This is a genomic window from Alcaligenes sp. Lyrl_28 (assembly GCF_051948705.1).
In the GTDB taxonomy this organism is placed as follows: domain Bacteria; phylum Pseudomonadota; class Gammaproteobacteria; order Burkholderiales; family Burkholderiaceae_B; genus Alcaligenes; species Alcaligenes ammonioxydans.
The window spans coordinates 1-56,672 of record NZ_JAYJLG010000008.1; the positions used below are offsets into that span (position 1 = coordinate 1).

General features: G+C 57.7%; 54 protein-coding genes and 1 other RNA gene (1 of these 55 running past the window's edge). 25 read left to right on the top strand and 30 right to left on the bottom strand.

Annotation, left to right across the window (positions count from 1 at the left end):
• The first annotated feature begins 1,144 nt into the window (after positions 1-1,144).
• The 4 genes from VF694_RS15495 (at position 1,145) to VF694_RS15510 (ending at position 4,642) form a co-directional block, all read left to right on the top strand.
• Entirely contained in the window at positions 1,145-2,110 is a 966-nt protein-coding gene (locus VF694_RS15495) for a sulfurtransferase (RefSeq protein WP_003805566.1), read from the top strand.
• A gap of 17 nt (positions 2,111-2,127) precedes the next feature.
• Positions 2,128-3,234 carry a YeeE/YedE family protein gene (locus tag VF694_RS15500; RefSeq protein WP_003805567.1) on the top strand — a complete coding sequence of 369 codons (1,107 nt, stop codon included), beginning with the start codon at positions 2,128-2,130 and terminating at the stop codon, positions 3,232-3,234.
• 11 nt (positions 3,235-3,245) lie between these two features.
• The gene (locus VF694_RS15505) at positions 3,246-3,410 is read left to right on the top strand and encodes a hypothetical protein (RefSeq protein WP_162829370.1); all 165 of its coding nucleotides are present in this window, start codon (positions 3,246-3,248) and stop codon (positions 3,408-3,410) included.
• A 251-nt stretch (positions 3,411-3,661) separates the two neighbouring features.
• Positions 3,662-4,642 (top strand): hypothetical protein, encoded by a 981-nt coding sequence (locus tag VF694_RS15510; protein WP_003805569.1) that lies wholly within the window; start codon positions 3,662-3,664, stop codon positions 4,640-4,642.
• Here the strand turns inward: VF694_RS15510 and msrA are convergent.
• Positions 4,639-5,169 carry a peptide-methionine (S)-S-oxide reductase MsrA gene (gene msrA, locus VF694_RS15515; RefSeq protein WP_003805572.1) on the bottom strand — a complete coding sequence of 177 codons (531 nt, stop codon included), beginning with the start codon at positions 5,167-5,169 and terminating at the stop codon, positions 4,639-4,641. The two genes, VF694_RS15510 and msrA, sit on opposite strands and share 4 nt — an antisense overlap.
• The gene (locus VF694_RS15520) at positions 5,166-5,534 is read right to left on the bottom strand and encodes a c-type cytochrome (protein WP_230406194.1); all 369 of its coding nucleotides are present in this window, start codon (positions 5,532-5,534) and stop codon (positions 5,166-5,168) included. Before VF694_RS15520 ends, msrA begins: the two co-directional genes overlap by 4 nt.
• Before the next feature lie 84 nt (positions 5,535-5,618).
• Between VF694_RS15520 and lgt the strand changes: the two genes are divergently transcribed.
• On the top strand, positions 5,619-6,407 hold the full coding sequence (lgt, locus tag VF694_RS15525) for a prolipoprotein diacylglyceryl transferase (RefSeq protein WP_039944118.1): 789 nt from the start codon (positions 5,619-5,621) through the stop codon (positions 6,405-6,407).
• A 67-nt stretch (positions 6,408-6,474) separates the two neighbouring features.
• Here lgt and ssrS read toward each other — a convergent pair.
• The 3 genes from ssrS to VF694_RS15540 form a co-directional block, all read right to left on the bottom strand.
• A non-coding RNA gene (gene ssrS, locus VF694_RS15530) (6S RNA) lies at positions 6,475-6,658 on the bottom strand.
• Between the two features lie 53 nt (positions 6,659-6,711).
• Entirely contained in the window at positions 6,712-7,023 is a 312-nt protein-coding gene (locus tag VF694_RS15535) for a cell division protein ZapA (protein WP_059318320.1), read from the bottom strand.
• Between the two features lie 3 nt (positions 7,024-7,026).
• Positions 7,027-7,431, bottom strand: a complete 405-nt coding sequence (locus tag VF694_RS15540) for a hypothetical protein (protein WP_003805579.1) — start codon at positions 7,429-7,431, stop codon at positions 7,027-7,029.
• Between the two features lie 342 nt (positions 7,432-7,773).
• Between VF694_RS15540 and VF694_RS15545 the strand changes: the two genes are divergently transcribed.
• Both VF694_RS15545 and VF694_RS15550 read left to right on the top strand, forming a co-directional pair.
• Positions 7,774-8,232 carry a tripartite tricarboxylate transporter TctB family protein gene (locus VF694_RS15545; RefSeq protein ID WP_003805581.1) on the top strand — a complete coding sequence of 153 codons (459 nt, stop codon included), beginning with the start codon at positions 7,774-7,776 and terminating at the stop codon, positions 8,230-8,232.
• Positions 8,233-8,248: 16 nt separating this feature from the next.
• Complete coding sequence (locus VF694_RS15550; RefSeq protein ID WP_003805582.1) at positions 8,249-9,754, top strand: tripartite tricarboxylate transporter permease; 1,506 nt, start codon at positions 8,249-8,251, stop codon at positions 9,752-9,754.
• A gap of 553 nt (positions 9,755-10,307) precedes the next feature.
• On the opposite strand, the gene VF694_RS15555 is transcribed toward VF694_RS15550, so the two are convergent.
• The 3 genes from VF694_RS15555 to VF694_RS15565 form a co-directional block, all read right to left on the bottom strand.
• Entirely contained in the window at positions 10,308-11,993 is a 1,686-nt protein-coding gene (locus VF694_RS15555) for an ABC transporter permease (RefSeq protein WP_039944120.1), read from the bottom strand.
• Positions 11,994-12,005: 12 nt separating this feature from the next.
• Positions 12,006-13,091, bottom strand: coding sequence for an ABC transporter ATP-binding protein (locus tag VF694_RS15560; RefSeq protein ID WP_440164866.1), 1,086 nt, complete (start codon positions 13,089-13,091; stop codon positions 12,006-12,008).
• Between the two features lie 86 nt (positions 13,092-13,177).
• Positions 13,178-14,215, bottom strand: coding sequence for an ABC transporter substrate-binding protein (locus VF694_RS15565; protein ID WP_003805586.1), 1,038 nt, complete (start codon positions 14,213-14,215; stop codon positions 13,178-13,180).
• 200 nt (positions 14,216-14,415) lie between these two features.
• Between VF694_RS15565 and VF694_RS15570 the strand changes: the two genes are divergently transcribed.
• Positions 14,416-15,363: an NAD(P)-dependent oxidoreductase gene (locus VF694_RS15570; RefSeq protein ID WP_415301884.1), complete on the top strand. Its 948-nt coding sequence runs from the start codon at positions 14,416-14,418 to the stop codon at positions 15,361-15,363.
• Between the two features lie 18 nt (positions 15,364-15,381).
• Here VF694_RS15570 and VF694_RS15575 read toward each other — a convergent pair whose 3' ends face one another.
• Genes VF694_RS15575 through VF694_RS15585 form a run of 3 tightly spaced genes read right to left on the bottom strand, consistent with a single transcriptional unit; the run spans position 15,382 to position 18,138 of the window.
• A complete protein-coding gene (locus VF694_RS15575) occupies positions 15,382-16,908 on the bottom strand; it encodes a sensor histidine kinase (RefSeq protein ID WP_059318318.1) in 1,527 nt (508 codons plus the stop codon).
• Positions 16,905-17,591, bottom strand: a complete 687-nt coding sequence (locus VF694_RS15580) for a response regulator (RefSeq protein WP_003805589.1) — start codon at positions 17,589-17,591, stop codon at positions 16,905-16,907. Before VF694_RS15580 ends, VF694_RS15575 begins: the two co-directional genes overlap by 4 nt.
• Positions 17,572-18,138, bottom strand: a complete 567-nt coding sequence (locus VF694_RS15585; RefSeq protein WP_003805590.1) for an RNA pyrophosphohydrolase — start codon at positions 18,136-18,138, stop codon at positions 17,572-17,574. Before VF694_RS15585 ends, VF694_RS15580 begins: the two co-directional genes overlap by 20 nt.
• 64 nt (positions 18,139-18,202) lie before the next feature.
• Between VF694_RS15585 and VF694_RS15590 the strand changes: the two genes are divergently transcribed.
• From VF694_RS15590 to VF694_RS15630, 9 genes are all read left to right on the top strand, one after another.
• Positions 18,203-19,939 carry a proline--tRNA ligase gene (locus VF694_RS15590; protein ID WP_059318317.1) on the top strand — a complete coding sequence of 579 codons (1,737 nt, stop codon included), beginning with the start codon at positions 18,203-18,205 and terminating at the stop codon, positions 19,937-19,939.
• A gap of 65 nt (positions 19,940-20,004) precedes the next feature.
• Positions 20,005-20,430: a tol-pal system-associated acyl-CoA thioesterase gene (ybgC, locus tag VF694_RS15595; protein WP_003805592.1), complete on the top strand. Its 426-nt coding sequence runs from the start codon at positions 20,005-20,007 to the stop codon at positions 20,428-20,430.
• A 2-nt stretch (positions 20,431-20,432) separates the two neighbouring features.
• Entirely contained in the window at positions 20,433-21,107 is a 675-nt protein-coding gene (gene tolQ / locus VF694_RS15600; protein ID WP_440164869.1) for a protein TolQ, read from the top strand.
• Complete coding sequence (tolR, locus tag VF694_RS15605; protein ID WP_003805597.1) at positions 21,107-21,553, top strand: protein TolR; 447 nt, start codon at positions 21,107-21,109, stop codon at positions 21,551-21,553. Before tolQ ends, tolR begins: the two co-directional genes overlap by 1 nt.
• 50 nt (positions 21,554-21,603) lie before the next feature.
• Positions 21,604-22,728, top strand: coding sequence for a cell envelope integrity protein TolA (gene tolA, locus VF694_RS15610; protein ID WP_059318316.1), 1,125 nt, complete (start codon positions 21,604-21,606; stop codon positions 22,726-22,728).
• 15 nt (positions 22,729-22,743) lie between these two features.
• Positions 22,744-24,054, top strand: a complete 1,311-nt coding sequence (gene tolB / locus VF694_RS15615) for a Tol-Pal system beta propeller repeat protein TolB (RefSeq protein WP_003802282.1) — start codon at positions 22,744-22,746, stop codon at positions 24,052-24,054.
• A 34-nt stretch (positions 24,055-24,088) separates the two neighbouring features.
• Positions 24,089-24,592, top strand: coding sequence for a peptidoglycan-associated lipoprotein Pal (gene pal, locus VF694_RS15620; protein ID WP_003802285.1), 504 nt, complete (start codon positions 24,089-24,091; stop codon positions 24,590-24,592).
• Between the two features lie 216 nt (positions 24,593-24,808).
• On the top strand, positions 24,809-25,498 hold the full coding sequence (gene ybgF, locus VF694_RS15625; RefSeq protein ID WP_003802286.1) for a tol-pal system protein YbgF: 690 nt from the start codon (positions 24,809-24,811) through the stop codon (positions 25,496-25,498).
• A gap of 89 nt (positions 25,499-25,587) precedes the next feature.
• The gene (locus tag VF694_RS15630; protein ID WP_131070841.1) at positions 25,588-26,394 is read left to right on the top strand and encodes an alpha/beta fold hydrolase; all 807 of its coding nucleotides are present in this window, start codon (positions 25,588-25,590) and stop codon (positions 26,392-26,394) included.
• Positions 26,395-26,460: 66 nt separating this feature from the next.
• On the opposite strand, the gene VF694_RS15635 is transcribed toward VF694_RS15630, so the two are convergent.
• Positions 26,461-26,952, bottom strand: a complete 492-nt coding sequence (locus VF694_RS15635) for a copper chaperone PCu(A)C (protein WP_131070842.1) — start codon at positions 26,950-26,952, stop codon at positions 26,461-26,463.
• 145 nt (positions 26,953-27,097) lie between these two features.
• Between VF694_RS15635 and VF694_RS15640 the strand changes: the two genes are divergently transcribed.
• The gene (locus VF694_RS15640; RefSeq protein ID WP_039943501.1) at positions 27,098-27,535 is read left to right on the top strand and encodes a PaaI family thioesterase; all 438 of its coding nucleotides are present in this window, start codon (positions 27,098-27,100) and stop codon (positions 27,533-27,535) included.
• A gap of 3 nt (positions 27,536-27,538) precedes the next feature.
• Positions 27,539-28,945 carry an MATE family efflux transporter gene (locus VF694_RS15645; protein ID WP_440164870.1) on the top strand — a complete coding sequence of 469 codons (1,407 nt, stop codon included), beginning with the start codon at positions 27,539-27,541 and terminating at the stop codon, positions 28,943-28,945.
• 179 nt (positions 28,946-29,124) lie between these two features.
• On the opposite strand, the gene VF694_RS15650 is transcribed toward VF694_RS15645, so the two are convergent.
• The 8 genes from VF694_RS15650 to VF694_RS15685 all read right to left on the bottom strand — a co-directional run bounded on the left by VF694_RS15650 (position 29,125) and on the right by VF694_RS15685 (position 37,550).
• On the bottom strand, positions 29,125-30,204 hold the full coding sequence (locus VF694_RS15650; RefSeq protein ID WP_003802296.1) for a BMP family ABC transporter substrate-binding protein: 1,080 nt from the start codon (positions 30,202-30,204) through the stop codon (positions 29,125-29,127).
• Between the two features lie 24 nt (positions 30,205-30,228).
• Positions 30,229-31,146 carry an ABC transporter permease gene (locus VF694_RS15655; protein ID WP_440164872.1) on the bottom strand — a complete coding sequence of 306 codons (918 nt, stop codon included), beginning with the start codon at positions 31,144-31,146 and terminating at the stop codon, positions 30,229-30,231.
• Positions 31,146-32,207: an ABC transporter permease gene (locus VF694_RS15660; protein WP_003802300.1), complete on the bottom strand. Its 1,062-nt coding sequence runs from the start codon at positions 32,205-32,207 to the stop codon at positions 31,146-31,148. Before VF694_RS15660 ends, VF694_RS15655 begins: the two co-directional genes overlap by 1 nt.
• A complete protein-coding gene (locus VF694_RS15665) occupies positions 32,194-33,732 on the bottom strand; it encodes an ABC transporter ATP-binding protein (protein ID WP_240209524.1) in 1,539 nt (512 codons plus the stop codon). The genes VF694_RS15660 and VF694_RS15665 overlap by 14 nt, the downstream gene beginning before the upstream one ends.
• Before the next feature lie 135 nt (positions 33,733-33,867).
• Positions 33,868-34,059: a YqaE/Pmp3 family membrane protein gene (locus VF694_RS15670; protein ID WP_003802304.1), complete on the bottom strand. Its 192-nt coding sequence runs from the start codon at positions 34,057-34,059 to the stop codon at positions 33,868-33,870.
• Positions 34,060-34,194: 135 nt separating this feature from the next.
• Positions 34,195-35,181 carry a diaminopimelate dehydrogenase gene (locus VF694_RS15675; RefSeq protein ID WP_003802306.1) on the bottom strand — a complete coding sequence of 329 codons (987 nt, stop codon included), beginning with the start codon at positions 35,179-35,181 and terminating at the stop codon, positions 34,195-34,197.
• Positions 35,182-35,244: 63 nt separating this feature from the next.
• Complete coding sequence (gene leuE, locus VF694_RS15680) at positions 35,245-35,880, bottom strand: leucine efflux protein LeuE (protein ID WP_240209503.1); 636 nt, start codon at positions 35,878-35,880, stop codon at positions 35,245-35,247.
• 146 nt (positions 35,881-36,026) lie between these two features.
• Positions 36,027-37,550: an acetyl-CoA hydrolase/transferase family protein gene (locus VF694_RS15685; protein ID WP_440164874.1), complete on the bottom strand. Its 1,524-nt coding sequence runs from the start codon at positions 37,548-37,550 to the stop codon at positions 36,027-36,029.
• A 262-nt stretch (positions 37,551-37,812) separates the two neighbouring features.
• On the opposite strand from VF694_RS15685, the gene VF694_RS15690 reads away from it, so the two are divergent.
• Positions 37,813-38,718: a LysR family transcriptional regulator gene (locus VF694_RS15690; RefSeq protein ID WP_440164876.1), complete on the top strand. Its 906-nt coding sequence runs from the start codon at positions 37,813-37,815 to the stop codon at positions 38,716-38,718.
• Between the two features lie 254 nt (positions 38,719-38,972).
• Here the strand turns inward: VF694_RS15690 and VF694_RS15695 are convergent, their stop codons facing one another.
• From VF694_RS15695 to VF694_RS15710, 4 genes are all read right to left on the bottom strand, one after another.
• On the bottom strand, positions 38,973-39,167 hold the full coding sequence (locus tag VF694_RS15695) for a hypothetical protein (protein WP_440164877.1): 195 nt from the start codon (positions 39,165-39,167) through the stop codon (positions 38,973-38,975).
• A 596-nt stretch (positions 39,168-39,763) separates the two neighbouring features.
• A complete protein-coding gene (gene ahpF / locus VF694_RS15700; RefSeq protein WP_003802315.1) occupies positions 39,764-41,356 on the bottom strand; it encodes an alkyl hydroperoxide reductase subunit F in 1,593 nt (530 codons plus the stop codon).
• Positions 41,357-41,472: 116 nt separating this feature from the next.
• Positions 41,473-42,036, bottom strand: a complete 564-nt coding sequence (gene ahpC / locus VF694_RS15705) for an alkyl hydroperoxide reductase subunit C (protein WP_003802317.1) — start codon at positions 42,034-42,036, stop codon at positions 41,473-41,475.
• Between the two features lie 191 nt (positions 42,037-42,227).
• Positions 42,228-43,664: an aminotransferase-like domain-containing protein gene (locus VF694_RS15710; protein ID WP_336580145.1), complete on the bottom strand. Its 1,437-nt coding sequence runs from the start codon at positions 43,662-43,664 to the stop codon at positions 42,228-42,230.
• A 150-nt stretch (positions 43,665-43,814) separates the two neighbouring features.
• Here VF694_RS15710 and VF694_RS15715 point away from each other — a divergent pair, with 150 nt between their 5' ends.
• From VF694_RS15715 to VF694_RS15730, 4 genes are all read left to right on the top strand, one after another.
• The gene (locus VF694_RS15715; protein ID WP_003802320.1) at positions 43,815-44,705 is read left to right on the top strand and encodes a DMT family transporter; all 891 of its coding nucleotides are present in this window, start codon (positions 43,815-43,817) and stop codon (positions 44,703-44,705) included.
• 186 nt (positions 44,706-44,891) lie between these two features.
• A complete protein-coding gene (locus VF694_RS15720; protein WP_003802322.1) occupies positions 44,892-45,629 on the top strand; it encodes a phosphoadenylyl-sulfate reductase in 738 nt (245 codons plus the stop codon).
• 9 nt (positions 45,630-45,638) lie between these two features.
• A complete protein-coding gene (gene cysD / locus VF694_RS15725; protein WP_059318309.1) occupies positions 45,639-46,550 on the top strand; it encodes a sulfate adenylyltransferase subunit CysD in 912 nt (303 codons plus the stop codon).
• Positions 46,550-47,851, top strand: coding sequence for a sulfate adenylyltransferase subunit 1 (locus VF694_RS15730; protein ID WP_440164879.1), 1,302 nt, complete (start codon positions 46,550-46,552; stop codon positions 47,849-47,851). Before cysD ends, VF694_RS15730 begins: the two co-directional genes overlap by 1 nt.
• Before the next feature lie 48 nt (positions 47,852-47,899).
• On the opposite strand, the gene VF694_RS15735 is transcribed toward VF694_RS15730, so the two are convergent.
• The 4 genes from VF694_RS15735 to hglS form a co-directional block, all read right to left on the bottom strand.
• Positions 47,900-49,303: an amino acid permease gene (locus VF694_RS15735; RefSeq protein ID WP_059318307.1), complete on the bottom strand. Its 1,404-nt coding sequence runs from the start codon at positions 49,301-49,303 to the stop codon at positions 47,900-47,902.
• A 173-nt stretch (positions 49,304-49,476) separates the two neighbouring features.
• Positions 49,477-51,006: an L-piperidine-6-carboxylate dehydrogenase gene (gene amaB, locus VF694_RS15740; RefSeq protein WP_440164881.1), complete on the bottom strand. Its 1,530-nt coding sequence runs from the start codon at positions 51,004-51,006 to the stop codon at positions 49,477-49,479.
• A 156-nt stretch (positions 51,007-51,162) separates the two neighbouring features.
• Positions 51,163-52,467, bottom strand: coding sequence for an NAD(P)/FAD-dependent oxidoreductase (locus VF694_RS15745; RefSeq protein WP_003802331.1), 1,305 nt, complete (start codon positions 52,465-52,467; stop codon positions 51,163-51,165).
• On the bottom strand, positions 52,464-53,852 hold the full coding sequence (gene hglS / locus VF694_RS15750) for a 2-oxoadipate dioxygenase/decarboxylase HglS (protein WP_301605955.1): 1,389 nt from the start codon (positions 53,850-53,852) through the stop codon (positions 52,464-52,466). The genes VF694_RS15745 and hglS overlap by 4 nt, the downstream gene beginning before the upstream one ends.
• 244 nt (positions 53,853-54,096) lie before the next feature.
• On the opposite strand from hglS, the gene VF694_RS15755 reads away from it, so the two are divergent.
• Entirely contained in the window at positions 54,097-55,002 is a 906-nt protein-coding gene (locus VF694_RS15755) for a LysR substrate-binding domain-containing protein (protein ID WP_003802334.1), read from the top strand.
• Positions 55,003-55,031: 29 nt separating this feature from the next.
• On the opposite strand, the gene VF694_RS15760 is transcribed toward VF694_RS15755, so the two are convergent.
• A complete protein-coding gene (locus VF694_RS15760) occupies positions 55,032-56,219 on the bottom strand; it encodes an acetate/propionate family kinase (RefSeq protein WP_131070855.1) in 1,188 nt (395 codons plus the stop codon).
• Positions 56,216-56,672, bottom strand: the end of a protein-coding gene (locus VF694_RS15765) for a phosphate acetyltransferase (RefSeq protein ID WP_003802340.1). 539 nt of this gene lie beyond the right edge of the window; only the last 457 of its 996 coding nucleotides appear in the window; its start codon lies beyond the right edge, outside the window; its stop codon occupies positions 56,216-56,218. Before VF694_RS15765 ends, VF694_RS15760 begins: the two co-directional genes overlap by 4 nt.

Consider the following 56,672-nt stretch of genomic DNA (forward strand, 5'->3'; position numbering starts at 1 on the left):
CCCCTGGTAGCGCGCCAGCCCATCCCTAGACTCAGATCATGGCCTAAGCAGCTATTTCTGTCGTGAAGAATCGCCGGATATTCTTCTGCCTCTCACCACTCTCTCCTCTATATGGAGGGAAAGTACATACCCTCCCCACGATCGTCACCAGTCCTAGTGCTTGCTTGCTTGCCTGCTTGCTGGAGGAAATACTGAGAAGGAGAAATATATAGATGGCGGCCCAGCATAGTAACGGTCGCAAGAGCACGGCAGCAGCCCTTCCACTCCAATTAGTAGTATCTCTATATAGATAGAGACTTGAGTGACCTCCAAGACCGAGCACTATTTAGGACTGTTAGCCGCTCGGAGCCCCGAGAAAAGGTGTTGGGTCGAGTCAGACGACTTGCCGCAGTCGGAGTTGCGATCGGGGTTACAAAGTCTGCTGTTTGAGCCCAAGATTTGTGATTGGTCCGGGGGACCAATCGCTGTGCGAGTTCAGACTGCGCCCCGATGGTGACTCGGACAAGGGGACCGGCGCGTTGCGCCGGCAAGTAGTCCGTCCCAACACCCTGCCCCGGGGCTTCGAGTGGCGACCTATGCGGAACCGCTGGAACGATGAAAGTCACCCTCTATATAGATAAGTCGTTCATCATTGCGACTCTACTTCCTATATGCATATAGGAGACGGGCCTCCCCAAGCGGTAATCCAGTCCTTGCCCCCTCTATCCCTCAATGCCCTTCAAAGTCCCTCTGAGTCTCAACCTCTTTGCCTCTAAGTCTCTAAGTCTCTAAGTCTCTAAGTCTCCATTCATGAGAACACCAAACACATACCCCCTCTCTTATAAAAACCGCTCTGCCTTCTCTCATCTATAAAGCTGCCTCTCTGTAGACACGCTCTATAAGGAGAGAAAACAAAGGCACACTGACCTGATAGATAGACCCAATCACATAAACACAATCGCCCCCAAGGCGAACTCCAAGCGAAGCCCCCCCTTCCTCTCTACTCTATATAGATAGACCGCCCCCCTTACACCTCCAGCCCCCCTTACACCTCCAAGCAATAAGCTAATCCCCAATTCATTGTTATTTTCTGTCGCTGCGTTCATTACCATTCCTTATGCCTTTAATCCTCTAAGCAGCACCCTGCTTACTCAAGTGAGTAATAATGATCAGACCTCTCCTCATCTCCCTGGCATTTGCCTTCAGCACGGTTCTGACACCGTCTGTGTCCGCAGAACCAAGCGCAGCCGAAGGGGCTTCCAAACCAGCCCCGCTGATTTCAGCTACCGACCTGGCAAACCAGCTGGACCAGAAAAACCTGCGTATTCTAGATATCCGTACAGATAAGGAATACGAAGCGGGCCATGTACCCGGCGCTGTTCACACCCCTTACGGCGCCTATCGCGGCCCAGCCGAAAACGCAGGCGCGCTGCGCTCCGAGGCTGACCTGTCGGCTCTTTTCAGCAAAGCAGGAATCTCCCCAGACAGCTATGTGGTCGTCACGTACGCAGGGGCCAACCCCACAGACTTTGGCGCAGCGGCGCGTGTGTACTGGACCTTGAAAGCTGGAGGCCTGACACAGTTGTCCATTCTGGACGGCGGCCTGCAAGCCTGGGAAGCCGAAGGTAAACCACTCAGCAAAGACACGCCCACCATCACCCCTACCGACTTCAGCTACCACTACAACAAGGACATGGTTGTCAGCACACAGGAAGTGGCCGACTACATCAAGAACGGCCAAGCCCCAGTCTTGCTGGATGCTCGCCCGAGCGAATTTTTCAACGGTGAGAAGCGTGTTGACGCCGCCGCTCGTTACGGCACTTTGCCGGGCGCACGGGAACTGGATTTCAACAGCTTCTTTCGAAGCGACAAACCTATCCTGAAAGACACCAGCGAAATCGTGGCAATCGTCAAAGAGCAAGGGCTGAATGACAAACCCACTGTCTCGTTCTGCAACACCGGGCACTGGGCGGCCACTAACTGGTTTGTCCTGTCCGAGCTGGCTGGCAACCCGAATGTGAAGCTCTATCCTGAATCGGTTGTGGAATGGAGCCGCAGCAACCTGCCCATGGATAACCAGCCCTCACGCTTTGAGGTCCTGAAACTCGATGCCAAGCGCGCCCTTAATTAACGAGTTGGTATTCGATCATGCTTTATCTGACTAGACTGGGCTTTATCCTGGCCAGCCTGGCCCTGGTTGTCGGGGTCGCACTGGTAGGGGGCCTGCGCCAAGGGCTGCTTGCCTTGTTGGGCATCGGCTTTGGAGCCGTGCTGCAAGGAGCTCGTTTCGGTTTCACGACCGGCTGGCGCAACTATATCGAGCGTCGAGATCCTCAAGGCATCTGGGCACAAATGCTCCTGCTGGTCTTGGCTGCCGCCTTCACCCTGCCCTTGATCGCCGATAGTGGTGGCGAACTGGTCGGCGCGATTGCTCCCTTGACCATTAGCCTGGTGCTGGGCGCTTTTCTATTCGGCGCAGCCATGCAACTGGCTGATGGCTGCGGTTCGGGCACCCTGTATAAAGCAGGTGCTGGCGCACCCATTTCTTTCGCCGTCCTGCCCACCTTTGCCATAGGCAGCTTTCTGGGTGCCTCACACCAGCCGGGCTGGATCGCCTTGGGTGGCTTGCCCGCCATTGACCTGAACACTTCCTTGGGGTGGCCCACGGCCTTGCTCATCACCGTGCTGGGCTGCGCCGCCGTATCCTGGCTGGTCGCTCGAGGCGCACGCCGCCATCAGAACGAGCACAAGAGCCCACCGGCAAAATGGGAAATGCGCTGGTGGATGGGGGCCTTGCTGCTGGCCGTCTTGTACGCCATCCACATGATCGTGGCCGGCCAGCCCTGGGGTATCGTCTACGGTATCGGGCTATGGGGCGCCAAAGTGTTTTCGGCATTGGGCTGGTCCCCTGTCGGCGATGCATTCTGGGGCGTAGCTCCTCATGCACAACGCCTGGCTGAACCCGTCTTGGCTGACGTTACTTCGGTCACCAACTTTGGCTTGATCCTGGGCGCCATGGCTGCCTCTCGCTGGAACCACCCTGCCAACTTCAAATCACCCAATTCCCGCACCCTGTGGGTCGGGGCAATTGCAGGTCTGGTCATGGGCTACAGCGCGCGCATGGCTTTTGGCTGCAATGTGGGCGCCTTTCTGGGAGGCATTGCCTCGGCCAGCATCCATGGCTGGGTCTGGTTTGCCTTGGCCTTTGCCGGGTCTATCTTAGGCGTGCGCATTCGTCGCCGCGTTAATCCTTGAGTCGCGCAAGCATGAGCAAAACTACTTTCCGCCTTATTACCAGTAGCTTCTGGCTGCTCGTCGTCGTTTTAGTTGTAATGGACAGCCTGCAAGACTACCCCTACCGTCCCGAACCCGCCCCCATTGCCTGGGGTAGCGGTCAAGCCGCCAGCGGTGGCCACTGCTCGGGCCGTTAAACAATCCAGCCCACTGGCTTGACACGCCCCCTGATGGGATGAAAAGCAGACAGCCGTAATGCAGGCTGCCACAGCTTTCACCCTTGGGGGCTTTTTATTGTCCACATGACGTTGCGCTTTCCCCATGACGGCATGTAAATAAACAGATCTGCTGCCAGGTGCCATAGTTAAGCAGGCGACACAGCGCGACAGGGCAACCCCGTTGACGTGCTAGCATCAGGCTCGTTCCCGCCCTGACGATGTATCTACTCATGCTGAACTTCCTTCGCACTACCTTTAGCCGCAGCTTGCGCATGTTCTATACCGTCGCCCGAATCATGCTGCCCATCATGATTGTCGTGCGCGTCGCGGCGCAATGGGGCTTGATTGAGCAAGCCGGAAAGCTGATCGGCCCGATCATGGGGCTGGCTGGACTGCCTGCCGAGGCCGGTATTGTCTGGGCCACGACGGCATTGGCCGGCATTTACGCTGGAATAGGCTCCATGGCCGCCTTGGGCGACAGCTTGAGTCTGAACGCCGCCCAGATCAGCGTCCTGGGCACCATGATGCTGTTTGCGCACAATATGCCCATGGAACAGGCCATTGTGCGCCGCGCCGGGGCCAGCTTCTGGTTCACCGCCGGGCTGCGCATTGCCTGCGCCTTGCTCTATGGCTGTGTCCTGTCCTGGGGCCTGAGCAACGCCGGACTCTTGCAGGAGCCTGTTTCCCTGGCCTGGCTTTATGGCCAATCCAATGCCACACAGGGTGGTTGGCAAGGCTGGATGGACTGGCTGCAAGGAACGGCCAGCTCTCTATTCATGACTTGGCTGATTATTCTCGGCTTGCTTTTGGTACTGTCGGTTCTGGAAAAAATCGGCTTTACCCGCTTGCTGACCCGGCTCCTGCTTCCCTTATTACGCTTTTCGGGACTGGAGGAACGCGTCGCTCCCACGACAACGATCGGGGTCTTGCTGGGCCTGAGTTATGGCGGCGCCTTGATTATCGACGAGTCCCGCCAACAGAACTATAGCCCGCGCACCCGTTTGCTCGCGCTCTCGTGGCTATCGCTTAGCCACTCCCTGATTGAAGACACCATTCTCATTCTGGCTTTGGGTGCCAATATCTGGATTGCGCTGGTCGGCAGGCTTGTCCTGACCTTGTTGATCATCGGCCTGATGGCACGCCTGACCTTGCCAGGCAGCGCCCTGTACAGGCGCTACCTGGCTCCGACCAGTTCTTGCCCGGATGCTTAACTTTTGACCAGCAGGTCTTGAAAGCGCTGATAAAACGTTTTGAGCTTGGGCGCAATCACCATCTGGCAATAAGCCTGCTCGGGGTTGCGCGCAAAATAGTCGTGATGATAGGCCTCGGCTTCCCAGAACGTGGAGCTGTCCAGAACATGCGTCACGATGGGTGCATCAAACTGGGACTTGATTTCCTCAATGACCTCAAAGGCCTGGCGACGCTGCTCGTCGTTCTGGCAAAAAATGGCAGAGGCATACTGCGGCCCTTGGTCTGCTCCCTGACGATCGGGGGTGGTTGGGTCGTGAGTCAGGAAAAACACTTCCAGCAAGTCCCGGTAGGAAATGACAGAAGGGTCGAACTCAACTTTAACCACTTCAATATGGCCGGTTTGTTTGCCACACACCTGTTCATAGGTGGGATGCTCTACGTGGCCGCCACAGTACCCCGGCACCACAGAATGCACACCCTGCAAGGCTTTAAAGACTCCTTCCGTGCACCAAAAACATCCACCGCCCAATATGGCTGTTTCCTTCATGAACTCTCCTTTGACGTCGTATTGGCTAGACTCAGCAGCCAGACTGCAATAGCTTGCGCTTGGTCGGCGCTGATGCGATTTTGAGCAGGCATGGGAATCGCTCCCCAGTTACCCCGGCTGCCCTGTTGAATCTGTCGCTGCAAATAAGCCAGGGTTTCTTGCCCTGGCCCTGGCGCATAACGTTGGGCAATCTCCCGAAAAGGAGGGCCAACCCGTTTACGATCCATCTGATGACAGGACAAGCACTGCGCCTGCACGAGATCCATCAGCGCTACCGTATCAGCCTTTGCGGGCGGATTAAAGATCAGCAATCCACAAAAAACTACTAATGGTAAACGGCTGGTCCAAGAGGCTGAATGCAGCATGATCCTTCCCTTACAATTTACCCAGCTCATGCCTGAGCTCGCAGTCACGCTATTATCTGATATTCATCTCTGTAATGGGCACGCATGTTAATTCACCCGCAGTTCGATCCCGTCGCCATACAACTTGGCCCCCTTGCCATTCATTGGTATGGCTTGATGTATCTAGTCGGCTTTGGCCTGGTGTGGCTGGCCGGTACGGCGCGCATTCGTGCGGGCTACGCTTTGCTCACCCGAAAAGATCTGGAAGACCTGATTTTTTACTGCGTTCTAGGGGTGGTGCTGGGCGGTCGGCTGGGCTATACGCTGTTTTATCAACCAGCCTATTACCTGTCACACCCTCTTGAAATTTTGTATGTCTGGCAAGGCGGCATGTCCTTTCATGGCGGTCTGATCGGGGTGCTGGTCACGATCGCGCTATTTGCCCGCAATCGTCACCGACGTTTTCTGGAAGTCAGCGACTTTCTGGCCCCTTTGATTCCGCTGGGACTGGCGGTTGGACGTTTGGGCAACTTTATCAACGGGGAGTTGTGGGGTCGCCCCAGCGACGCGCCCTGGGCCATGATCTTTCCCCAAGTGGACACCATCCCGCGCCATCCTTCACAGCTCTATGAAATGGCCTTGGAAGGCATCGCCCTGTTTATCCTGCTGTGGTGGTTCACACGCCGCCCACGTGCGGTAGGCCAGACCAGCGCTCTGTTTCTGATCGGCTACGGTTTCTTTCGCTTCATGGTGGAATACACCCGCGAGCCTGATGGCTATCTGGGTCTGCTCAGTGCGGGTCTGTCGATGGGGCAATGGTTATCCCTGCCGATGATTGTGGCCGGACTAGCCTTGTACGCCTACGCCAGCAAACGGGGTGCCCAGCAGGGGTAAACCGTAACTAGCCAGGCAGATCCGAGACAAGAAAAAGCCCGTCCAGAATCTGGACGGGCTTTTTTGTAGGTGCCCCACCATTGCCGTCAAGACCGGCATCCTGGAACCGAGGGTCCAAGATCGGCTGTCATCAAGCCAGCTTCGGGTTCGTCGACGAGGACGATCGCTCCTACTGGCTAATCCAACAACCTGTATGCCAAAAGCATTGGTTCAAGGAATGTATGGTCGTGTCACGAACACGGCAGGGACTTACTGGGATGAAACGGCCCGCAAGGGACAACAAGAGACCGTATTCAAATCTGGTTCAACGCGATGTGCCCGAAGGCTCGATAACATCATCAATCATCGCGTGCATATCTTCAATTTTACGCTTGAAATCGCCAAAAGCAACATTAGCCAGCGGACCATCAGGTGCTTTAGCCGATAAAAATTCGCTGGCGATCTGAATAGCGGCCATAACAGCAATACGCTCGCTACCTGAAACACGCCCCGATGCCTTGATGGCCTGCATGCGCTGATCTACGAGTTTAACCGCATCGAGCAAACGGGCTTTTTCAGAGGGTGGGCAGGCCAAAGAGTAATCGCGGCCCAACAGGGAAATATCGACTCGTTCCATGACTTACTCCTGTACGGCCCCGGGTAAACGCATCAGGATCGAACCAATCTGGTCACGGGCCTGTCCTGCCACATCACGCAGCACTCCCATTCCCGCCCGAGCACTGTCCAGCTCGCGACGCAGGGCGAGCACCTGAGCCTGTTCCTGCTCCAGCAATCTTTTCAATTCTGCCTGTTCGGCTTGCGCCTGTTGCTGCACCACATCCAATTGACGTTGATGCGAGGCAACACCGGTGGACAGGGACTCAAACTCGTCTTGCTGACGCCGATTTTGCTGGCGCAGTGCGTCCAGCTCGGCATCCTGAGTTTTCAGACGAGCCAATAATTGAGCGCGTTCAGCGTGTAGCTGACGAGATTGCTCTACCAGTTGACCAATACGGTCAGCGAGAAAGTCGAGATCTTGCAACATGGGCCTTATCGTAAACCATTGCTAGCGTTACTGGGTAGAGGAATTTCATACTAATGATAACCTTTCACCCATCTTTCCATTACCTTTCAAACTTCTTTCAAAGCATGCCAACCCTCTCCCAACACGGTCCCAAAAAACCCTAATTTTCCGGAATTACCGGGAAAACCCTTAAAAACTAGGGTCAAGTCAGGGTTTTCAGTCTGCAAGTGCTCCATTACCATGCGTCACCCCTGTTCAATGCAGTCGGCACCGGCAGGGTTGTGGAGCAGAACTCCATCATAAAGAAGCTGACACAGGAAAAAGGAAAACTTATGCGCAAGGCAGACAAGGAGAATCCACCTTATGCAAATCAAAAATAAACAGGACTTCTGGTCCGGGGTCATGTTCGTGGTCGTGGGCGCCGCTTTCGCGCTGGGGGCCACCAGCTACTCGATGGGAACAGCCGCCCGTATGGGACCCGGCTACTTCCCCTTCTGGCTTGGTGTGTGCCTGAGCTTGTTAGGGGCGGTTGTCACCTTGAACTCCATGTCTCCCAAAGCGGAAAACACGGAGGTAGAGAAGTTTAACTGGAAAGTGGTCGTCGTTATCATCGGCGCCGTTGTCCTGTGCGGACTGACTCTGAACACCTTGGGGGTCTACGCCTCGATTTTCCTGCTTGTTCTGATCAGCAGCTTTGCCAGCCATGAGTTCAGCTGGCCTGTGGCGCTGGGCGCAGCCGTGTTTCTGGTGCTATTTGTCTGGCTGGCATTCATTAAGGGCCTGGGATTGGTATTTCCCTTGTGGCCGAGTTTTCTGGCCTGATTGGGGGTGAACGGAAATGGAATTATTTGACAACCTGATGCTCGGTTTTTCGGTCGCGGTGACGCCCGAAAACCTGGCCTACGCCTTGCTCGGCTGCGTGCTGGGCACTCTGATTGGTGTCTTGCCTGGCATCGGCCCTGTGCCAACGATTGCCATGCTGCTACCCATCACCTATGTCCTGCCGCCCGTGGCTGGCCTGATCATGTTGGCCGGTATTTATTACGGGGCACAATATGGCGGGTCCACCACGGCCATTCTGGTTGCGCTGCCAGGAGAGACATCCGCCGTGGTCACCGTACTGGATGGCCACCAGATGGCACGTAATGGCCGGGCCGGCGCGGCCTTGGCGATTGCGGCCCTGGGCTCGTTCTTTGCCGGTTGCGTGGCGACGGTGCTGCTGGCCGCTTTTGCTCCTCCCCTGGCCGAAGTGGCTTTCAAGTTCGGACCGGCAGAGTATTTCTCATTAATGGTCCTCGGCCTGGTAGGAGCGGTCGTGCTGGCCTCCGGCTCCCTGCCCAAAGCTATCTGCATGATCCTGCTGGGCCTGCTGCTGGGCATGGTTGGTACCGATGTGAACTCCGGTGTAGCTCGTTACGACTTTGGTATTCCTGAGTTGCAAGACGGTATCGACTTTGCCGTGGTGGCCATGGGTGTGTTTGGTTTCTCAGAAATCATGAACAACCTGGAGCTGGGCGACCAACGTGTCGAAATCACGGGCAAGGTAGGCAGCCTGTACCCCAATAAACAAGAGTTCAAAGAGTGCTGGCCTGCCGTGATTCGCGGGACTGCGATGGGCTCGTGTCTGGGCATCTTGCCCGGTGGCGGTGCGGTTCTGTCCTCCTTTGCGTCCTACACGCTGGAGAAGAAAATCTCCAAAAATCCGGAGCGCTTTGGCAAGGGTCACCCTGCCGGTCTGGCCGGTCCCGAGTCGGCCAACAACGCCGCTGCTCAAACCTCCTTCATCCCACTGCTCACACTGGGTATTCCCGGTAACGCCGTGACGGCTCTGATGATCGGCGCAATGACCATTCACAACATTCAGCCTGGTCCACAAGTGATGTCCAATCACCCTGAGCTGTTCTGGGGCCTGATCGCTTCCATGTGGATTGGCAACCTGATGCTGGTCATTCTGAACCTGCCTCTGGTTGGTCTGTGGGTGAAACTGCTCAAAGTGCCCTACCGTCTGTTGTTCCCTGCCATTCTGGTATTTTGTACGGTGGGAGTGTATTCGCTGAACTACAACGTGTTCGACATCCTGGTCACCGCCGCCTTCGGCTTTGTGGGCTATGTCTGGTCCAAGCTGCGCTGCGAGGGAGCCCCGTTGCTGCTGGGTCTGGTGCTGGGACCGATGATGGAGGAAAATTTCCGTCGCGCCCTGCTGCTGTCGCGCGGTGATTACACCACCTTCGTGACGCGTCCCCTGTCCCTGTCCCTGCTGGTTCTGGCGATCTTCCTGGTTATTGTGGTTGCCCTGCCATCCGTGAAGAAAAAACGCGAAGAAACCTTCGTGGAAGAAGACTAAACAACAGGCAATACCCGCTCTGTGTGAACACGTTTCCGTGCTCACACAGGGCAAGAAAAAAACCAAGGCCCGATTCCCTCTCTCCACGGAATCAGGCCTTTTTTCTTGCCCGTCAGCTTTTCCCCAAGGCGCCCAACAAGAGGGAAAAATATCTGGACCAGAGTGAGCCCGCCCTCTCGCCAAGGAGCAAGGCAGGCGAGCTGTCATGCCGCCGTCTCTCTTGCCGCAGCTTGTCATCCGTGCCTGGGGCCGGAGAAGTAGCCAGGCTCGCGCCGAGCGCTCTGCCCGGCACTTGAACAATCCAACCCCCTTCAATTCGCTGCCAGACGAGCAACACCGCCTGCACGCGTGCACCGCCTAAGCGCCCCCCCTACGCGCACCGCGCAACAACATACCGAGGGCAGACCGGAATCATCCAGAGACGCCAGACAACACCCCTCTCACAACAAGCATAGCGCCACAGAAAGACAAAAAAAGACTGCCTGGCTCCAAACAACAATGGCCTGAGTCCCTCTCGAAACCCAGGCCATTAGATAAACCACCCGCGTAAGGCTTACATGGTGCCTTGACGGCGCTTGTAGAAATTACCGATGTACATGGCCAACAGCACCAGCACGGTGGAGATCAAAATCATGATGATCCCCAACGCCGAGAGCTTGCCCCACAAACCGTCCTCGGCATAGCTCAGCACTTGCACAGCCAGTACTTCCGTGCCCGGGCGGGACAGCACCACCGATACCGTCAACTCACGGATAAACATGGTTGCCATCAAGATCCAGGCAGAGACCACACCGGGAATCAGCAAAGGAATGATGATTCGACGCATGGTGGTCCAGGAGCTGGCTCCGGCCACGGCTGAAGACTCTTCCAGGTGCGCATGCACCTGTACAAAGGCGGCTGATAAAGGCCGGATACCGTAAGGCAGATAAGCGGCGATATATGCCAGCAGCAAGGCGGTCAGCGTGGCGTACAAGGGCGTCTGCACAAAGAACCACATAAAGCCAATACCGATCACAATCCCCGGAAAAGAAAACGACAGGAAGCTCAGGGTATCCAGCAGTGCTGCGGCTCGGGTTCGCAACTTGACCACCACGTAGGCCACAAAAAGCGACAGCAGCACACCCAGACTGGCGCCGACCACCGCCAGGAACAGACTGTTTTTCATCGCCACCTTGGAGATCGGGTCCTGAATGACATCAATCCAGTTCGCCCAGCTCATCAGGGAGAAGGCTCGCGCACTCGGCACCATGGAGTAAGGAATCATGGAGGTATAGAGCAGAACCGTCACTGGCAAAACCACCATCAGCAGGCTGATAATGCCCACAATGATGAACAGGGGGATTTTGGCGCGACGCAGCTCCAGCTGAGTCGGCTTGAAACCGCGACTGGAAATGGTCACATACTTGCTGCTTTCTGCCGTCATGTAGCGGTACAGCGCAATCAGGGCAATCGAGGCCGACAGCACGCTCATGCCCAAGGCGGCCGCCTTGCCGTAATCCGGCGCGAAGCCCGTCGAGATCATCTCGAACAGATAGGTCGCCAGCACATCTACCCGACCTGGCGTACCCAGCACTCGGGGCACCGCATAAGAAGCCAGAGCGCGCACAATCGCCAAAATGAATGCAGCCATGATGGCTGGACGCAGAATCGGCAAGGTAATGCGCACCAGAGTACGCCACAGACCGCCCCCGAAGACGCGTGAGGATTCCTCCATGGACACGTCAAAAGAGGCCATGGCAGGGGCAATAATCAGATAGGCCACCGGCATGTTCAACAGGCCTTCGACCAGAATCATTCCCCACAACGAATAGATGTTCAGTGGCGCCTCCTGCAAGCCCAGTGTGTCTTGCAGGAACATATTGATCAAACCGTTGGACGGATTGAGCAACAGTGCCCAGCTTACCGAGAACAAGAGGTGCGGAATCATCATGGGCACGATGGACAGCACGGTGAACACCCCTTTCATGGGCATGTTGGTACGGGTGTTCAGATAAGCCAGAAAAACCGCCAACGCGGTAGAAAACAGCGAGGACCCCAGGACAAAGACCACCGTATTGAAGGTGACTTCCAGCAAGAAGGGATCGGTATAAGCGGCCACATACTTGGCCGTGGTGAAAGAACCAAAGGCGGTCAGCCCCTGAGAGAAACTGCCCAGCAGCAACATCAGAACCGGGCACAGCGTCAAAAAGCCGACAATGAGAATAAGCGACCAACTCAATGGTCTGCGCGTGTTATTCATGATGACCCGCCCTTATGCCGACAACAGCATGCAGTGTTCAGGGCACAGGTTAAAGCGCACGGTGTCGCCCTCCTTCACCTTGACATCCGGGTCGATGCATACCAGCAACTGTTCCTTGCCCACCCGAACCTCGGCCTCGTAGGACTCGCCAACAAACTCCAGCGCCTGAACCTGGCCATGGAACAAGTTTTGTCCCATCTCGCTGGACTGGCTGCTGACACGAATGAATTCAGGACGAATACACAGGGTGACGTCAGTGCCCACTGGCAAATCACGTTTCTTGCAATGCAGTTGCCCCAGCTCGCATCCCACGATAGTGGCATCAACGCGCTGCTCCAGCACCTTGGCACTGATCTGATTGGCTCGACCAATAAAGTCCGCCACAAACCGGTGGTCGGCATCGAAATAGATTTTTTCTGGCGTACCGATTTCCAGAATCTTGCCGCCACGCATCACCGCAATGGAGTTGGACAAGGCCAGGGCCTCTACACGGTCGTGCGTCACATACACAGCCGTAATGTCCAGACGGCTCAGGAACTCGCGCAGTTCCTTGCGCGTTTCTTCGCGCAGCTTGGCATCCAGGTTACTGAGCGGCTCGTCAAATAGAATGACTTTAGGCTCGGCCACCAGGGCTCGCGCCAGGGCCACGCGCTGTTGCTGCCCGCCCGACAGCCGCGTGGCGGAACGCTGGTCCACCCCTTCCAGCTGCACAAACTTCAGGATATTCGCCACTTTTTCCCGAATCACCTCTTTGCGTTCGCCACGCACTTGCAGCGGATAAGCAATATTGTCGAACACCGTCATGTGGGGCCAGATGGCATAAGTCTGGAACACCATGCCCAGACCGCGCTTTTCCACCGGTACAGCAATATTTTTGGCGCTGGACCAGACGATCTCGTCGCCAATGCGGATTTCACCCTCGTCGGGTGTTTCCAGGCCGACAATGCACCGTAGCAGCGTGGTTTTACCGCAGCCGCTCGGTCCTAACAGTGTGAAAAACTCATTAGCGGGAATCGTCAGGTTGATATTGTCCAAAGCTTTGAAGGTTTTGCCCTCTGAGACATAGGTCTTGCTCAGGCCGGTAATTTCAATTTGCATAATGAGTCAATGTTTTCTATAAAAATGAGGCGAGGCGCCGAGGCGCCCCGTTTTTTCTGATGAATCAGTCGTTCTCGTGCTGTCGATTAGCGAACGGCAAAGATGCGGCTGAATTCGCGGCCCCAACGGACCAGTTCTTCGTCACTCAGGTCGCGAATCGGCTCGACCTTGGCTTTATCAATACCCGCTACCGGCGGATGCACCCCAGGAGCCAGCACGTACTCACCGACCTTGTTGGCCAAAATACCCATGGCTTCATTGCCCAGCCAGAAATCCAGGAAAACGCGGGCGGCATCAGGATGCGGTGCGTTCTTGGTCAAGGCGATAGCACGGGGCGAACCCAACAGAGGTTGACCCGACATGGGGCCCCAGGCCAAGGGCGCAGGTGATTTGGTCACGATGTACTTGGGCATGGAAATGGCGACCAACTTCTCACCACTTTCAATCGGCGCAGGCGTAGGCCCAAATGAGGCCACGAACATGGGCTTGTTGGCCGCCAGGCCTTTGAGAAAGTCCAGCCATTGCTCTTCGCTGCTAAACACCTTTTCTTTCAAGCCAATCAGCCAGCCGATCGTGGAGGGGTGATTGGAGGGGTTAGCCATCACAATCTTGTCTTTCCATTTGGGATCGGCCAGATCTTCGTAGCGCTGCGGAGCGTCCTCGGCTTTGAGGTGGTCCGTATTATAGATATAAGACACATATTCGATGCCAAACTGGATAATCGAATCGTCTTGGATTGCCCATTCGGGATAGCCTTGTACGGCTTCGGACTGATGCGGGATCAGCACGCCCTGCTCTTTGAGCAGTTGCAGCATGGGCAGGGGAGCCTGAACCACGTCGGCCATCAGCTTGCCAGCGTTGAACTCGGTCAGAATCGTGGGAATGAATTTGGAACTGGCAATACGGGTGTACTTGCCTTCAATGCCCTGCGACTGCTGCAGCGCCTTCATGATGGGCTCTACCGCCGTGATATTAGCGTAAAAAACAGCTTCGCCCTGGGCCTTCGCTTTTTCCAGGACGGCGGCGTCTGCCGCCCACGCCGCCCATGGCAAAGAGGTACCCATAGACGCCAGTCCAGTAGCACCAGCCAGCTTCAAGAAACGACGACGATCGAAAGTGGTCATAAGGTTCACATTCCGGTTAATTAGCTAGGAAATAATGTGGGCCCATCATAATTCAGAAAGGCCAATCCCATTTATTACAGATCTATGACTGGTTTAGAACATGAGGGGGCTGACGGCGTCAAGCGCCAAACGCGTTGCCGGGTATTTGCCGGTACAACGATCTGGTCCGAAAAGCTGCGTTAAGCTCTCCGTCTGACAGAATGATTCTTAAGGAGATCGACACGGTGAGTTACGCCATTGAAGCTAAACACTATGACAGCGTCACCCCGCAAAAAGTGGCTTTCATCGGTCTGGGTGTCATGGGTTACCCGATGGCGGGACATCTGGCCCAAGCGGGACATCAGGTGACGGTGTACAACCGCAATCAGGCCAGGGCGCAACAGTGGAGCACGCAGTTCCAGCAAGAATGGGCCTGTACCCCTGCACAGGCAGCAGCTCAAGCGCAGGTGGTGATGGCCTGCGTGGGCAACGATGATGACTTGCGCGCTGTCTTTCTGGGCCCCGATGGTGCGCTGGCCGGCATGAAAGCAGGCAGTCTGTTCATAGACCACACGACGGCCTCCGCCCAGGTGGCCCGGGAACTCAGCGCGATAGCCGCCGACCAGCATGTCTCGTTTATCGATGCCCCCATTTCGGGCGGGCAGGCGGGCGCTCAAAAAGGCATGCTCAGTATCATGTGTGGTGGGCAGGAAAAGGATATGGAGCGAGCCCGCCCCTTGATGATGAGCTACGCCCAGGCCTGCACCCTGATGGGGCCTACAGGCTCGGGACAGTTGTGCAAGATGGTGAACCAGATTGCGGTGGTCGGCCTGCTGCAAGGACTGGCCGAAGCCATGGCGTTTGGTGAACAGGCCGGGCTGGATATGGAACGGGCGCTGTCCGTCCTGAGCAAGGGCGCCGCCCGGAGCTGGCAAATGGACACCAAGGGACCAACCATGCTGGCCCGAGACTTTCAACCCGGCTTTACCGTGAACTGGATGTTGAAGGACCTGGACCTGGTTGCGCAGGAGGCGCTGCGCAATGGTGCCCAGTTGCCTGCTACCCAATTGATTCAGGAGCAGTTTGCCAAGATTGCAGCACAAGGCCATCAGAATCTGGACATTTCGGCCCTGTTCACCTTGCTGGCCCACTCTCGTGATGCGGGGTAATCCTGCGCTTTGGGGAAATCAGGTGCTTGATCCTGGCACAGGGGAGTTCGGTGGCAGCAAAGGCAGGCGAAGTGTTGCCTTCAACCCATAGCCGCCCATATCGTTGGGCTCGCCATCGGTCAGCACGATCGTACCGCCATTGCGCTCGGCATAGGCAAGCGCAATGGCCAGCCCCAGGCCGGAACCTGAGCCGCGCCCACCCTTGCGTGCCGGGCCGCCCCGATCAAAGCGAACAAACACGCTTTCACGCAGGCTGGCGGCCAAGCCCATGCCATTGTCAGTCACACTGATCCACGCCAGTTTGTCGTCATGTCCGGCTGATACGGTAATGGCGCTGCCACTGCCGGCATGATTGATGGCGTTATGAATCAGATTGGAGACGGATTCATGAATCTCGGCATCGCTGGCATAGACCCACAACGGCGCCTGTTCGCCTTCCTCACCCGGCCCGATCCACCCCAGATCCTGACGGTGCTCGCGCGCCAGAGGCAGATATTGCAGCACCACTTCACGCCCCAGGCTGGCCAGATCAACCGGCCCCTGGCTCATGCTGGTCGTGTGGCTGGCATGAGCCAGAGCCAATAATTGCTCGGTAAGACGAGTGGCCTGCCCCAGCTGTTTGATAATCGCCCCCAAGGACTCACGCACTCGTTCGATGTCCGGTTCACGGCGGGCATACTGCGCCTGGGTATGAATAATCGCCAGGGGAGTGCGTAACTGGTGTGAGGCGTCCGCCAGAAACTGGGCCTGCCTATCCAACACGGAACGGTACAACTCGATATGGTGATTGACCGAGCGGACCAAAGGAACAACCTCTCGCGGCACGTCTCGCTCATCCAGAGGCTGCAAATCGTCCACACTGCGATTGCGCACCTCCTGACGCAGAGCCTGCAAGGGGCGCAGGGCCCAGGCTACCGCGAACCACACCAGCAGCACGGCAAACAGCAACATGCGCAGATTGCGGAAAATGCCCTCTCGCCAGGCCTCCTGCTGGGTACGCAAACGCAAATCCATGCTCTCGCCCACCATCACCAGCACTTGCCGGTGTTGGCCCTTATAGTGCAAGTCGCGCCACAAGGCCACCATACGCACGGTGTCATTACGAAAGTAGGAATCGTAGAAAACAGGCACACCTTCGTGATCGGCCAGATACGATGGCCGGGGCAAGCCCTCCATCCCCAGCAAGGTACGCCCTTTTAACTGCGTGGCATCCGCGCCACCCAGATTACGCACCAGGGGAATCACTTCCTCTACCCGAAAGTATTTGCGATTGCCCGGCCGGGACTCCAGCATGACCTGGGCATAAAAAGGCGGGTCAATGCGCAAACTGCCATCTGCATTAAATTCCACGCTGGTCTCAAGGACCTTGGCCGGCTCCAGCAAGGCGCTGTCGTAGACATTTTCCGTGACGGCGTTCATGGCCCGATAATCTTCCCAGCTGTCGTACAACAACAGGGCCACCACCCCTGGTATCAGCAATACCAGCAGCCAAAAGCGCAAACTGCCTTGCCAGACAGTGGCGGGGGGCGAGGAAGGGGCCGTCATGAAACGCCGGATTCCGCCTCAAGCACTTCCAGCATATAGCCCAGGCCGCGCACGGTGACAATATGCACATCGCTATTGGCCAGCTTCTTGCGCAAGCGGTGCAGGACAACTTCGATGGCGTCCGGGCTGGCGTCGCTGTCATGCTCGAACACCCGGGCGAACAGCTGAGATTTCTCAACCGGCATGCCCGAGCGGCTGATCAGCACCAGCAAGGCCGCGTGTTCACGCGGCGTCAAATGCACAATGGCGTTGTCCAGCAGGAAGGCCCGACTTTCCGGGTTGTATTCCAGCGAACCGCAACTGAGCACCGGAGCCACGCGCCCCCGGCTGCGTCGCACCAAAGCGGCCAGCCGGGCTTCAAGCTCTTCCAGGGCAAAGGGCTTGGTAAGAAAATCGTCTGCGCCCAGATTCAGGCCGCGGACACGGTCCTGCAAGGCGCCCTGAGCGGTCAGGATCAACACAGGCGTGTGATCGCCGCGCTCGCGCATCTCGCGCAATAGCACCAAGCCATGTTTATCAGGCAGGCGCAAGTCCATGACCACGGCATCGTAGTCATGGGCGGCCAACAGTACTTCTGCCGAGCGGGCATCGTGAGCGGGATCGGGCAAAAAACCACTTTGCGCCAAGGCCCGCTCCAGCCATGCGGCCATTTCCCGCTCATCTTCAACCAATAATATGCGCATGATCCCTGCTATCTACGGTATCGGCATCCACTGCGCTTTGTGGGCGCTGACGTAAATAACGATTCTCCTGACGCCGACGGAACAAAATATCCGACAGCTCGTTCAGCGCTTGCTGATAGACTTCCCGCTTGAACTCAATGACTGAATCAAGTGGCACCCAATACTGACTCCAACGCCATGCATCAAACTCCGGCGTCGAAGAGGAACGCAGGCAGACATCACTGTCTCGCCCGACCAGCCGCAACAAGAACCAGATTTGTTTCTGGCCCTTGTAGTGGCCACGCGCCTCCCGACGTACAAAATGATTGGGCACGTTGTAGCGAAGCCAATCTCGCGTCCGGCCTAATATACGGATATGCTCAGGCAGCAAGCCCACTTCTTCGTGCAGTTCGCGGTACATCGCCTGTACGGGTGTTTCACCGTATTTGATACCGCCTTGCGGGAACTGCCAGGCATGTTCCCGAATACGCTTGCCCCAAAAAACCTCGTTCTTGCGATTAACGAGGATAATTCCGACATTAGGACGGTAGCCTTCACGATCTAACATAGGCCACCTCTAACGAATTCAATACAATTAGATCTGATTATACGTACCTGACGAGTTCCCTACCATGCATGCTAGCCAGTATCACATTAATACCCTGAAAGAAGCGCCTACCGAGGCCGAAGTTGCCAGCCACCAGCTCATGACGCGCGCCGGCATGATCCGCAAAGCGGCCGGCGGCATCTACACCTATATGCCCATGGGCCTGCGCGTCTTGCGCAAGATTGAAAACATCATCCGTCAGGAAATGGACCGCTCCGGCGCCATTGAGCTGCTGATGCCTGTGGTCCAGCCTGCCGAGCTCTGGGTAGAGTCGGGCCGATGGGAGAAATATGGTGACGAACTGCTGCGCATCAAGGATCGTCATCAACGCGATTTCGTGCTGCAGCCCACCTCCGAAGAAGTCATCACCGACATTGCGCGCAACGAGATTCACAGCTGGCGCCAGTTGCCCGTCAATTTCTACCACATTCAAACCAAGTTCCGTGACGAGCGTCGTCCCCGCTTTGGCTTGATGCGCGGCCGCGAATTCACCATGAAGGACGCCTACTCCTTTGACCGCAACGCCGAGGACGCGCAGGCAAGCTACGACAATATGTACGCAACCTACATGCGCATTTTCGGTCGTCTGGGCCTGAATTTCCGTGCTGTGGCCGCTGACACGGGCTCCATTGGCGGCTCGCGCAGCCATGAATTCCAGGTTATTGCTGACACGGGCGAGGACTTGCTGGTCTACAACCCCGACACGGACTACGCTGCCAATATCGAACTGGCCCCTGCTCCTTGCCTGCTGGCCGAACGCGCCGCACCTGGACAGGCGCTGGTCAAGACAGCCACCCCCGACGCGCCCAAATGCGAGCTGGTTGCCCAGCAACTGGGGCTGGATCTGACCGCCACCGTCAAGTCCGTGGTGCTGGCCACAGAGGTCGAAGAGGACGGACAGACCAAAACAACAGTCCACCTGCTGCTGGTTCGCGGCGACCATGAAGTCAACGATATCAAGGTCTCCAAGCTGGCTGGCTTTGAAAAAGGTCACCGTCTGGCAACGGAAGAGGAAATTGTGTCCACTTTTGGCTGCAAGCCTGGCTATCTGGGCCCCATCGGCACGCGCCAGCCTGTGCAAGTGATCGCCGACCTGACCGTCGCCAACATGAGCGACTTTGTGTGTGGCGCTAACGAAGAAGGCTTTCACTACACGGGTGTGAACTGGGGACGCGATCTGCCCGAACCCATCACGGCGGACCTGCGCAACGTGGTGCACGGCGACCCTGCCCCCGAAGGCGGCAAGCTGGCCATCCAGCGCGGTATTGAAGTGGGCCACGTTTTCTTCCTGGGTGATGTGTACTCCAAGAAGCTGAACGCCACCTTTTTGGAAACGGATGGTAAACCGGCTGTCATGCAAATGGGCTGTTATGGCATTGGCGTCAGCCGCATTGCCGCCGCTGCCATCGAGCAAAACCATGATGAACGCGGCATGATCTGGCCTCGCGCCCTGGCCCCCTTTGAAGTGGTGATCTGCCCGATTGGCTTTACCAAGAGCGATGCCGTGCGCCAGACCGCTACCGACCTGTACAAGCAGCTCAGGGAACAGGGCGTGGATGTCATTCTGGACGACCGCGATGCCCGCCCCGGCATCATGTTTGCCGACTGGGAGCTGATTGGCGTGCCCTTGCGCATTACCATCGGCGAGCGGGGCCTGAAAGAAGGCGTGGTTGAAATGCAGGCACGCCGTGACGCCAGCAGCACCCACGTCCCGGTCGAGCAGATTGCTCAGGTCAGCGTGGAGCGTCTGGCAACACTGTAAGGACTTCCAGCAGGGCAGGCACGCAGCCTGCCCTGCCCGTCAACATAAATTCTTTTACGAACGACATGCTTAATGACAAGTGGGACACCCAGGCTCGGCTTGATATTCGCGTATATTACGAGGACACCGATGCCGGCGGGATTGTGTATTACGCCAATTACCTGAAGTTCTTCGAGCGTGCGCGCACGGAGTGGCTCAGAAACCTGGGAGTAAACCAATCGGATGTGGCCGAGCAGAATCAACGCCTGTTCGTAGTCAAGAAGGTTGAAATACAATATCTCAAACCTGCCCGGCTCGATGATTTGATCTCGGTGCGCAGCCGCATTACCCAGCTGGGTTCGGCTACCATCCATTTCGAACAAGGTGCCCTGCGAGGTGGGGAACTGTTATGCCAAAGCACCATCCAAATTGTTTGCGTTGACGCCAACACGCTTCGTCCAAGCAAGCTGGACTCTGATTTACGTACCCTCTTGGAAAAGGTTCAGGACTGACCATGCAAGCTACTAGCGACCTGTCGCTGATTTCGCTACTTCTCGATGCCAGTATTCCCGTTCAGCTTGTCATGCTGATCCTGCTGGGAATTTCGATTCTCTCGTGGGCCTATATTTTCAGCAAAAGGGCTGCACTTAAACGCACGCTGGAACAGACCCGCCGTTTCGAGGACGACTTCTGGGCCGGTGGCGATCTGGCCGTGCTTCAGCAATCCATTTCCTCGCGACGTGCCGAACATGGCGCCCTGGCTCGTATTTTTGAAGCCGGCATGACCGAATTCATCAAGGCGCGTCGCAGCCACAGCTCAGGCCCGGCGCTGCTGGACGGACCACGTCGTGCCATGCGCGCCAGCTACCAGCGCGAAATGGATACGCTGGAGACACACCTTAACTTTCTGGCCTCTGCCGGCTCGGTCAGCCCCTACATTGGCTTGCTGGGCACCGTCTGGGGGATCATGCACGCTTTTATCGGCCTGTCGGGCATGCAGCAGGCCACGCTGGCCTCGGTGGCACCCGGTATTGCCGAAGCGCTGATCGCCACAGCGATTGGCCTGTTTGCTGCCATCCCTGCCGTGGTGTCCTACAACCGCTTTACCAATGAGCTCGATCGTATCTCGATCCGCTTTGACAGCTTTATCGACGAATTCCTGAACATCTTGCAGCGGCAGGTGAACTGATGCCATCGATGCGTGGAAGCACCGGCCGTCATGGCCGTCGCATGAAAAACGAAATCAACGTCGTCCCTTATATCGACGTGATGCTGGTGCTGCTGGTGATCTTCATGGTTACCGCTCCCATGATTACCCCCGGCCTGGTAGAGCTACCCTCGGTTGGCCAAGCCTCCGAAGTGCCTGCCAAACCCGTGGAGATTCAGGTTGATAAGGACGGCAAGCTGGCCATACGCTTGCGCGATGCGGGCTCCGAGTTCATGAACATCGAAAAGTCCACATTGCTCAGTGAAGTGCGCTCGCGCATGCAAGCCGACAGCCCGGTTGTCATTGCCGCCGACGGCAAGGTTCCCTACGAGACCGTCATGGGCTTGATGGATGAACTGCGCTCCAATGGCATCAACCGCCTGGGTCTGATCGTCGATCGCAACAGCGATCCTGACGCTCGCAAATAATCTCTGGCCGGATAGCGTGTTCGCCATCCGGCGCGAAAAACCTGAACTGAATGAAGCACAGAACACGCAATACCCGCAATCAGGCGCTGCGCTCGCCTGAGCAAAAGGAAGATCGGCGCGGCCTGCTCATCGCCCTGGGTCTGCACGGGCTGTTGCTGCTCGCCATTTTTGCCGGCGCCCTTTTTTCTGCGCCCAAAACACCCAATGCGGTCCAGGTCGAATTGTGGATGGACGGTGTTGCGCCTGATGCAGCCGTCAATGCCGACCCGCAAGCTCCTGAGGCCGAAGCCGAGCCGCAGCCCGAACCCGAGCCTGAGCCAGCGCCTGAACCCGAACCCACGCCCGAGCCAAAACCCGAGCCGCCTCCGGCGCCCAAACCACCTCCCGAGCCTGCCAAGGTCACTCCTCCTGCCGAACCCGAAGTAGATCCTGAGATCGCTTTGGAACAGGCTCGCAAGGAGCGCGAGAAAAAAGAGCGTGAGGAAAAACTGGAGCAGGAGCGACAGGAAAAGCAACGCCAGGAAAAGCTGGCAGCGGAACGTCGTGAGCGCGAGCAGAAGGAAAAGCAGGAGCAGGAACGCAAGGAAAAAGCGGAAGCTGAGGCCAAAGCCAAGGCTGAGGCCGAGCGCAAGGCCAAAGCAGAAGCCGAGACTAAAGCCAAGGCCGAAGCCGAGCGTAAAGCCAAAGCAGAAGCCGAGGCCAAGGCCAAGGCAGACGCTGAAGCCAAAGCCAAAGCCGAGGCTGAACGCAAGGCCCGTGCGCAGGCTGCTGCCAAAGCCAAGGCAGATGCTGAACGCAAGGCCAAGGAAGAAGCCTTCCGTCGCGCCATGCGCGAAGGCGCTCCTGGCCGCCCCGGTGGTACCGCAGACCGCAATCAGGCCGGTGGCGGCGGTGGTGATGGTGGCTACGCTGCCAAGGTGCGCGCCTGCGTGCAGCCCGGCGTGGTCTACAGCACCCCGCCCCGCTCTGAAGTACGCGGCAACCCCGCACTGCTGTATCGCGTGGACCTGAACGCCGATGGCACGCCCAATCGCGTTCAAATCAAACGATCGTCCGGCATCGCGCAGTTCGATGATGCCGTATCCAAGGGTCTTGCCCGTTGCAGCCCTTTCCCCAAACCGCCTAGCGGGCAGTATCCATCGTATATTGATGGCGAATACCGCATGTTCGATTAATCAGGAGATTGCATAATGACCGCCGCTACCCCTGCCCTGGCGACCTTAGGTCGTCATTGGCGCGCCACGGCCACCGGAGCGTTTGCCCTGGCTGCTGGCATGTTCGCCAGCCAACCGGCCCAGGCCCAACTGCGGGTTGATATATCGGGTGTGGGTGCTACCCAGTACCCCATCGCGATCGCCGATTTTGCTGACAACCCTGCCAGTCAATCCCTGGCCGAAGTGATCCGCGCCGACCTGACTCGTTCGGGTCAATTCCAATTGATCAATGCCACCGGTGCTGCCTTGAATGCGGAAAGCACCATTGCTTATGACGAGTGGCGCAATCGTGGTGCCGACTATCTGGCCTATGGCTCGGTCACTCAAGCCGGCGGCCAATATTCCGTCAGCTATCGCCTGGTGGACTCGGTCCGCCAGACCCAGCTCGATGGTGTGGCGTTTGCGGGCAGCGAGAAAGAACTGCGCCGCATTTCCCATCAAATTGCAGACCGGATCTATGAAAAAATTACGGGCGTACGGGGCGTTTTTTCGACCCGCCTCGCCTATGTGTTGCAAACAGGCAACAATTACGAGTTACAAATTGCTGACGCTGACGGCCAAAATCCGCAGGTAATGTTGCGTTCTCGACACTCAATCATCTCTCCCGCCTGGTCCCCAGACGGGAAAAAACTGGCTTATGTGAGCTTCGAGAACGACAAACCTGTTGTATATGTGCAAACCTTGGCCACCGGTCATCGTGAGCCACTGGCTAATTTCAAGGGGAATAACAGTAGCCCTGCCTGGTCGCCAAACGGCAATCAGCTTGCTGTTGTGCTCTCCAGAGACGGTATTTCGCAGATTTACACGATAAATGCAGACGGTTCGGGCTTGCGTCGTGTGATGCGTTCACCTCTGATCGATACTGAACCGAGTTTTACGCCCGATGGCAACTCCCTTGTGTTTGTGAGCGATCGTGGTGGCGCTCCGAACATTTACAAAGTGAGTCTGGGTGGTGACGATGCGCAACGCATAACCTTCAACGGGAGTTACAATATTTCACCGGAGGTCTCTGCAGACGGTACTAGGCTTGTATACGTCACACGCAGAAACGGTGCTTTCCGAATTGCCATTCAAGATATGGCATCAGGAGCAGAGCAACTGCTGACGACAGGTCCCGACGATCAGTCTCCGAGTTTCGCCCCTAATGGGATGCAGATCTTATATAGTTCTGTTCAGGGGGGCCGCAGTGTCCTAGCTGTGACATCCGTGGACGGTCGCGTTCGTCAGACCCTCTCGTCTTTGAATGGCAAAGTACGCGAACCCACCTGGGGACCATTTACCAACTGACATCCTGTGTGACTCTTTTTCAAAAGGAATTCAAATGAGCTCGCGCATTCTTAAAAGTCTTTCCCTCGCCGTTATGGCTGCTGCCCTTGCTGCTTGCAGCTCGGTTCCTCTGGATCAATCTGGCTCCGGTTCAACCGGCGGTACTGGATCGGACTCTGCCAGCGCAGGCCAGATCATGGACCCATTCAACCCTCAAAGCCCACTGGCACAACAGCGCTCGGTGTACTTTGATTACGACAGCTACGTCGTTAACGAGCAGTACCGTAGCCTGGTGGAAATGCACGCTTCGTACCTGAGCAGCCATCCTCAGCAAACCGTGCGCATCGAAGGTAATACCGACGAGCGTGGCGGTGCCGAGTACAACTTGGCTCTGGGTCAGCGTCGTTCCGACGCCGTTGCACGCATGCTGGGTCTGCTGGGCGTGAGCAACAGCCAGATCGAAGCAGTGAGCTTTGGTAAAGAGCGTCCAAAAGCCTTGGGTAACACCGAAGCTGATTACGCTGAAAACCGTCGCGCAGACATCGTTTACCAACGATAATTCCTGCATCGACCAAGTGGTTCCGACGCCGTGGCGGTAGTTAACGCCGCGGCGTTTTTTTATCGGCAGCATGCCCGAGCCACTGAAAATTCGTTATGCTGGACACCGGGCTCGCCAGGCCGGCGCAAAGCCCCAGGATGACCGCCCCCACAGAGGGGAGCCCTGCAGGCAGGGAGCCTGCGCACTGCGGATGCACATTTTTTAACGGACTTCACTATGCACGCTTATAAAAAGCCTTTTCGTCTCGCGACCGTCGCTCTGCTGGCGACGGCCGCCCTGTTTGCCAGCCTGCCGGCCAAGGCCTTTGCCGATGACGAGGCCCGACGCGCCATTTTGGAGCTGCGGCAGCAAATTCGTCAGATGAACGAGCAAAACACCCAGGCTCGTCTGCAATTGGCCGATCAAATTGATATGCTGCGCTCCGAGGTAGTGACTCTGCGCGGTCAGGTCGAGAAACTGAGCTGGCAAGCCAGCACCCAGGGTCAGAACACTACTGCCGCTCCGGGCCCCCAAAGCCCGCAAGCCGCTGACCCACAAGAACAAGCCGTATTCGATAGCGCCATGGATGCCTACCGGGCAGGTCAATACAAACCTGCCGCGGATGCCTTTGCCAGCTTTCTCGCCGCCTACCCCACCAGCGTTCTGGCAGACGAGGTTCGCTTTTACGAAGGCAGCAGCCTGTACGCCATCAAGAGCTTTAAAACCTCCATCCAGAAGCTGCAGGCTTTTGTGAAGGCTTCGCCCCAAAGCCCCCGCGCTGCCGATGCTCTGATGGTCACGGCCTCCAGTCAGATTGAGCTGAACGACCTGAGCGGCGCCAAGACCACGTTACAGCGCATTGTGAAAGACTATCCACAATCGGAAGCAGCCGAGACGGCCCGCAGCCGCCTGAAGCTGCTGGAATAGTCCTCCCAGCGCGTAAAGCCATACGGACCGGGTTCAGACCCGGTCTGTTTTTTTCAGGCATTAGCCCTGCCTGCTAACGATTGCTTGCCATGACAGACCCTTTTGCCGATTTCTCCACGCTTGAACTGACCGTCCAAGGCTATCGCCACACTTTCGTCGATCAGGGCCAGGGTGCGCCCGTTTTGCTCATTCACGGTTCCCTGTGCGATTGGCGCTACTGGCGCTGGCAGATTCCCGCTTTTGCCGCTCAGCACCGGGTTCTGGCTCCCAGTCTGCGCTCTTATTGGCCGGGTGTGCCCAGCCCCGGCAACTTCAGCACGGCGCGACACGCCCAGGACCTGCAGGCCCTGCTGGATCAGCATATTCCTGATGAGAAAGTGCATATCGTGGGGCACTCTCGCGGGGGGCATGTAGCCCTGCTGCTGGCTCAAAGGATGCCCGAGCAAGTGGCCAGCCTGACCTTGGCCGACCCCGGCTTTCCGACTCCTGGTGCGTATTCGTACGCTCCCTTGTTCCAGCAAGTGGCCGAACGCCTGGAACAGGGCGACCGTGATGGCGCCATGGCTCTGTTTGTGGATACGGTTAATGGCTCAGGGACCTGGAAGCAAATGACGCGCTGGTTCCGCGAGATGATTCAGGACAACGCCCACACCATGCTGGATCAGCAGCAAGAGCCCCATCAAGGTCCGGACCTGGAATGGCTCAAGCAAATGGATGCGCCCCTGAGCTTCATCACGGGCGAAAATAGCCCCACGCGCTACCACCATTGTATGGACATCATTCGTCAGCACCGACGCGAAGACCAGATGCACCGCATCCCGCTGGCCGCCCACGGCATGAATCTGGCTAATCCCAAAGCCTTCAACCAAGCGGTGCTGGACGCGCTGCAGGCCTGAAGCCCAATGGAAAACTGGCCGCATGCCGCGACCAGCTCCCGGTTTCCAGCCAAACGTTCAATGCGTTCAATACTCCTGTGTCTTGGCAGGACGCAACTCGCACTCGGCCTGAACCTGAGTATCGTCCGACAAATGCAGACTCAAGATGATGCGCTCGCCCAAGGCCAAATCCTCTTTGGCCTGACCCAGCATCACATGGAAAGCCCCCGGCTTCAGGCTCACTGTTCCGCCCGCCGGGATCTGCACCTCGGAGACATGAGACATGCGCGCCATGCCCTGGTTCTCGCTAGTTTGATGCAGCATCACATGCCCAAAGGACAATGAGCTGGCTCCTGTCACGGCGACGGACTGCTCACCCTTGTTCTCCAACTCCAGATAGGCGGCCGAAGGGGTGGGCTTGGGCAGCAGGCGCACCCAACATTGGCTGGCATGTACCTGAGTGCTTAAAGCGCGTACCGGCTCAGGCTTGCCATGACCGTGCCCGTCGTGCCCTTGCGCCATCACCGTGCCGGTCGATGCCAGCAAACCCAAGGCCAGAACAACAATGCTGCGTTTCATGATGCTCCTCGATTCTTTGTGATTGTTTAGAATTGGCCCTGCTCTATTGGCACAGGTGTCGAACTACCCCCATACGCAGGACGATCTGATACAGTACCAGCCAGTATGCCTTTCTTACAACGGCCCTCTTTTCAGTGACGACGTCATGACCCGCACACATTCTGCACCCGAGCCTAAAATCGATATTGTCCAGTTTCGTGATCTTCTAGAGCGTCTCCATCCTTTTGCCGCCGTTCTAGGAATTGATGTGGTGCATATTGGTCATGACAATGCCTGTTTGCGTTTGCCTGAGCGCAACGCTCACCAACGCATGGGAGGCATGGTGGCAGGCCCCATGCTGATGGGGCTGGCGGACCTGGCTTTGTATGCCGCTGTGGTGGGCGCGACCGGCAATCCGGATGCCGTTACCTCCAGCCTGACCATCAACTTCCTGCGCAAGGCCCCACCGGGCGACATTCTGGCTCATGCCCGGATTCATAAGACAGGCCGCACCTGTGCGGGCGATGTGCTGCTGGAGCCGGCCAGCGGCGGCCCGGCAGTAGCCCAAGTGATCAGCACCTGGTCTTTGCCGCGCATCCAATAAACCATGCTTGCACAAACCCACACCCCCGGCCCGAGCCAGCTCTGGCTGGCGGAGTTGCAATCGTCCCTGCGTCTGGGCGGGCCATTGATTCTGACCAATCTGGCTCAGGTCAGTCTGTTGGCCACCAACCTGATCTACATGGGCCGACTGGGCCCCGATGAACTGGCTGCCGGCTCCTTGTCGGCCAGTCTGTATCAAGCCTTCATGATTTTCAGCATGGGACTGGTATCCGCCGTGGTTCCCATGCTGGCAACCACGCTGGGGCGGCGGCTGCGTGATGTCCGAGAGTCGCAACAGATCATTCGTCACGGCTTTTTGACGGCTCTGCTCATCACCCTGCCCGCCTGGATGGTGCTGTGGAACGCCGAGCACATCCTGGTGATGATGGGCCAGGACCCCGTCGTGGCGGCACGCGCCGTATCCTATATGCACACCTTGCAATGGGCCCTGCTGCCTTATCTGGGATACATCGTGCTGCGCTCTTTTTTGGCGGCCATGGAAAAACCAGGATGGACCCTGGCGGTAGCGATCATCGCGATTGGCATCAATGCCCTGCTGGGCTGGCTGCTGGTATTTGGCAATCTGGGCCTGCCGGCCATGGGGCTGGCCGGGGCCGGACTGGCCACGACCGCATCGAGCATCTTCATGTTCGCGGCATTGAGCTGGATCGTGTTGCGTGACCCGCGCTTTCGACGCTACTACCTATTCAATGAAGCCTGGCAATGGAGCGCGAAACGGCTGTGGAAAATGTGGTCACTGGGCATCCCTATCGCCATTACCTTCACGCTGGAAACCCTGGTCTTTTACGCGGCCGTCATGATGATGGGGGTGCTGGGTCAATCCGATCTGGCCGCCCATGCGATTGCCATGCAGATCTGTTCCGTGTCCTACATGATTCCTTTGGCCTTTAGCCAGGTGGCCACCATACGTGTAGGACTGGCCGCCGGCCGGGTCGACCCCTTGGGCGCCCGTCGTGCTGGCTGGATTTCCTACATCCTGGGGGTGGGTTTTATGGGTCTGGCGGCCTTGGTGTTCTGGTTCGCCCCCCTGACCCTGATTGGCCTATTCCTGGATCTGGATGTGGCCGAGAACCAGGCTGTTATTCAGCTAGCTATCACTTTTCTGGCACTGGCAGCGCTGTTCCAGATCAGTGATGGAGCCCAAGCCGTTGCGGCGGGGATGCTACGCGGTCTGCATGATACGCGCATACCCATGGTGCTGGCCTTGCTGGGCTATTGGGTTCTGGGTGTTCCTACAGGCTCTTTGCTGGCCTTTCAATTCAATATGGGCGGCGTGGGCATCTGGATCGGACTGGTCACCGGCCTGTCTGTTGTGGCAGTACTGATGACACTGCGCTGGATGCGGGCTTCACGACGTCTGGGACGCAAGCGCCCTGCACAATCAGCCTAGCCTTGAGATCGTCACCTATCTAGCTGATTGGAAACAAAGCCCATAGCCACGCCACAACCCCAGCATGCCTGGCCACAACGTGAGCAAATGCCGACACGGCCGCCCCTAGCGGTATCCATAAGCCCCTTGGCGGAAAATCCGTCAAGGGGCTGTCGTGACTCTACAGTCGGCGATGCGAATTACTGCTTGGGCAGTTTGCTGGCCACGCCTTCCACGTAGTAATCCATGCGGTTCAACGCATCGTCATCCAGGAAACCGGATTCCAGACGCACTTTGCCGTCGTTGTCCTTGATAGGAGCAGCAAAAGGCTGCAGCGTGCCTGCCTCGATCTCGGCCTGCTTGGCCAGAACGAACTCTTTCACGTCAGCGGGTACTTCGGGACCAAAGCCTTCCAAAGCGGCCATGCCGGACTTCAGGCCACCCCAGGTGCTGTCATTCTGCCATTTACCATCCAGCACTTCCGTGGCTTTGCGCGTAAAGTAGTCGCCCCAGTGGTGAGTGACCGCAGCCAGTTGGGCTTTAGGACCGAACTTGCTCATATCAGAGTGGTAGGCAATCGCATACTTGCCGGCTTCCTCGGCCGCTTGTACGGTTGCCGTGGAGTCGGTGTGGTGCGTCACCACGTCCGCGCCCTGCCCCAGCAAAGTGACTGCTGCGTCGCGCTCTTTACCTGGGTCGTACCAGCTATTGGCCCATACCACGCGCACCTGTGCTTCCGGATTCACGCTCTTCAAGCCGATGGCGAAAGCATTAATACCCTGCAGCACTTCGGGAATGGGGTGAGCACCCACGTAACCGACCACATTGGATTTGGTCATCTTGCCAGCCAGCACGCCAGCCAGGTAACGGGACTCATAAAAACGGGCATTGGTGGTTGCCACGTTAGGAGCTGTCTTGTAGCCAGTGGAGTGAACAAATTTCACATCCGGAAACTGCTTGGCCACTTTCTGCGTCTGGTTCATGTAGCCAAACGAGGTTGTGAAGATCAGCTTGTTGCCTTGCTGGGCCAGATCGCGAATCACACGCTCAGCGTCGGCGCCTTCCGGCACGTTTTCCACATACTGAGTGACCACGCGGCCTTTCAGGGCCTCTTCCATTTGGCGACGGCCAATATCCTGCTGCCAGGTCCAACCGGCTTCACCGATAGGGCTGACATATACAAAACCGATTTTCAGGGGTTCTTGATCGTTTGCCTGAGCGGACACAGGCAAGGCGGCCAGGGGGGAAGCGATGGCAGCGGCCAAAAGAGCCTTGCGCATAAAGTTTCCAGTCATGTCAGTCCTCTAGTTGTTGGGATTGAAGTTTTTGCCAAGCGATGCAGGCATATTCAACCTGATCCAGTTAGCGTTTCGAGAAATTAATACCAGCACAATAATCGTGGCCAGATACGGCATCATGGCCAGCAATTGCGAGGCTACCGGAACACCCAGAGCCTGCGCATGATAGGTCAGGATCGTGACCCCACCAAACAAGTAAGCGCCCAGCATCACGCGCCAGGGACGCCAGGTGGCAAACGTGGTCAGCGCCAACGCGATCCAGCCACGCCCAGCGACCATATTCTCGACCCACATGGGTGTATAGACCAGACAGATGAAGGCACCGGCCAGACCGCAGCAGGCACCGCCAAACATCAAGGCGCCCAGACGAATGTAGCGCACGTTGTAGCCCAGCGAGTGCGCCGAGGCGGGCGATTCACCCACCGCACGCAGTACCAGACCGGAGCGGGTACGAGTCAGGAACCAGGCCACGGCAATGCACAGCACCCAGGACACATAGACCATGTAATGCTGCTGGAAGAAGGCGGGGCCGATCAGGGGAATATCTTTCAGCACGGGAATGGGCCACTTGGTCACAACCAAGGAGTTACCGGTAAAAGGCAGGCCGATATAAGCCGAGGCCCCGACCCCGAACAAGGACAGGGCCAGGCCACACGCGACCTGGTTCGCACCCAGCCACACCGTCAGCCAGGCAAAGGCCGCCGCCATCACCATGCCAACAAGTGCGCCCAGCACAAAGCCCAGAGCAGGGCTGCCGGTTTGCACGGCCACGGCAAAGCCTACAATGGCCGCCATCAGCATCATGCCTTCCGAACCTAGATTAATCACGCCCGACTTTTCATTGATCAGCAAACCCAGGGCTGCCAACAGCAAAGGGGTTCCGGCGTTGATGGTTGCGGCCAGCAAAGGGGCAATCGCGTCCATTACTTTCTCCAGACCAAACGCTTGGTGATGAACACGTCACAAGCCAACAAGGAAAACAAGAGGATGCCCTGAAAAATGCCGGTGATCGCATTGGGCAAGCCCAAACGGCTTTGGGCCAATTCACCACCGATATACAGCAAGGACATCACAAAGGAAGAGAAGATCAGCCCCAGCGGGTGCAGTCGTCCCACAAAGGCCACGATAATGGCTGCAAAACCATAGCCGGGAGAAATAGAGGGCGTAAGCTGCCCGACCGGGCCCATCACCTCTGCTGCGCCGGCCAGTCCGGCCAGTGCGCCCGAAATGAGCAGAGAGCTCCACAGCGCCTTGCGGGATGAAAAACCGGCATAACGAGCCGCCAGCGGGGCCATGCCCCCCACCCGCAAACGAAAACCAGCCATGCTGCGCGTCAGGAACAGCCAGGCTGCCACCGAGGCAATCAAGGCCAGAACAATACCGGTATGCAAGCGAGTCGCCGGCAAGACAGCGGGCAAGAGAAACCCGTCAGAAAACAGACTGGACTGCGGAAAACCGAAACCCTCAGGATCGCGCAAGGCACCGTGCACCAGATAGCTGAGCAGGTGCTGAGCCACATAAACCAACATCAGGGAAACCAGAATCTCGTTGGCATTGAAACGGTCTTTCAGAAAGGCCACGATCGCAGCCCAGGCCATGCCGCCCATCATGCCGCAGGCCAGCGCCACGCCAATCAGGAAAAAACCACCGTTGTCGCCATCGTCCACATGCAGTATGAACGCCCCGGCGGCCAAGGCTCCCATCACCAACTGCCCTTCCGCCCCAATATTGAAGATGTTGGCCCGGAAACAAATAGCCAGACCGACCGAGATCAGCAGCAGGGGAATCAGCTTGACGCCCACCTCGGCCCAGCCATTCAGGTCACGCAAGGGTTCCAGAAAAAAGACATTCAAGCCCGCCAGGGGATTTTTACCCAGGGACCAGAACAAGGTTCCGGCGACCACCATGGTCAGCAACACGGCCAGCAAGGGGGAACACCAGGCCATCAAGGTTGAGGGCGTGGCGCGAGTCTCAAGCCTGAACATGCTTGTCCTCCGTCCACAAACCGCTCATCCATTGCCCGATCTGATCAACACTGGCTTGCGCCACGGGAATAGAGGGAGACATACGACCTTTGGAGATAACAATCAGACGATCGGCGATCGCAAACAATTCATCCAGTTCTTCAGAGATCACCAGCAAGGCACAGCCGGCATCGCGCAGGGCCAGCAGTTCAGCATGAATCTGGGCAGCCGCCCCAACGTCCACGCCCCAGGTCGGCTGGGCAATCACCAGAATCCGGGGCTGACGGGTCACTTCACGGCCGATAATGTACTTTTGCAGATTCCCCCCAGACAGACTGTTGGCTGCGGCCTGCTCATTAGAGGTTTTGACTCGGAAGCGCTTGATAATCCCACCCGCCAGACGACGAATGCTGGAAAAGCGCAAAAAACCGCGTTTGACCGTCTCTTGATTCTGATGGGACAGCAGCAGGTTTTGTGCCAGCGACAATTCCGGCACCGCGCCCCGCCCCAGGCGCTCCTCAGGCACAAAGCCCATGCCCTGGTCACGGCGCCAGGCCGCGTCACGCTGGGCAATAGGCTGACCATCCAGCAAGATCATGTCAGCCTGTGCCCGGGTATCCTCACCCGACAAGGCGGCCAGCAACTCCTGCTGTCCATTGCCCGAAATCCCGGCCACACCCAGGATTTCGCCCTGGTGCAGATCAAAGCTGACATCCTGCAACTCGCAGGCAAAGGGGTGCGATTTGCTCAGCTGCAAGTGACGGACCTGCAAAAGCGTGCCCCCCTGCCGTGCACGGCGCTCGCCCAAGGACTGGGGTTCGGCGCCAATCATCAGGCGCGACAAACTGGCCGTGGTCTCCTGGCGCGGATCGCAGTAGCCCGTGACCTTGCCCATGCGCATGACCGTACAGGCATTGCACAGCTCACGGATCTCATCGAGCTTATGACTGATATAAACAATGCTGCAGCCTTCGGCAGCCAGCTGACGCAACGTGCCAAACAGGCGGCGCACGGCTTGGGGCGTGAGCACCGAGGTGGGCTCATCCAGAATCAGCAGCTTGGGCTTGCCCAGCAAAGCACGCACGATCTCTACCCGCTGACATTCGCCTACCGACAAGGTATGAATGTGACGCTGCGGGTCCAGGTCCAGCCCGTATTGACTGGCGGTCTCGCGGATGCGCCCCGCCAGCTCCTTCATATTGGTGGAAGCGGGCAGACCCAGGGCAATGTTTTCCGTAACGGTCAGGGTGTCAAACAGCGAAAAATGCTGAAACACCATCCCAATACCCAGTTGCCGTGCCGCTGCCGGGCTGCTGATCTGAACCGCTTGGCCGTCCCACAGAATCTCGCCCTGATCGGGCTTGACCACCCCATAAATGATTTTCATCAGGGTGGACTTGCCGGCGCCATTTTCCCCCAACACAGCGTGAATCTGCCCCGGCAGGATAGACAGGGAGACATGGTCATTGGCGACCACGGCCGGGTAGGCCTTGGTGATCTGGCGAAGCTCCAGGCGTGGTACCGCCTGGGGGTCTACGGACACCATTTGCTCACCGGACTCAGGAGAATGGCCCACGGGAGACGAGAGGGTCATGGCTGTATCAGCAAAAAAAGATAAAACGTCTGAGCAAGCACGTCAGGGCCCGCTCAGACGTAGAGAAAGAGAAGAAAAAGCCGGGGTTTAACGCTTGCCCAGGGCTTGTTCGATTTTCTTGTCGGTCTTGTATTGGCTAAGTGCATATACCGCCCAAATCGCGGCGGGAATCCATCCAATCAGGGTCAACTGCAAGATCAGGCAAATAATGCCCGCCACAGGCCGGCCAATCGTGAAAAAACCCAACCAGGGCAACAGGAGTGCGATCAGTAAGCGCATGGAAACACCCAACATTAGTAAGAAGTGGGCGCTATTTTACCCTTTATTGGCGCACCGAATCATTCAGGCGGAATCAAACCGGAATCGGGGTCCGGTTCTGCCTGGCAGAACCGGGTTGCGACGATGTCACTGAATTTACAGCAGCTCTTTGCGCAACTGCGCGGGTGACTTGGGCGAGAGCAGCCCAGGCGGCACATCCAGCACAGTCTGAGCACCGATCTGACCATTCTTGTTCATGCGGTAGGCGGCACGAGCGTAGGCCACCAGAACGCTGGACGTGAATTCCGGGTTGCTGCCCAGCTTCAATCCGTATTCCACCACTTGCTGCGAGCCCGCCGCAGACTGACCACTGCGAATGACAAAGCCACCGTGAGGCATGGCGGCATGATCTCGCGCCAGGGTCTGGGCGTCGATGAAATTCACTTCGGTGTCATAGTCAGCGAAATAGTCGGGCATGGTCACAATGGCTTCTCGCACAGCATCGGCATCCGCACCCTGCTCCAGCACGACAAAACACTGGCGCTTGTGCTTTTCACGGGTGCTCAGCTCCGGCTGTTCGCCATTACGCACGCGCTGGACCGCTGCTTCGACGGGCAAGGTATATTGCACGCCCCCGGCGACCCCGGCCACCCGACGGATGGCATCCGAGTGTCCCTGGCTCAGACCCTTGCCCCAGAAGGTGTAGGTCTGCCCCACTGGAAGCACACATTCCCCATACAGGCGGTTCAGGGAAAACAGGCCGGGGTCCCAACCCACGGCAATCAAGGCCGTCGTGCCAGCGCCTTGCGCTGCTGCATCCACCGCCGCGTAATACTCAGGAACACGGGCATGGGTATCAAAGCTGTCAACCGTCGTGAACCAGCGCGCCAGAGCCGGGCCTTGCTCGGGCAGATCATTTTTAGAGCCACCACAGAGAATCAGCACGTCAATATCATTACGGTAGTGCTCAATCTGGTCCAGGGCGCGTACGGGCACACCGGCACTTTGCAGTTGCAGGGAAGCGGGATCGCGACGGGTAAAAACGCCGACCAGCTCCATGTCCGGGTTTTGTGCCAGGGACAGCTCTACGCCTCGCCCCAAATTGCCGTAACCTGCAATACCGACACGGATTTTGCTACTCATGGTGTTTTCCTTAAATCTGATAAATAAGTGCTGTCAGAACGGCTGCGCTCTGAGACGGCCGGTTCAGTCGCCGATCATGCGGGCAGCAAAGCCCATGAACAGCAGCCCCACCGAGCCATTGCCCATGCGGGACAAACGCTGATGACGTCGAAACATTCCTGCCAGGCGGTCACCGCCAAAAATCAGCAAAGACAAATAGCAAATGCTGATGATCTCCACCACCAGGCCCAGCACCATAAAGGCCAAGCCCGTGTGACCTTTGGAGGGGTCCACAAACTGCACAAAAAAGGACAGGAAAAACAGGATGGCCTTGGGGTTTAACAAGCTCAGCAGCAAGGCTTTGCGGAAACGGGTTTCGTGACGCAGGCGCGTGTCCACGGACTGCACTGCCCCCCCTTGCCGAAAGGCCGACTGCAAGAGCCGCAAACCCAGATACAGCAAATAAGCGGCACCGAGCCACCGTATGCCCGTATACAACATCGGCAGTGTCTTGAGCAGCGAGGCAGCGCCCAAGGCGGTCAGCGTCATTAAAATACCATCGCCCACCACCACGCCCAAGGCCGCTTTATAGCCTTCGCGCACACCGTGACCGGCGCCACTGGCCAACACGTACAAAGAATTGGGGCCAGGCAAAAGCACGATGACCACCGTGCCCACAACAAACGCCCAGAAATTGACTACACCGATTTGCTCAAGCACGCCAGCCTCGCTAAACGCAGCACAATCTGCAATTTTAGCGCTAAAAAAATGCCCCTGGCACGGGTGAAATGCCAGGGGCGATCAGGTCAGCTTGTAAGGTCTGCGTCGCCGGACTGACTCGGCCACGCATTACCCGACCTGATAGACTACACGGCAAGGAGCTCCTGCGTGTGGAACTGCTCCTGTTTCATGGTGCCCTCTTGCTGAAAACGAACATGCCAGGACAACGCTTCTTCCAGGATATGGGGCGTATGGCCGCCACGCTGACTGGCGCGTTCAAGATAATCCAGCAAAGCAGGACGATAGTCTGGGTGAGCACATTTTTCGATGATGACGCGGGCCCGCTCCCGAGGCGCCAAACCGCGCAAATCCGCCAGGCCCCATTCAGACACCAGTACCGCCACGTCATGCTCGCAGTGGTCTACATGCGAGACCATGGGCACGACACTGGAGATGGCGCCGTCTTTGGCCACGGACTTGCTGACAAAAATGGACAAATGCGCATTACGGGCAAAGTCACCGGAGCCGCCAATGCCATTCATCATGTGCGTGCCGCAAACGTGGGTGGAGTTCACATTGCCGTAGATATCAAACTCCAGGGCCGTGTTGATCGCGATAATACCCAGGCGGCGAACCAGCTCTGGGTGATTGCTGATTTCCTGTGGACGCAAGACCAGCTTGTCGCGATAGTTTTCCAATCCCTCCAGAAACTGGGCCATCTTGGGAGCCGACAAGGTCAAGGAAGAGGCAGAGGCAAAGCTCAACTGGCCCGAATCCAGCATGGCAATTGCGCTGTCTTGCAGCACCTCCGAGTACATCTGCATGTCCGTGAAAGGCGAATCCAGCAAACCATAGGTCACGGCGTTGGCAATCGTCCCGATACCGACCTGCAAAGGCAGCAGGGAATGACTCATACGACCCGCATCGACCTCTGCTTTCAGAAATTCGATAATGTGACCGGCGATGGCCTGGGTTTCCTGGTCAGGGGGCAGCACGCTGGAGGGACTGTCCAAAGCGTCGGTCACTACGATACCCACAATACGGGCAGGATCAACCTCAATCGCGGTGGTGCCAATACGTTGGTCCACATCGGTCAACTCAATAGGCTGACGATGGGGGCGGGCCTGGGGTACATAAATATCGTGCAGACCTTCCATTTCCACCGGCATGCTCAGGTTCAGCTCGACAATGATCTGACTGGCCTGCTGGGCGAAACTGGCCGAGTTGCCAACCGAAGTTGTGGGCACAATCGCGCCAGTCTCGGTAATGGCAACGGCCTCAATCACCGCGATATCAATCGCAGGCAGATTGCCCGAACGCATGTGCTCGACGGTCAAGGACAAGTGCTGATCCGTAAACAGGACCTTGCCTTCATTGATGTGACGGCGCAACACTGAATCTACTTGAAACGGCGAACGACGGGCGAGCACACCTGCTTGCGCCATCAAACCATCGCTATCATTCCCCAGCGAGGCGCCGGTTACCACGTTCAGTTTTAATGGCTCGGTGCGGGCGCGCTCGGCCAAAGCTCGAGGCATGACCTTACAGTCCCCGGCACGGGTAAAGCCGCTCATCCCGACATTCATCCCGTCCTTGAAGAAGGCGACGGCCTCCTGAGCGGTCATGACTTTGTCTTCCAACCCGGGGAAACGAATGCGATCCTTGAACATCGTGTGCTCCTGTCTCTGTGTCATTGATCTACCTGCTGTTGCTTTCGGAAGGGGCCGGGGCCGAAAGCGCCAGGCGAGATCTTCACGCAACAGAACGACATCACGCTTTAAAAGTGGTGGCGGTAAGAGCCGCAAATAAAAAGCCGAAATCGCCCTGACAACAGGCGTTTATGTTTTTTGAACAAAGCCAGCATAGCATCGCCATAATGAATAAAATAACTGCACAAAAGTCGTAAAACTCATAGAAAAAAGGACATTGAACATGGACATCCGGTCCTTAAGATACTTCATTGAAACCGTTAAACATCAAAGCTTTACACAGGCAGCGCAGAGCCTGAACGTGACGCAGTCAACCATCAGCAAGATGGTGAGACAACTGGAAGATGAGCTGGGGGAACCCTTGTTGATCCGCGATCACCGGCACCTGCAGCTGACCGATTGCGGCAAAGTGGTGCTGGAGCGCGGGCAGGAGGTATTGCAGAGCATGCAGGGACTGCTGCGAGAGGTGCACGAAGTGCAGGCTTTGCAGCGTGGCCGTCTGGTTCTGGGCATTCCGCCCATGATTAATGTGCTGTTTACAGAAGTGCTCAAGACGTTCAAGAATCGGCATCCACGCATCGAGCTTATTTTGCACGAAGAGACCGGCATGGGAATTGAGCGCATGGTTGCCGCGGGCACGGTCGAAATGGGGTTGAGCATTTTGCCCCTGGGGCCCGAGTTAAATGTGTCGGCCACACCGGTGGCCAAGCATGCGGTCTGGGCGATTGGCCATAAAGACACGCTGCCCGCTGGACAAAAAACCATCAAACTGCGGGAGCTGGAAAAGCATCCTTTGATTTTTCTGGGCGAAGACTACGCCCTGACCCGCATGCTGCGGCGCGCCTTTGCCCACGCGGGCTTGCAAATCAATATCGCTGCGCAGAGCAATCAATGGGATTGGGTCGCGTCCATGGCGCAAGCGGGCATGGGAGTGGCCTTGTTACCCCAGCCATTCCTGTCCCGGCTGGAACCGGGCGATTGGCTTGCCAAAGAGGTGGTGGAGCCTGCACTGAACTGGGAAGTGGCTCTGCTCTGGAATGGGCGCTATCTGTCGCAGGCGGCCAGGGCCTGGCTGCAAGTTTGCAGCGATGTGCTGGGTGGAAACTGGCCGGAGCTGGAGGGTGATTAATCATTAGAAAGGGGGATCGCCCCCCTCCTCGATTGCCGAGACAGCGCTTTACCTGTCTGCTCGTCATCGACGGTGTACCCGGGTCGCAACACAAACGACGTTGAGCGTGAATGCTCCGCTCCGTACCAGACAGCCAGTCTCAGCAAGCCATGGGGCGGAGCTGGCGCTTACGCAGGGTTTGGAAAGACTCATGCCCTTAGCAGACCGGGTAAGCGCAGCCTTGCGCAGACGCTTACCGTCAGTGTCAATCGACTCTATTCCACATAGTGCTCAATGGGTGAATGATCATCCAGTCTCAACACCCGACCATCGATCAATAAGGACGGCAGCCGGGTGACACCAGCAGCAAGTGCATCCGCAACACATTCCTTCTGCTCCGAGAGATTGAACGCCTGATAGTGATGGGCAGGCGTGGAAAAGATCTGGCTCAGCAACGTATTAATATCCAAGCAAATATTACAGCCATCATGAAAGAGTGTGACCTTGATCATTGAACGTCCTTTATGTGTAAGAGTCTCGATGCATGGGAAAACTCGCCGTCGTACCGGCCTGACCCGCTAAGCCTTAAGCCGGAACACCACGTCCCAGGGATCAGGGCTCAGGCCCACTCCCCGAGTCAAGGCCTCAGAAGGGAACCAAGCAAACCTCGATTATGTCCTGTGACAGAAAAGCATCATAGCAAAAATAAACCAATGGCAAGCTGCCCGTTCGTCTCAAATCGCTATCCGAGACTCCACATCATTCGGGCCGACCCGTGCTCCCGCAGCAAACCATCTGACGAGCGTTCCCACACACGTCCTTGGGCTTGCATGCTGAGAAACCTTACCGCCTCACACAGGGCCAGCCTGGACTTTCAGGCAGGCTTTGCAAGAGGGGCACAATCGCCTCTCATTCGACCCGCTTTGCACATGTCCACGCCAATACAAGCCATAGCGATGCAAAGCGCCTACCCACGAGCAGGCGTTGCCAAAAGAACTGCATAAAAAAAGGGCCGCCCCAAACAGGGCGACCCTCTTGCACCAGCCAGTCCAATAATCAGAAAGACTTAAGCCGTTGCGTTTTCTACCACTGGCGCTTCAAGCTCGGCCGAACTGCGGATCAGGTAATCAAAAGCGCTCAAAGCCGCTTTGGCACCCTCACCGGCAGCAATCACGATCTGTTTGTACGGCACTGTTGTCACGTCCCCGGCGGCAAATACGCCCGCCAATGACGTGGCACCGCGTACATCGACCTCGATCTCGCCGTGGCGCGACAAGGCCACATCGCTACCTTTGAGCCATTCCGTGTTGGGCACCAGGCCAATCTGAACAAACACGCCATCCAGCTTCAGGCTCTTGGCTTGCTGAGTCGCACGATCCAGGTAGTTCAAACCGACCACCTTAGTGCCATCACCCAGCACTTCCGTAGTCTGAGCCTGCATGATGATGGTTACGTTAGGCAGGCTGCGCAACTTGTTCTGCAAGACCTGGTCAGCGCGCAAGGCATCGCCAAACTCGATCAGGGTGACATGCTTGACCAGACCGGCCAGGTCAATCGCAGCTTCAACGCCGGAATTACCGCCGCCCACCACTGCCACATCCTTGCCCTTGAACAAAGGACCATCACAGTGCGGGCAATACGCCACGCCACGGTTACGGTAATCCTGTTCACCAGGCACGTTCAGTTCACGCCAGCGCGCACCTGTCGCCAAAATGACAGACTTGGCCTTGAGTTGAGCGCCGCCATCGACATCCACCACAATCTGCTTGCCTTCACGACGAATGCCCTGGGCACGGTGCAGATTCATGATGTCCACGTCGTACGTTTTAACGTGTTGCTCCAGCGCGGTCGCAAATGCAGGGCCATTGGTTTCGACAACCGAGATGTAGTTCTCGATCGACATGGTATCGAGCACCTGACCGCCAAAACGCTCGGCCAGCACACCCGTGCGGATTCCCTTGCGAGCGGCATACACGGCAGCGGCTGCACCGGCGGGTCCACCACCCACAATCAGCACATCAAATTCGTCCTTGGCATTCAAGGCTTCGGCACGAGCCGAGTTATCACCCGTATCCAGCTTGGCCAGCAATTCCTCGGCACTGGCACGACCCTGGTGGAACATTTCACCATTCAGGAACACGGCCGGAACCGACATGATGTTGCGCTGTTGGACTTCGTCCTGGAACAGGGCGCCATCAATTGCCACGTGCTTGATACGTGGGTTGATCACGGACATGGCGTTCAGAGCCTGAACCACGTCAGGACAGTTCTGGCACGACAGCGAGAAATAGGTTTCAAACACAAAGTCGCCGGGCAGATTACGGATCTGCTCAATCACAGCGGCATCCAGTTTGATCTCGTGACCACCGACTTGCAGCAGGGCCAGGATCAAAGAGGTAAATTCGTGTCCCATCGGAATACCCGCAAAGCTCACGCTAATATCGGTACCGGGACGGTTGATCTGGAAGGAAGGCTTGCGCTCTTGCGCATCCGCATCTTCACGATAGCTGGTCTTGTCGGACAGACCATCAATTTCTTGCAACAGTTCGCGCAGCTCGACGGACTTGGCGCCAGTATCCAGCGACGCAACGATCTCGATCGGTTGCGTGATCTTCTCGAGGTATGCCTTCAATTGAGTTTTGATGTTTGCATCTAACATGTGATACGCCCTTTATCCTGTACTGAACGAAACAACATAGGGTGCCTGAACCGGTCAGGCACCGGGGTGGCGGCGCAGCGCGCCGACCACCACTCAAGACTCGTGTTTAAACGGTCTTAGATCTTGCCAACCAGGTCCAGGGAAGGAGTCAGCGTCTTGGCGCCTTCTTCCCACTTGGCTGGGCAAACTTCACCGGGGTGAGCGGCGATGTACTGAGCAGCTTTCACTTTGCGCAGCAGCTCGGAAGCCACACGGCCGATACCGTTGTCGTGGATTTCCAGAACCTTGATTTCGCCTTCTGGGTTCACCACGAACGTGCCACGCAGAGCAATACCTTCTTCCTCAATCAGCACGCCAAAGTTGCGCGACAGTTGATGAGTGGGGTCACCAATCATGGGGTAGTTCACTTTGCCGATGGCTTCGGAGGTGTCGTGCCATGCTTTGTGAGCAAAGTGGGTGTCGGTGGACACGGAGTAGACCTCTACGCCCATTTTTTGGAATTCGGCGTAATGATCGGCCAGATCTTCCAGTTCGGTTGGGCAAACAAAGGTAAAGTCGGCTGGGTAGAAAACAAAAACAGCCCACTTACCGGCAACGGTTTCGTTGCTGACTTCGATAAATTTGCCGTTGTGAAAAGCGGTTGCTTTAAAAGGTTTGATGACGGTGTTGATCAAAGACATATTTGCTCCGGTGAGTGATTAATCATTGACAGTAAAGCCATTATAGGAAGCCCCTGTCGATTAGTAAAATTGATTAATGCAATAACGCTCATTGCTATTAGCTATCGCACGTCGCATAAAAATTTCTTTCTATGCAGCGCACAGACTTATGCTAACAGAGACAGATGACAGTGCAACTATCAGCACTCAAGCTATAAGGCTTCTGCGTTCGGCACGCTCGTCGCGATCCGCCTTGCCGTGGCCAAACAACTGGCAAAATCGCTCCAAAAAGGGGCATCGTCGCCCAAGGAAACGTTGATGCGCATATAAGTAGATGGTTGCTGCTGCGGAGAAAACAAGGCCCCGGGAACGAGCAAGTGACCGGGGCGCCCCAACGCGCGCACCAGGCTTTCCGTATCCACCCCTGTATTCACCCAGACAAACATGCCCGCCTGCGCGGGAGCATCCGGTGTCAGGCCCAACTGAGCCAATTGTTCAAGCGTGCGCTGCCGGTCAGCGTCGGCATAACGACGCAGCCGGTCCAGATGTTTACGATAGGGCCCGTCTACCAACACCCGGTGGATCACGCGCTCACTCAATTCGGGCGAGGTCAGACCCGCCAGCATCTTCAGATTCACCAGCGACCGCAGCAACTCGGGGGCGGCCGCCATATAGGCCACCCGCAACCCTGCGGCCATGACCTTGGAATACCCTCCTACCAAGGTGACGCGCTTGAGCTGATCGAGCTGAGCCAGACGGCACGCGGGGTGGGCGTGCAACTCGCTATAGGTATCGTCCTCAATGATGTGAAAATCCCAGGTCTGGGCCAAGGTCAAAATACCGTGCGCAACCGCCGGGCTCAGGCTAAAGCCGGTAGGGTTGTGCACGACGGTATTCAAAATAACCAGCCGGGGGCGATGGTCGCGCGCCAATTGTTCCAGTACAGCCAGATCAGGGCCGTCCGCCCGGCGCGGCACACTGAGCACGCGCACATCCACGACTGCCAGACGGGCAAAGAGCAAATACCAGGCAGGGTCCTCGACCACCACGGCATCGCCAGGTCGCAGCCAATGACGCAATAGCAAGTCCAATGCCTGCGTCACACCACTGCACAATAAAAGCTGCGTGTCGGGGTCTGCCGGTATGCCACTGTCTTCGAGCTGCCCCGCGATATGCTGCCGCAAGGGCCGGTAGCCGTGAGAATGGCCATACCCCAGCAAACTGGAACCCGCACTGCGACTGACTTGCCGCAAGGCAGCCAGGATCATGTCGTTATCGAGCCACTGGCGCGGAATGCCCGCGTTGTCGCTATTGCCCATAAAGCTGTTGAGCATCCAGTTGACATCGATTTTGCACGGCTCTTTTTTCTGTACCTGCAAGGACTCCGAGCGCAAGCGCCGTGGACTGCGCACCCGTACAAAAAAGCCAGAACCGGGCCGCGACTCCACCAAACCCAAGGCCATCAACTTCTCGTAGGCCGCCACCACGGTGTGAGGACTGACCCCGGTGGACTGCGCCAGTCGGCGCACCGAGGGTAGACGGCTACCGCCCCGATATCGCAAATGCAAGGCCTGCTGCACCCACGCAACCAGTTGATCGCTGAGCGTGACATCCGAACCGCGTACGGGCTCCCAATCCATCCATTCCATCGTGCCGACCTTTCGAAAGAGTGCTGACTGTAACGCCTGCCTGAACAGTACAGTCTAGTTACCGATCGCCGAACTGTACCGCCACTGTATTGGCTATTTATTTTAAGCTCAATGTTGTGATAAACCTATTTCCTGACCGTGGTGATATTCATGAACCGCAGCACCAGCCTTCCCATGCCCACTGCCGCTCCCGCCTTGCTGACCTACCTCTACGCCTTTATCGGCGTTACCGTCTTTGCCTTTACCTTGCCCATGACGCGGCTGGCAGTGCAAAGCTTTGATCCCTGGCTGATCGGAATGGCACGAGCCAGTATCGCCGGGGTGTTTGCGGCCATCATTTTGCTGGCCACCCGCAGCCGTCGCCCCACTGCGTCGGAATGGCGCGGCATCGCCCTGTCCTGTACCGGTGTGATCGTAGGCTGGCCCGTGTTTTCCTCGATTGCCATGCAGACAGTGCCGTCTTCGCACGGAGCCGTGTTAAGCGGGCTGATTCCTTTGGCGACCGCCATTGTTGCCTCTGCCCGCAGCGGAGACCCCTTGAGCCGCCGCTTCTGGATGTTGAGCCTGCTGGGTGCCGTACTGGTTCTACTCTATGCTTTCTATATTGGTGAAGGCGCCCTGCAAACCGGCGATATCTGGCTGGCCCTGGCCGTCTTCATGTCTGGCGTGGGCTATGCCGAAGGTGGCCGTGTGGCTCGAACCCTGGGTGGCTGGCGCACTATTTGCTGGTGCCTGGCGGCCAGCCTGCCGCTCACCATTCCTGCCACCCTGTGGCTGGCCTTTCCCATGGCAGAGATGCCTTCTTCCCACTCTGTCCTGGCCCTGCTCTATCTGGCCCTGTTTTCATCCTTGCTGGGGTTTTTCCCCTGGTACAAGGCCATGGCCCTGGGTGGGGTCGCTCGTATTGGACAGGTGCAACTGGCCCAGCCTTTTCTGACTGTGCTCATCTCGGCCGTATGGTTGAGCGAACGTGTGGATCTGCTGACCTGGCTCTCGTGCATCGTCATCATCGCCATTATTGCCGCCAGCCGCCGCGCCTGAAAACACCATGACAAGGCGGCTAAATACAGCAGGGGCATATTCACCTAACTAATACTTCGTTCCCAGCGTGGGCTCGCGCAAGCACACTGGCTCATCATCCCATGAACCATGTAAGGCAATAGCGCGGCCCACGTGACTCCGTTTTGAGCCGGGCCGGCACTGGTATTGCCACAAGGACAGTCGATCATGCCCGCCCAAGCCCCTGCCGCGCTTGCCCTGAGCGCCCGGCCCCTGATGCTGTGGAAACAACTGCGCGACGATCTGCAAGTCATCGCGCACGAACATGCTGATGCCGTTCTGGCCAGTTCCCTGGCCGCGGAAGACATGGTGTTGTTTCATGCCATGTCCATCTACACCCCCAAGCTGGAAACCGTCACCCTGGATACCGGTCGTCTGCACGCAGAGACCTTGCAGTTGGGGCGCGACATCCAGCAACACTACGAACGCCCTATCCTGTTTTTTCACCCTGACCCGGACCGGGTGCAGGAACACGTCACCACGCATGGCACACACGCTTTTTACGAAAGCGTGGAACTGCGCAAAGAATGCTGCGCGATCCGCAAAGTGGAACCGCTGCGCCGTGCCTTGCAAGGCCGATCGGCCTGGATCACCGGCCAGCGTCGCGAACAGACCGCCAGCCGCACCGAGCTGTCCAGCAAGGAATACGACAGCGTCTTCGGGCTGCAGAAATTCAACCCCTTGATCGAATGGACGCAGGACGATGTCTGGGCCGTGATCCGCGGACTGAGCATCCCTTACAACCCACTGCACGACCAGGGCTACCCCTCCATAGGCTGCGAGCCCTGTACGCGCGCCATTCGTCCCGGTGAAGACGTGCGCGCCGGGCGCTGGTGGTGGGAACAGCGCGACAGCCTGGAATGCGGCCTGCACGCCAGCAATCTGAATACCCGTGTCAACACCTGAAGGAACCCCATGGGCGAACCACTCTCTACCCGTACTCACCTGGACTGGCTGGAAGCCGAAGCCATTTTCATTCTGCGCGAAATCGCAGCTGAAGCTGAAAAACCCGTGCTGCTGTTCTCCGGCGGCAAGGACTCGGCCGTTCTGCTGCAACTGGCCCAGAAAGCCTTTGCGCCCGGCCCACTGCCGTTTCCCTTGTTGCACGTGGACACCGGCCACAACTATCCGGAAGTCATCGAATTTCGAGATCGCCGCGCCGCTGAACTGAACGCCGAACTGATTGTGCGCAGCGTGGAAGAGTCCATCGCGCGTGGCACCGTGGTGCTGCGCAACGAAACCGCCAGCCGCAACGGTGCCCAAGCCGTCACCTTGCTGGAAGCCATTGCCGAATTTGGCTTTGATGCCTGTTTCGGTGGTGCCCGCCGTGACGAAGAAAAAGCGCGCGCCAAAGAGCGCATCGTGTCCTTTCGCGACGAATTCGGCCAATGGGACCCCAAAGCGCAACGCCCCGAGCTGTGGCACCTGTTCAACACCCGCATCCACAAAGGCGAGAACCTGCGCGTTTTCCCGATTTCCAACTGGACCGAGCTGGATGTGTGGCAATACATCCAGCGTGAGGCGATTGATCTGCCATCCATCTACTACACCCACTCCCGTGAGGTGGTGGAGCGCCAGGGCCTGATCGTTCCCATCACCCCGCTGACTCCCTTGCTGGAGGGTGAGACCTCCGCATGGCGCGACGTGCGTTTTCGCACCGTAGGCGATATTTCCTGCACCTGCCCCGTACTCTCTACCGCCGCGTCCGTGCAGGACATTATTGCTGAAACCGCCTTGGCCACCATTACCGAGCGCGGTGCCACCCGCATGGATGACCAGACTTCCGAAGCCTCCATGGAACACCGCAAGAAACAAGGATATTTCTAATGAACACCGTCAATGACGCCTGGCTGCAGGCTGCCGATCAGGGCGTGCTGCGCCTGATTACCGCTGGCTCCGTGGACGACGGCAAATCCACCCTGATTGGCCGTCTGCTGGTTGACAGCCAGGGCGTATTTGCCGACCAGATTGCGGCTATTCAGCGCTCCAAGTACAAGCGCGGCGACGATGCCGAACCCGATCTGGCCTTGCTGACTGACGGCCTGGAGGCCGAGCGCGAACAAGGTATTACCATTGATGTGGCCTATCGCTACTTTGCCACGCCCAAACGCAAGTTCATCGTGGCCGACACGCCGGGACACGAGCAATACACCCGTAACATGATTACGGGTGCCTCCACCGCCCAGGCGGCCATCATCCTGATTGATGCGCACCGCGCCAAAGACGGAGAGTTACTGACCCAGACCAAGCGCCACAGCACCGTTGCTAAACTGCTGGGCCTGCGTCATATCGTGGTGGCGGTGAACAAGATGGACCTGGTCGATTGGGACCAAGCCGTGTTCGAGTGCATCCATCAAGCCTACCGCCAGTTGGCCACGCAGCTGGGTATCGAACACTTCCATATCATTCCGCTCTCGGCCCTGAAAGGCGAGAACATCACCCAGGCATCGCCGCACACACCTTGGTATCAAGGCTTGCCCCTGCTGCCTTTGCTCGAATCGCTGGATCTGCGCGAGAACATTCAGCGCCCTGCCCGTTTGTTTGTGCAATGGGTGGCGCGTCATGGTGGCAGCAGCGCCGATGGCTTTCGGGGCTATGCTGGTCAGCTCAGCGGTGGCCGCCTGCAGGTGGGTGATAGCGTTCAGGTATGGCCCAGCGCCAAAACCGCACTTATCACCCAGCTCTTTCGCGCGGGCCAGGAGCAGATCCAGGTCAGCGACGGAGACGCCGTCACTGTGGTGCTGGATCGAGAACTGGATATTTCGCGCGGCGATTTATTCACATTGGCCCACGATCCCGTTAGCACCAGCAAACGATTTGATGCACAGCTATGTTGGCTGGACGAGCAGGCTCTCAACACCTCCCGCTCCTACTGGCTCAAACAGGGAACACGGCTGACGCAGGCCAAGGTGCAGGCGGTACATGCCTTGCGCGACGTACACAGCCTGCAAGAGCAGCAGGTAGCCGACACCCTGTCCTTGAATGATATTGGCCGCGTCAGTCTGGTCAGTCGGGACCCGCTGGTGCTGGACGACTATCAGGATCATTCCAGCACGGGCTCTTTCATCTTGATCGACCCCAGCACCAACCAGACCGTCGCTGCCGGACTCGTTCAAAAGGCTGCATGACATCCGCTGTGCGGCAGGACCTGTGCCTGCCGCATTGCGTGCCTGAGGTTACAAGGACCATCCCTGCCGCATCTGCCCAGCCTGGCGGGCACCACGTCGAAGCCTGATAAACGCCGCCAGCACAATGCAGGCGCTGACCCCTAAAGTCATGGCCAACTGGTAACGGTAGGCCTCCACCATCGCCATATACACCAGCACCGCCAGGATCAGGATGATGGACAAATAGGTCAGCCAGGGAAAAAGCCACATCTTGAAGGGCAGGTCTATGCCTTTTTTTTCCGCTTCGCGCCGCGACAACAGCTGGGACACAGCAATCACCAGATAGACCAGCAAGGCGATGGCCCCGGTGGTCGAGAGCAAGAAGGAAAATACCTGGCCGGGCAAGAGGTAGTTCACCAAACACCCTGCAAAGCCGGCCAAGGTCGAGACAAGCACCGCGTTATAAGGGACACCTTTGGGCGAAACCCGGGCAATACAAGCCGGAGCGTCGCCACGGACGGACAGGGAATAGATCATTCGAGAGGCCGTATACAGGCCGGAATTCATGCAGGAGGTCACGGCGATCAAGACCACCACATCCACCAGCAATTTGGCCTGGGGCAGTTGCAACACTTCCAAGGTACGCTGAAATGAACCCACCTGCGTGAGCCTGGGATCGTCATACCCCACAATCAAGACAATCAAGGAAATCGACAGCACATAAAACAAGGAGATTCGGTAGACCACCAGGTTAGTCGCCTTACGTATTTTTTCCTGAGGCTTATCCGTTTCGGCTGCGGCAATCGTCACAATTTCCGCCCCAAAAAATGAAAACATCGTAATCAAAATACCTGCCAGCACCGCCCCCATGCCCTGCGGCGCGAAGTTGCTGAACACGGGAACCATGGGTACCTTGCCCCCCTCGACCCACGGCCAAAAACCGGTCAGGGCGCACAGGCAAGCCACAATAAACACAATGATTGCCAACACCTTGATCAAGGCGAACCAGAATTCAAACTCGCCAAAATTCTTGACGCTAAACAGATTGGTCGCCGACAAGGCAACCATAATGACAATCGAAAACACCCACGAGGGTATATCCGGCATCCATTGATGCAGGATGTCGGCACCGGCAATGGCCTCGACCGGAATAATCAACCCCCAGAACCACCAGTACAACCAGCCAATGGAAAAGCCCGCCCACGGCCCGATCGCCCGCGCGGCATAGGTGGAGAATGAACCGCTGTCCGGGTTGGCCACGGCCATCTCGCCCAGCATGCGCATCACTAGCAGCACCAGGGCTCCCGTCAATATGTAAGACAATACCGCCGCGGGTCCGGTTTTCGCGATGGCATTGGCGGAGCCAATAAAAAGTCCAGCGCCGATAATCCCCGCAATCGAAATCATGGACATCTGTCTTGAGTTCAGGCCGTGCGCGAGCGCGCCCCGACCTGCCTGATCAGGCATAGTCATTCTTGTCTCCTCGCTTTTTTATTTCATGGCGGCACCAGCCGAGCCCGCCTGAGATGCCCTTGCGATAGGCTTGGCCGATCAGGGGCACCTCTTATCCATGAGCACCACCCTGTGCGGGTCGCAGGCCCTGCCGATCAGCGGTCAGGGCCGTCTTTCTGAGCACTCGAACAGCGTCAGAGGTCGAACTTCACGCCTTGCGCCAACGGCAGTTCCCGTGAATAGTTGATGGTGTTGGTCGCCCGGCGCATGTAGGCGCGCCAGGCATCGGAGCCGGACTCACGGCCCCCGCCGGTTTCCTTATCACCGCCAAAGGCACCACCAATCTCGGCTCCCGAAGTCCCGATATTGACGTTGGCAATACCACAGTCAGAACCACTGGCCGAGAGAAACGCCTCGGTTTCACGCAAGTCATTACTGAAAATCGCGGACGACAAACCTTGTGGCACATCGTTTTGCAGCGCCAGCGCCTCGGACAGCTCCTCATAGCGCAGCACATACAAAATGGGCGCAAAGGTTTCCTGCCGGACCGTGTCGGTCGGGCTATCCATTTCCACGATGGCAGGCCTGACGTAATACGCTGAGGGAAACTCGTCCTGCAACACTCGCTCCCCACCCGTAACCCGCCCGCCCTGTGCGCGGGCTGCCTCCAAGGCCGCCTGCATCGCCTCAAAAGCGGCCTGATCGACCAGCGGTCCCAGCAGCGTTCCCTCCTGCAAGGGATTACCGATCCGGAGCCTGCCATAGACCTGTTTGAGGCGTTCCACCAGTTGATCACTGATACTGCGATGCACAATCAAACGTCGTGTACTGGTACAGCGCTGCCCTGCCGTACCCACAGCCGCAAAAACAATCCCTCGCACCGCCAGATCCAGATCCGCATTAGGCGTGACGATAACCGCGTTATTGCCACCCAGCTCCAGCAGAACGCGACCGAAACGACGCGCCACACGAGGGCCCACCTCCCGTCCCATGCGTGTGCTACCGGTGGCCGACACCAGCGCCACCCGAGCATCATCCACCAGGATCTCACCCGGCTCGCGCCCACCGATCAGTACCTGGCTCAGGTGCGCGGGCCCGTCTTGAAAACGCGCCATGGCTCGCTCAAAGACTGCCTGGCAAGCCAAAGCGGACAACGGTGTTTTCTCCGAGGGTTTCCAAACGACGGCATCCCCACACACCAGTGCCAAAGCGGTATTCCAGGCCCACACCGCCATCGGAAAATTGAAGGCCGTAATCACACCGACCACGCCCAGGGGATGCCAGGTTTCCATCATGCGGTGACCGGGCCGTTCAGAAGCAATGGTCAAACCATAGAGCTGTCGGGACAGTCCCACGGCAAAATCGCAGATATCAATCATTTCCTGGACTTCACCCAGACCCTCACTCGTGATTTTTCCGGCCTCCAGAGAAATCAACTGTCCCAAGGCGTGTTTTTCGGCCCGCAGCTCCTGACCCAGCAGGCGGACCAGCTCCCCTCGTACTGGAGCCGGGACAGTACGCCAGGTCTGCCAGGCCTGATGGGCACGGGCAATGGCCTCTTTGACCTCCTCGCTGCCGTGAGGTCGCAGTTGGGCCAATTGGCTGCCATCAATAGGCGAGCGTACCGACATGCCCTGCTGGAAATCGAGAGCGGTCGTCACGCCCAGTCGGGCCAAAATGGAATGCGCGAGTTCGCTGGTATGCGCCGTGGCTGTGTAAGTCATGCTTGTACCCCATAAAAAAGTGCGGAAGATCGGCCTGCAAAAGCCCTCCCCTTCCTGAACATAAAGCGTCAGCCTTCGGGACAGGCAGGTCTGCCGCTATCGCCAGCAGGCCACTGCGTAACCCAAGGTTTGTCATCGGCTGAACGATCGACAATCTCAAGATCGGCGCTGTCCCGACAGGCTGCGGGCACCGACAAAATGCGCCAACTGCGCCCCGTATTCATAGCCCGCCTCCTTCAAGGGTTTGCATGAAACCGGTTTGAGCGCAGACACAGGCAGGGGCAAGTCCTGCACCTTGCTCCGCCCCACGATCAAATTCGCCAGTTCGCGCCCAAAGACCGTGCCGGGGGCAATGCCTCGCCCGTTATAGCCGCTAAAGGACCAGACCTGCCGCCCCAACTGGTGCAGACGCGGCACGGCATCCGACGTCATGCCTATCCACCCATACCACTCATAATCAAACTGCACCTGCTTCAGGGCCGGAAACAGCTGCCGCAAGGCACGTTGTGCCCAGGCCTTGTGCACTGAGCGCCCACGGTCGCGCAATGCCCCCACACTGCCAAAAACCAGGCGTCCGGCCTGATCGAAACGGTAGGAAGACAGAACCGAACGCGTATCCCAGACCCCCTGCTTTCCCGGCAGAATCTGGGCGCGCAGCGCGGCATCCAGGGGTTGCGTGGCCACATTGAAATACGGCAGACGCACCAATTCTGCAGGCAAGGCGGGCCAGACATCACTGGTGTAAGCATTGGTCGCCACAATCACCCACGGCGCCAGCACCTGGCCATCCTCGGTCTGCAGCACCCAGTGCGTGCGGCCGTCCTCAACCCGTCTGACCGCAGTTTGCTCATAGATGCGGGCCCCTGCTTGCATCGCGGCCCGCGCCAGACCCCGAACATAGGCCAAAGGTTGAATCGTGCCAGCACGCCGATCCAGCAAGGCCCCCGCATAGGCGGTGGTTCCCGTTGCCTCAGCCACCTGTATTTGATCGAGCAACTCGACTGGCGCCCCAAGCTGCTGCCATTGGCGCCAACGCTCACGGATATTGCGTAGACCACCCGCCCCTACCGCACAATGCAAGGTACCGGCCTGCACGGCCTGACAATCCATCCGGTGCTGGGCCACCAGCTCATACACCGCCGCCGGTGCCCCACTTAACAAATGCAGCAGGCGATCTCCGTAAGGCGAGCCCACTGTCTTGAGCAGCGTTTCCGGTTCAAGCCACAGGCCCGCATTGACCAGACCCACGTTTCGTCCCGATCCCCCAAAACCGATCTGCGCCCCTTCCAGCACGACGACCCGAACCCCGGCCTGCGCCAGATGCAAAGCAGCAGACAAACCGGTAAAGCCCGCACCCATAATGGCGACATCGGCCTTAACGGAGCCTTGTAAGCGCTCACACGCCGGCGCGGGCGGCGCGGAAGCCTGCCACAGGCCGTGACTGCGCTCGTGCGCATTCATGCTTTTGACTCCGCAAGAAAACGTTGCTGCAACGCCTGCTCGGAGCGCGTCTGAGCAGCCTGGTACAGATCAATCTCATCAAGCACAGGACTGCCCAGGTTGCGTTCAAATTCCGCGCGAGCCGCCTGCGAGACATAGTTTTTTTGCTCCGCATCACCCAGGTTGGACTGAAAAATCCCCGCTGCGCTGACCGGCAGAAAATCTTCGTACGTAATCGGGCTTAGTGCGACCACCCCGCGCTTGACCAGATCAGGCAGGTCCCAGGGCCGGCCAGCGGCCACTTCTTGCTGCCAGACAACCGGGTCCCGTGGCTCAAACCGGAAAAAAGCCAGTCCACGTTCATACAGCTCATGCTCGTCATCCGGGAACTGAGTAAAGACATGCTGGAGACGCTCGGTGTACGTCTGCGTAGACCTTGCTTGCGACCCGAGTTCTCTGGCCTGCATCAGCAAAGAGTCGTAAAGTGCGCGGCCTGCCCGCGTCAAGGCCACACCACGTTGCTCGATCTCGCCAAAGCGCGCGGTATGGGAACCGGCCCGCGTCTGGCCGACAAACTCAATCTCCTCTTCCAAGGCCTTGAAGCTGGTCTGACGCAGCAGGATGGGGTTGCGCCGTCGCGGCGGGCCTTCGATCAACTCTTTGGCGGGAATGCCCCGTTGAGGCATCGCCTCTTGTACGGCGTCAATGTCCAGAGTTCTGGGCGTAAGGTGATTGATGTGCGGCCCCTTGAAGCACACAATATCGGCCAGCAGACGATGCGCTGCATGGAACTTGCGATAGGTGTCCTGATCAACAGTGGCTTGGCGATGCCAGCGAAAAACCTCCGTGGCCGCCGTTACAAACTCCTTGGCCTGCGGCTCGGTCAGTCCCCCTGCCGCCTGGGCTTGCGCGGCCAGCTCCAACAGCCCGGGTGGAAAAATCGATCGCTGCGACAAGATGGCGGCCGCCTGTTGGCGCAGGCTCACATCTTCGATCAGTTCCAGCCTGAGTAAAGAGGTAAATACCCGAAAAGGGTTGATCTGCAGTGCGTGCTCATCCACAGGGCGAAACGCGGTGGAATGAACCGGCACCCCCGCCACGGACAGATCGTAATAAGCCACGGGATACATGCCCATGACCGCAAAAATCTGGGCAATCCCTTTGAGCTCCGCTGCTGTTCCGACCCGAATCGCACCATGACGCTCCACCTCCAGGCGGGTCAGCTCCGAGTGCTGCCGCAAGTCGCGCTCCAGCGTCGGCTCCCGCTCGAGCACGGCGGCGTTGATCTCACGCACCAAGCTCAACAAGGCACCGTACTGCGGCACCTCTTGCTGATACATGGCCGACATGGCACGCGAGAACCGGGAACGGATTTCGTCCTTGGATATAAAAACAGAGGTGTCCATAAAACCACCAGCAAGTTGCCTGACCTGACGACACGGCAAGGTCAGTCCATGAGTGAATCACTCCCGCTTACCGGCATGCGCTATTTCACATCGCAGTCCGCGGCAGCCCATAATCCTATAAGCCTGAAATAGTCGGCTATCTTGCACATCATTCTGTGAGCGGGGACAAGAGGGGTCAAACGATAATTCCAACTCAAGTCATTCCTGAATAGAATGACTCAACGTTTTCCCTTAGCTAGCCGGTATGTCCATTCCCAAGCGCTTTCTTCCCCCCATGCACGTCCTGGTGGCCTTTGAGGCTGCTGCACGCCTGGGCAGTTTCACAGCCGCGGCAGGCGAGCTGAGTCTGACCCAAAGCGCGGTCAGCCGGCAGATCCGGCTACTGGAGGAAATACTGGGCGCGGACCTTTTCATCAGAGAACGCCAAACCGTTCGTCTGACCCAGGCTGGCAGTACCTACGCCCAGGAACTAAGCGATGCACTGCGGCGTATTGCCAATGCCACCTTGGGATTCAAAGCCAATCCCCACGGCGGAACACTGAATCTGGCGATCTTGCCAACGTTCGGCACACGCTGGCTTGCCCCCCGATTGCCAGCGTTTCTTGCCACGCACCCGGGCATCACCATCAATCTGCTCACGCGCCTGCAGCCCTTTGACTTTCAAATGGAACATGTGGATGCCGCCATCCATTACGGCCTGCCCGACTGGCCGGGAGCCCATCTGGATTTTCTGATGTCAGAAACGGTGGTGCCGGCCTGTAGCGTCGGCATGCGCGAGCACTATCGGTTTGAGACGGCCGCGGATTTGCTCAAGGCCCCCTTGCTGCATCTGGTTTCGCGGCCAGATGCGTGGGAGCGCTGGTTCGGCGCCAACGGCGTGGAAAACGTGCGTATTCACGGCATGTTGCTTGACCAGTTTGCACTGATTACGCAAGCCGCCATTTCCGGCCTTGGGATTGCGCTGCTGCCCACCTTCCTGTTCAAGCAGGAGCTGGAGCGGGGTGATCTGGTTCTGGCGCTGGACTCGCCCTGCACGAATACGGAAGCCTATTACCTGGCATGTCCAGCGGGACGCGGTGATTACCCCCCCCTGCTCGCGTTTCGGCAGTGGCTGCAGGAAGAAATCGGTCGTGAACGCGCCCCGGCCTGACGCCGGGGCCTCAGGCAGCCCCTGCGATGTTAGGGGCTTGCCCGCACCAGAGCGAGAGACTGCTCGGCAATAACCCGTTCCTCATTGGTAGGAATGACCAGAACCCTGACCGGGCTGTCGTCTGTGGAAATGACGGTTTGCCCCTTCTGGTTACGTATCGGATCAATTTCCACTCCCAGCCATTCCAGGTGCTGCGCAATGCCTGCACGTATGGACGGGCTGTGCTCGCCAATACCTGCTGTAAACACCAAGGTATCGAGCCCCTTCAGGGCCACGCATAAGCCAGCCAAGTTCTCGGCCGTGTGGTAACAAAAGTATTGCACGGCCAGTTTGGCTCGCGGATCATCGGACGCCTCCAGTGCCCGCATATCAGCCTGTTCGCCCGACAGGCCTTTCAGACCGGATTGGGTGTAGAGCACGGACTGAATCTCGTCGTGATCCATGCCCTGCTCCAGCATCCACAAGACCACGCCGGCGTCCAGACGTCCCGGCCGTGTGCCCATCGGCAAACCATCGAGTGCGGTAAACCCCATGGTGGTATGCACGCTGCGCCCTTCTTTCAGGGCACAGGCCGAAGCGCCCGAGCCCAGATGAGCCACGACCACCCGCCCATCGGCCAGCTCGGGAAACTCCTGTCGCAGGTGCTGTGAAATATAGTGGTAGGACAGGCCGTGAAACCCGTAGCGGCGCACACCCTGCTCAAAGAAACGTTCCGGCAAGGCGAAATGCTGCAAATAAGGTACATGCCCCTGATGGAACGCCGTGTCCAGACAGGCCACCTGAAAAATTTCCGGATAGTGCTCGAAAATCACTCGCACTGGAGCCAGATTGTTCTGCTGATGCAAGGGAGCCAAGGGTGAAAGACTGTCCAGATAGGCCAGAACCTGCGGCGTCAGGGGCACGCTTTTGTCGTAACGCGCACCGCCATGCACGATACGGTGACCCACCGCAATGGGCCGACCCTCCACATGCTCCAGTAACCAGCGTGCCACCAGAGCTTGGGCTGTGTGCAAATCTCTGGCCTGCTCAGCGGCCAGATCCTGCTTGATCAGGGACTGCCCTTGCGCATTCTTGACCTTGAAAGCGGGCTGGGTACTGCCAATGCCCGAGACCTGGCCGCCAAACTCAAAGTCAAGCTGGTCGCCCGGCTGAACCTGGTACATATGAAACTTCAGGCTGGAGCTGCCCGCATTAACAACCAGAATCTGCTCGCTCATGAATGCTTGGCCTCCAAGGCAACTTTACGCTCCAGATAGCCGGCATAAATACTGGCCACCGCGCAAGAGGCCAAACGGGTCTGTGCACTGTCGGCGCGACTGGTCAGAATAATGGGCACACGCGCGCCCATCACAATACCGGCTGCCTGCGCACCGGATAGAAAAGTCAGATTCTTGGCCAGCATATTGCCCGCTTCCAGATCGGGGGCCACCAGAATCTGCGCCTTGCCCGCCACTGGCGACACAATACATTTGATGCGTGCCGCCTCGGGGCTGATGGCATTGTCCAGCGCCAAGGGGCCATCCAACACCGCCCCGGTAATCTGGCCGCGGTCGGCCATCTTGCACAAGGCGGCGGCTTCCAGCGTGGTCGGGATTTTTTCCGTCACCTGCTCGACGGCAGACAGGATGGCCACCAGCGGTGTACCCAGCCCCAGTCCATGGTGCAGATCA

Excerpts from the sequence above, each read along its gene's own strand:
- VF694_RS15495 (WP_003805566.1), top strand. The coding sequence starts at position 1,145 with ATGATCAGACCTCTCCTCATCTCCCTGGCATTTGCCTTCAGCACGGTT.
- VF694_RS15500 (WP_003805567.1), top strand. The coding sequence starts at position 2,128 with ATGCTTTATCTGACTAGACTGGGCTTTATCCTGGCCAGCCTGGCCCTG.
- VF694_RS15505 (WP_162829370.1), top strand. The coding sequence starts at position 3,246 with ATGAGCAAAACTACTTTCCGCCTTATTACCAGTAGCTTCTGGCTGCTC.
- VF694_RS15510 (WP_003805569.1), top strand. The coding sequence starts at position 3,662 with ATGCTGAACTTCCTTCGCACTACCTTTAGCCGCAGCTTGCGCATGTTC.
- msrA (WP_003805572.1), bottom strand. The coding sequence starts at position 5,169 with ATGAAGGAAACAGCCATATTGGGCGGTGGATGTTTTTGGTGCACGGAA.
- VF694_RS15520 (WP_230406194.1), bottom strand. The coding sequence starts at position 5,534 with ATGCTGCATTCAGCCTCTTGGACCAGCCGTTTACCATTAGTAGTTTTT.
- lgt (WP_039944118.1), top strand. The coding sequence starts at position 5,619 with ATGTTAATTCACCCGCAGTTCGATCCCGTCGCCATACAACTTGGCCCC.
- VF694_RS15535 (WP_059318320.1), bottom strand. The coding sequence starts at position 7,023 with ATGGAACGAGTCGATATTTCCCTGTTGGGCCGCGATTACTCTTTGGCC.
- VF694_RS15540 (WP_003805579.1), bottom strand. The coding sequence starts at position 7,431 with ATGTTGCAAGATCTCGACTTTCTCGCTGACCGTATTGGTCAACTGGTA.
- VF694_RS15545 (WP_003805581.1), top strand. The coding sequence starts at position 7,774 with ATGCAAATCAAAAATAAACAGGACTTCTGGTCCGGGGTCATGTTCGTG.
- VF694_RS15550 (WP_003805582.1), top strand. The coding sequence starts at position 8,249 with ATGGAATTATTTGACAACCTGATGCTCGGTTTTTCGGTCGCGGTGACG.
- VF694_RS15555 (WP_039944120.1), bottom strand. The coding sequence starts at position 11,993 with ATGAATAACACGCGCAGACCATTGAGTTGGTCGCTTATTCTCATTGTC.
- VF694_RS15560 (WP_440164866.1), bottom strand. The coding sequence starts at position 13,091 with ATGCAAATTGAAATTACCGGCCTGAGCAAGACCTATGTCTCAGAGGGC.
- VF694_RS15565 (WP_003805586.1), bottom strand. The coding sequence starts at position 14,215 with ATGACCACTTTCGATCGTCGTCGTTTCTTGAAGCTGGCTGGTGCTACT.
- VF694_RS15570 (WP_415301884.1), top strand. The coding sequence starts at position 14,416 with ATGATTCTTAAGGAGATCGACACGGTGAGTTACGCCATTGAAGCTAAA.
- VF694_RS15575 (WP_059318318.1), bottom strand. The coding sequence starts at position 16,908 with ATGACGGCCCCTTCCTCGCCCCCCGCCACTGTCTGGCAAGGCAGTTTG.
- VF694_RS15580 (WP_003805589.1), bottom strand. The coding sequence starts at position 17,591 with ATGCGCATATTATTGGTTGAAGATGAGCGGGAAATGGCCGCATGGCTG.
- VF694_RS15585 (WP_003805590.1), bottom strand. The coding sequence starts at position 18,138 with ATGTTAGATCGTGAAGGCTACCGTCCTAATGTCGGAATTATCCTCGTT.
- VF694_RS15590 (WP_059318317.1), top strand. The coding sequence starts at position 18,203 with ATGCATGCTAGCCAGTATCACATTAATACCCTGAAAGAAGCGCCTACC.
- ybgC (WP_003805592.1), top strand. The coding sequence starts at position 20,005 with ATGCTTAATGACAAGTGGGACACCCAGGCTCGGCTTGATATTCGCGTA.
- tolQ (WP_440164869.1), top strand. The coding sequence starts at position 20,433 with ATGCAAGCTACTAGCGACCTGTCGCTGATTTCGCTACTTCTCGATGCC.
- tolR (WP_003805597.1), top strand. The coding sequence starts at position 21,107 with ATGCCATCGATGCGTGGAAGCACCGGCCGTCATGGCCGTCGCATGAAA.
- tolA (WP_059318316.1), top strand. The coding sequence starts at position 21,604 with ATGAAGCACAGAACACGCAATACCCGCAATCAGGCGCTGCGCTCGCCT.
- tolB (WP_003802282.1), top strand. The coding sequence starts at position 22,744 with ATGACCGCCGCTACCCCTGCCCTGGCGACCTTAGGTCGTCATTGGCGC.
- pal (WP_003802285.1), top strand. The coding sequence starts at position 24,089 with ATGAGCTCGCGCATTCTTAAAAGTCTTTCCCTCGCCGTTATGGCTGCT.
- ybgF (WP_003802286.1), top strand. The coding sequence starts at position 24,809 with ATGCACGCTTATAAAAAGCCTTTTCGTCTCGCGACCGTCGCTCTGCTG.
- VF694_RS15630 (WP_131070841.1), top strand. The coding sequence starts at position 25,588 with ATGACAGACCCTTTTGCCGATTTCTCCACGCTTGAACTGACCGTCCAA.
- VF694_RS15635 (WP_131070842.1), bottom strand. The coding sequence starts at position 26,952 with ATGAAACGCAGCATTGTTGTTCTGGCCTTGGGTTTGCTGGCATCGACC.
- VF694_RS15640 (WP_039943501.1), top strand. The coding sequence starts at position 27,098 with ATGACCCGCACACATTCTGCACCCGAGCCTAAAATCGATATTGTCCAG.
- VF694_RS15645 (WP_440164870.1), top strand. The coding sequence starts at position 27,539 with ATGCTTGCACAAACCCACACCCCCGGCCCGAGCCAGCTCTGGCTGGCG.
- VF694_RS15650 (WP_003802296.1), bottom strand. The coding sequence starts at position 30,204 with ATGCGCAAGGCTCTTTTGGCCGCTGCCATCGCTTCCCCCCTGGCCGCC.
- VF694_RS15655 (WP_440164872.1), bottom strand. The coding sequence starts at position 31,146 with ATGGACGCGATTGCCCCTTTGCTGGCCGCAACCATCAACGCCGGAACC.
- VF694_RS15660 (WP_003802300.1), bottom strand. The coding sequence starts at position 32,207 with ATGTTCAGGCTTGAGACTCGCGCCACGCCCTCAACCTTGATGGCCTGG.
- VF694_RS15665 (WP_240209524.1), bottom strand. The coding sequence starts at position 33,732 with ATGGTGTCCGTAGACCCCCAGGCGGTACCACGCCTGGAGCTTCGCCAG.
- VF694_RS15670 (WP_003802304.1), bottom strand. The coding sequence starts at position 34,059 with ATGCGCTTACTGATCGCACTCCTGTTGCCCTGGTTGGGTTTTTTCACG.
- VF694_RS15675 (WP_003802306.1), bottom strand. The coding sequence starts at position 35,181 with ATGAGTAGCAAAATCCGTGTCGGTATTGCAGGTTACGGCAATTTGGGG.
- VF694_RS15685 (WP_440164874.1), bottom strand. The coding sequence starts at position 37,550 with ATGTTCAAGGATCGCATTCGTTTCCCCGGGTTGGAAGACAAAGTCATG.
- VF694_RS15690 (WP_440164876.1), top strand. The coding sequence starts at position 37,813 with ATGGACATCCGGTCCTTAAGATACTTCATTGAAACCGTTAAACATCAA.
- ahpF (WP_003802315.1), bottom strand. The coding sequence starts at position 41,356 with ATGTTAGATGCAAACATCAAAACTCAATTGAAGGCATACCTCGAGAAG.
- ahpC (WP_003802317.1), bottom strand. The coding sequence starts at position 42,036 with ATGTCTTTGATCAACACCGTCATCAAACCTTTTAAAGCAACCGCTTTT.
- VF694_RS15710 (WP_336580145.1), bottom strand. The coding sequence starts at position 43,664 with ATGGAATGGATGGATTGGGAGCCCGTACGCGGTTCGGATGTCACGCTC.
- VF694_RS15715 (WP_003802320.1), top strand. The coding sequence starts at position 43,815 with ATGAACCGCAGCACCAGCCTTCCCATGCCCACTGCCGCTCCCGCCTTG.
- VF694_RS15720 (WP_003802322.1), top strand. The coding sequence starts at position 44,892 with ATGCCCGCCCAAGCCCCTGCCGCGCTTGCCCTGAGCGCCCGGCCCCTG.
- cysD (WP_059318309.1), top strand. The coding sequence starts at position 45,639 with ATGGGCGAACCACTCTCTACCCGTACTCACCTGGACTGGCTGGAAGCC.
- VF694_RS15730 (WP_440164879.1), top strand. The coding sequence starts at position 46,550 with ATGAACACCGTCAATGACGCCTGGCTGCAGGCTGCCGATCAGGGCGTG.
- VF694_RS15735 (WP_059318307.1), bottom strand. The coding sequence starts at position 49,303 with ATGACTATGCCTGATCAGGCAGGTCGGGGCGCGCTCGCGCACGGCCTG.
- amaB (WP_440164881.1), bottom strand. The coding sequence starts at position 51,006 with ATGACTTACACAGCCACGGCGCATACCAGCGAACTCGCGCATTCCATT.
- VF694_RS15745 (WP_003802331.1), bottom strand. The coding sequence starts at position 52,467 with ATGAATGCGCACGAGCGCAGTCACGGCCTGTGGCAGGCTTCCGCGCCG.
- hglS (WP_301605955.1), bottom strand. The coding sequence starts at position 53,852 with ATGGACACCTCTGTTTTTATATCCAAGGACGAAATCCGTTCCCGGTTC.
- VF694_RS15755 (WP_003802334.1), top strand. The coding sequence starts at position 54,097 with ATGTCCATTCCCAAGCGCTTTCTTCCCCCCATGCACGTCCTGGTGGCC.
- VF694_RS15760 (WP_131070855.1), bottom strand. The coding sequence starts at position 56,219 with ATGAGCGAGCAGATTCTGGTTGTTAATGCGGGCAGCTCCAGCCTGAAG.